This window comes from Microvirga sp. BSC39, from assembly GCF_000739015.1.
Lineage (GTDB): Bacteria > Pseudomonadota > Alphaproteobacteria > Rhizobiales > Beijerinckiaceae > Microvirga.
The window spans coordinates 1-51,911 of sequence record NZ_JPUG01000072.1 but is presented as its reverse complement, the minus strand read 5'-3'; the positions used below and the strand labels follow the sequence as shown (position 1 = coordinate 51,911).

Below are 51,911 nucleotides of genomic sequence, written 5' to 3'. Positions count from 1 at the left end.
AACCCGCCTACTTCTGCCGCAGCAGCGCTTCGAGTTCGCGGCGGAATTCCGCCGAGAGCTCCTCGCGCTCAAGGGCATAGGCCACGTTGGCCATGAGGAAGCCGATCTTCGAGCCGGTATCGTAGGTCCTGCCCTGGTACTTCATGCCGAAGAAGGGCTGCTCCTTCATGAGGCGGATCATGGAATCGGTCAGCTGGATCTCGTTGCCGGCGCCGCGCTCCTGGTTCGAGAGCAGGTCAAAGACCTGGGGCTGCAGGATGTAGCGGCCGGAGATGATGTAGTTCGACGGCGCGGTGCCCTTCGGGGGCTTCTCCACCATGCCGGTGATCTCGAAGGTCTGGCCGAATTCCTGGCCGACCGAGACGATGCCGTACTGGTGGGTCTGGTCCTCGGGCACTTCCTCCACGGCGATGATATTGCCGCCGTGCTTCTCATAGGCTGCGATCATCTGCTCCATGGAGCCGCGGCTGAGCATGTCGGGCAGGATCACCGCGAAGGGCTCGTCGCCCACCAGCTCCCGGGCGCACCACACCGCGTGGCCGAGGCCCAAGGGCTCCTGCTGGCGGGTGAAGCTCGTCTGGCCGGCCTGGGGCTGATCCTTGGCCAGGATCTCCAGCTCCTTGGTCTTGCCGCGGCCCTCGAGGGTGCGGTTGAGCTCGTAGGCAATGTCGAAATGGTCCTCGATCACGGCCTTGTTGCGGCCGGTGACGAAGATGAAGTGCTCGATCCCGGCGGCGCGGGCCTCGTCAACCACGTGCTGCACCACGGGACGGTCGACGACGCACAGCATCTCCTTGGGCACGGCCTTGGTGGCGGGCAGGAACCGGGTGCCGAGACCGGCGACGGGCAGGACTGCTTTGCGGATACGCTTCATTGAATGAGCCATGAGTGAGCAGAAAGGTGGAGGGATAATCTAAGACAGGACCCGGAAAAGGAAACCGACAAAGGCCAAGCTTCGGCTACCCATAACGCGGTAAGTCCCGGCTTGTTTCATCGGTCGTGCTTCTTCATTGAAGCTCTGGACCTGAATTGAACCTGAAGCGTTGTGGTTAAGCTGCCGAGCGGAGCAGTTTTCGGGAGACGGACATGGCGGTACTGGTGACGGGCGGCGCGGGCTATATCGGCAGCCATATGGTGCTCGAGCTTCTGGATGCGGGCGAGACCGTGGTCGTGCTCGACAACCTGTCGACAGGCTTCCGCTGGGCCGTGCCGCAGGAGGCTACCTTCGTCACGGGCGACGTGAGTGACCAAGCCCTCCTGTCCAGCGTCATCGACGAGCACGGCATCGACAGCATCCTGCATTTCGCCGCCAAGATCGTGGTGCCGGAATCCGTCACCGACCCGCTGGGCTATTACTTCGGCAACACGGTGAAGACCCGGGCGCTGATCGAAACGGCGGTCCAAAAGGGGATCAAGAACTTCGTCTTTTCCTCCACGGCCGCGGTCTACGGCAATGCCGAGGCGCCCCTGCTGACTGAGGACATGCCGCTCGAGCCGATCAATCCTTACGGCCGCAGCAAGCTCATGTCCGAATGGATGCTGCAGGATGCCCATACGGCCCATGGGCTGCGCTATGCCATCCTGCGTTATTTCAACGTCGCCGGCGCCGACCCCAAGGGCCGCTCCGGCCAGTCCACCCCGCAGGCGACGCACCTCATCAAGGTGGCGGCCCAGGCGGCGCTCGGCCAGAGGCCCCATCTCGACGTGTTCGGAACGGATTATGCCACCGCGGACGGCACCTGCGTGCGCGATTACATCCAGGTCAACGACCTCGCCCGGGCGCATCTCGTAGCCCTTCAGCACCTCCGCAACGGCGGCGACTGCACGATCATGAACTGCGGCTACGGCCACGGGGCCTCGGTGCTGGAGGTCGTCGACGTGGTCAAGAAGGTGTCAGGGGTCGATTTCGAGGTTCGCCTGAGCCCGCGCCGGCCCGGCGATCCGGCCCAGCTCGTGGCGAAGGTCGACAGAATCCGTGAGCTCGGATGGACGCCGCAGCACGACGATCTGGAGGCAATCGTCGACCAGGCTCTGCGCTGGGAACAGGCCCTGGCGGGTCGAAAAGCCGCATAGGGACCTATCTATAAGGCTAGCTGTCAACCGGCTGTTAACTCTCGTAGTGTCGCAATGGCAGGACGATCAGTCCTGTTTCCGTGAGCGACCCCTATGCGCCAGCCGCTTCTTCTGGTGCGCCGCCTGTCCGGCGCCCTCCTTCTCGGTCTGAGCCTCACCGCCGGTGTGGAGCTCCTGGCGCTGCCTGTCCAGGCGCAGGAGGCGTCTCAGGCTGGGTTCCAGCGCTTCGTGCAGGGGCTCTGGCCGGAGGCGAAGGCGCGGGGCGTCTCTCAGGCGACCTTCAACGAGGCATTCCGGGGCGTCGAGCCCGACGCCAAGATCATCGCGCTCACCAAGAAGCAGTCCGAGTTCGTCCGCCCGATCTGGGACTACATCAACGGCTCCATCTCCAATGAGCGCCTGAAGCGCGGCCGGGAGGTGAACGCCGAGTGGTCGAAGACGCTGAGCCTGGTCGAGAAGACCTACGGCGTTCCGCGCTCCGTGGTGCTCGGCGTCTGGGGCATGGAGACCAATTACGGCAGCTTCACCGGCTCGATCTATGCCATCCGGGCGCTGTCGACCCTGGCCTATACGGGCTATCGCGCCGACTTCTTCCGGGAGGAACTGCTCACCGCGCTTCAGATCCTGGAGCAGGACCATGTGGACCGCTCCAAGATGCTGGGCTCCTGGGCCGGGGCCATGGGCCAGACCCAGTTCATGCCCTCGAGCTTCATGAAATACGCCGTCGACGGCAACGGGGACGGGGTGCGGGATATCTGGTCATCGGTGCCGGACGCCATGGCCTCCACGGCCAATTACCTGCGCCAGCAGGGCTGGGAGCCGGGGCTTCCCTGGGGCTTCGAGGTTCAGCTGCCGAAGGGCTTCGACTTCCGCTACCTGAAGCTGAACTTCGCCCAATGGCAGGCGCTCGGCCTGCGCCGACCCGATGGCAAGGCCATGCCGCGGGCAGGCGAGGCTTCCCTGTTCCTGCCCGGAGGAGCGAACGGCCCGGCCTTCCTAGTCACCAAGAACTACGACGTGATCAAGACCTACAACTCCTCCGATGCCTATGCCATGGGCGTGGCGCATCTCGGCGACCGTCTCATGGGCGGGCAGCCGATCCAGGGCGCCTGGCCCAAGGAGCCTATGCTGGCCAAGGAGCAGCGCCAGGAACTGCAGGAGCGCCTGGCCCGTCTCGGCTTCTATGAGGGCGACACGGACGGCAAGTTCGGGTCCAAGACCCGGGAGGCCGTGCGGAACTTCCAGCTTCGGCGTGGTTTGATCCCGGATGGCTATGCGGATTATGCTGTTTTGCGCGAACTGCGCGCGACCCGCTGACGGCTCTACCCCAGGCTGGTCCGGATTAGGATGGAACCGCCTATGAGAATAGTGCCGATTCTTCACCGTATGACCCTGGCCCTGCTCCTTGCAGCGGGCGGGGTCGATGCAGCCCTGGCGCAATCCGGCTACTACCAGCAGCCGGCCTACCGGGATCAGAGGGCTTACCCCCCGGGCTACTATCCCGGCAAACTTGTCCAGCCGGCGCAACCCCAGCCGCAGCAGGGCTTCAGCATCAGGCGCTTCTTCGGCGCTCAGGAGCCCCCTCCGCCGGCGCGTGCTCCCGTCTCAAGACCCCGCAGGTCCGCACCTCCGCCGGCGGCCGTGGCCAAGCAGGAGAAGCCCAAGGTCAATCCGAGCACCCATGTGGTGGTGTTCGGCGACGCATTGGCGAGCTATGCCCGGCAGGGGCTCGATGCTCATTTCAGCGACGACGAGGACGTTGCCGTCGTATCCAAGGTCAGGAGCGACACGAACCTCGTTCGCAGCGACCCGGCCGATTGGCCCAACTTCATTAAGACAACCCTCGACGGTGGGCAGAAAACCTCCATCGCGGTGGTCATGCTGGGAACGAACGACCGGCAGTCGATCCGGGAGGGCGAGGAGAGCGTGGAGGCGCTGTCCGACCGCTGGAAGGAACTCTACCGGCAGCGCATCGATGCGATCACGGGCGTTCTGAAGGAGCGAAAGGTCCCCTTCGTGTGGATCGGCCTGCCGCCCATGAAGAACAGCAAGATTTCGGATGATCTCGTTGCCATGAACGAGATCTACAAGGAAAGCGTCCGCCGCAACGGCGGGGTCTATGTGGACATCTGGCCGGGCTTCGTGGACGAGGATAACCGCTACACGGACATCGGCCCGGATGTGGACGGGGATCCAGCCAAGCTCCGAACCAACGAAGGCGTGTTCTTCACCCGGGCCGGCGCACGGAAAGTGGCGTTCTTTGCCGATACGGAAATCAAGCGGGTTCTCGGTCTCGGCGGATCGGCGACAGCCACCGCGCCCGATCCCGCACAGAATGCGCCCGCCGATGGAGCGGCCACGCCGACCATCGAGGCGGCCGTGCCGCCTCCGCCGGATGCCGCCGCTCCGGTGGCCCTGCCGCAGAAGCCGCTGGTCGGCCCGGTTCTGCCGCTGACCCGTCAGGACGTCGCGCCAGGAGGCACCCTCGTATCGGCGCCGCCGAAGCTCACCGGCGACCATGCCTATCCCGTCCAACGGGCCATGCGGGCCGGCATCGCCCCCAGTTCACGTCCCGGCCGGGTGGATGACTTCCGCTGGCCGAATCCATAGGGACGGTCCCGAAATCAGAAGCGGCGGCTCACTTGGGGTGAGCCGCCGCTTTTCGTTTCCGAAGGATCGTGGGTTTAGACCGGCAGGGTGCTGGAGCCCGTCAGGAAGGTGTCGATGGACCGCGCGGCCTGACGGCCTTCGCGGATCGCCCACACCACCAGCGACTGGCCGCGGCGCATGTCGCCGGCGACAAACACCTTATCGTTCGAGGTCCTGTAGCTCCTGTCGTCGGCCACCACGTTGCCGCGGCGGTCCATGGCCACGCCCGACTGCTCGAGCAGGCCTTCCTTCACCGAGCCCGCAAAGCCGATGGCGATGAACACGAGATCGGCCTTGAGCACGAACTCGCTGCCCGGGATCGGCTGGCGCCTGTCGTCGACGCGGGCGCATTGCACGCCGGTGACGCGGCCCTTCTTGCCCTCAATTCCCAGCGTCGCAGCCTGGAATTCGCGCTCCGCGCCTTCCGCCTGGGACGAGGAGGTGCGCATCTTCGTCGGCCAGTAGGGCCACACGGTGAGCTTGTCCTCCCGCTCCGGCGGCTTGGGGCGGATGTCGAGCTGGGTCACCGAGAGGGCACCCTGGCGGAACGCGGTGCCGACGCAGTCCGAGGCCGTGTCGCCGCCGCCGATCACCACCACATGCTTGCCGCCCGCAAGGATCGGCTCTTCGGTGACTTCCTCGTGGCCCACGCGCTGGTTGGACTGCGTGAGATACCGCATCGCGTAATACACACCGGCGAGGTCCTGACCCGGCAGGTTCGGGTTGCGCGGATCTTCCGCGCCGCCGGCGAACAGCACCGCGTCGAACTCGTTGTGGAGGGATGCAAAGCTCTTGTCGACGCCGATGTTCACGCCGCAATGGAAGACAACGCCTTCGGCCTCCATCTGCTTCACCCGGCGGTCAATGTGGTACTTCTCCATCTTGAAGTCCGGGATGCCGTAGCGCAGCAGGCCGCCGGGCTTCGCCTGACGCTCGAACACATGCACTTCATGTCCCACACGGGCGAGCTGCTGGGCGGCCGCCATGCCGGCGGGGCCCGAGCCGATCACGGCCACGCGCTTGCCGGTCTGGACATCCGCAGGCTCCGGCTTCACGAACCCCATCTCCCAGGCCTTGTCGGCAATGGCCTGCTCGATGGTCTTGATGGTGACCGGCTGGTTCTCGAGGTTGAGCGTGCAGGCTTCCTCGCATGGAGCCGGGCAGATGCGGCCCGTGAACTCGGGGAAGTTGTTGGTGGTGTGGAGGTTGCGCGCAGCCTCCTCCCAATCGTCGGACCAGACGAGATCGTTCCAGTCCGGGATCTGGTTGTGCACCGGACAACCCGTTGGCCCGTGGCAGAAGGGGATGCCGCAATCCATGCAGCGCCCTGCCTGCTTGCGCAGATCGTTGGTGTCGAGCGGCAGCGTGAACTCGCGGAAGTGGCGCACGCGCTCACCGGCGAGCTGATACTTCTGCTCCTGACGGTCGTATTCGAGAAAGCCTGTGACCTTGCCCATGGGTTTGCCCCTTACAATCCTTATTCCGCCGCCTGCAGGTTCCGGAGACGATCCATCTCCTGGAGCGCGCGGCGATACTCGACCGGCATGACCTTCACGAACTTCGTGCGATAGGTCGTCCAGTTGTCCAGGATCTCCTTGGCGCGCGTCGAGCCCGTATAGGTGTGGTGGTTGGTGATAAGCTGCATCAGGCGCTCTTCATCGGGGCCGGACATGTTGGCCATGATGTCGATGCGGCCCTTGGTCTCCAGGTCGCCGCCGTGATGGTGAAGGCGGCGCATCAGGTCCTCCTCCTCCTCGACGGGTTCGAGATCGACCATGGACAGGTTGCAGCGCTTGGTGAAGGTGCCGTCCTCGTCGAGCACGTAGGCGATGCCGCCGGACATGCCCGCCGCGAAGTTGCGGCCGGTCTGGCCGAGCACCACCACGAGACCCCCGGTCATGTATTCGCAGCCGTGATCGCCCGTGCCCTCGACCACCGCGATGGCGCCCGAGTTGCGCACGGCGAAGCGCTCGCCCGCCACGCCGCGGAAATACGCCTCACCGGCTATCGCCCCGTACATCACCGTATTGCCGACGACGATGGAATTCTCGGGCCGAGCCTTGGATCGGGTCGAGGGACTGATGATGATCTTGCCGCCCGACAGGCCCTTGCCGACATAGTCGTTGGCTTCGCCTTCCAGGTTCAGCGTTACGCCGGCGGCCAGCCACGCGCCGAAGCTCTGGCCCGCGGTTCCTTTGAGCTTCACGGTGATCGTGTCGTCGGGCAGGCCCTCATGGCCGTAACGCTTGGCGACCTCGCCGGAGAGCATGGCGCCCACCGTTCGGTCGGAGCTGCGCACCTGTGCTTCGATGGTGACGGCTTCACCATTCTCCAGGGCAGGATCGGCCTGCGCGATGAACGCGCGGTCGAGCACGTCTGCGATCGGGTGAACCTGACGCTCCAGATGGCGGATCGCCACGTTCGCAGGCACTTCGGGCTTGTGGAAGAGCTTCGTGAAGTCGAGGCCCTTCGCCTTCCAGTGATCGATGGCCCCGTTCTTGTCGAGGAGATCGGACTGGCCGATCAGCTCGTCCACATTGCGGAAGCCCATTTCGGCCATCAGCTCACGCACTTCCTCGGCGACGAAGAAGAAGTAGTTGATGACATGCTCCGGCAAGCCCTTGAAGCGCTTGCGCAGCACCGGATCCTGCGTGGCGACGCCCACCGGGCAGGTGTTGAGATGGCACTTGCGCATCATGATGCAGCCAGCCGCGATCAGCGGCGCGGTCGAGAAGCCGTACTCGTCGGCACCCAGAAGCGCGGCGATCACCACGTCACGCCCCGTGCGCAGACCGCCATCGGCCTGCAGCGCCACGCGGCCGCGCAGGCGGTTGAGCACCAGGGTCTGCTGGGTTTCGGCGAGGCCGATCTCCCAGGGCGAGCCCGCATGCTTGAGCGAGGTGAGGGGAGAGGCGCCCGTGCCACCCTCGAAGCCCGAGATCGTGATGTGATCGGCCCGTGCCTTGGCGACGCCTGCCGCCACGGTGCCGACGCCGACCTCCGCCACGAGCTTCACGGAGACATCAGCCGAGGGGTTCACGTTCTTCAGGTCGAAGATCAGCTGCGCCAGATCCTCGATGGAGTAGATGTCGTGGTGCGGCGGCGGCGAGATGAGGCCGACACCCGGGGTCGAGTGGCGCACGCGGGCGATCCTGGCATCGACCTTGTGGCCGGGCAGCTGTCCGCCCTCGCCGGGCTTTGCGCCCTGCGCGACCTTGATCTGCATCATGTCGGCATTGACGAGATATTCCGTCGTCACGCCGAAGCGGCCGGAGGCCACCTGCTTGATCGCAGAGCGCCTGGACATGCCGTTCGCCAAGGGGCGGAAGCGCTCCGGCTCCTCGCCGCCCTCGCCGGTGTTCGACTTGCCGCCGATGGCGTTCATGGCGAGCGCCAGTGTCTCGTGCGCCTCCTTCGAGATCGACCCGAACGACATGGCCCCGGTGGAGAAGCGCTTCACGATCTCCTGCGCGGATTCGACCTCGTTCAGCGGAACGGGAGTACGTCCCGTGTCTTCCGCGGTCTTGATGCGGAAGAGCCCGCGGATGGTCTTCAGCTCGTTATCCTGCTCGTTCACGAGGCGCGCATATTCGCGGTAGCGGTCCTGCGCGTTCAGGCGCACCGCGTGCTGGAGCGTCGCCACCGTGTCCGGGTTCCAGGCATGCACCTCGCCGCGCGTCCGATAGGCGTATTCGCCGCCCACATCGAGCGCGTTGCGGTAGATCGGGGCGTCGCCGAAGGCGTCGCGATGGCGGCGGACATTCTCTTCCGCCACCTCGTCCATGCCGATGCCTTCGATGGTGGTGGCGGTGCCGAAGAAGTCGCGGGCCACGAAGTCGGACTTGAGGCCGACCGCGTCGAAGATCTGTGCGCCGCAATAGGACTGGTAGGTGGAGATGCCCATCTTTGACATCACCTTGAGCAGGCCCTTGCCGATGGACTTGATGTAGCGCTTGACCGCCTCGTCCGCGTCCACCTCTTCCGGCAATTCGCCGGCCTCGTGCATGGCTGCAATCGACTCGAAGGCGAGATATGGGTTGATCGCTTCGGCGCCGTAGCCGGCCAGACACGCGAAGTGATGGATCTCGCGCGGCTCGCCGCTCTCGACCACGAGGCCGACCGAGGTGCGCAGGCCCTTGCGGATCAGGTAGTTGTGAACGGCCGCGGTGGCGAGCAGCGCCGGGATCGGAATGCGGTCCGGGCCGACCATGCGGTCGGACAGGATGATGATGTTGTAGCCACCGTGCACCGCCGCTTCCGCCCGGTCGCAGAGGCGGTCGACCGCTCCGTCGAGAGCGGACGCGCCCAGCTCCGCATCATACGTGATGTCGAGGGTCTTGGTGTCGAAGCGGTCCTCGAAATGGCCGATGCAGCGGATCTTCTCCAGGTCCTCGTTGGTGAGGATCGGCTGGCGCACTTCCAGGCGCTTGCGGCGCGAGGTGCCTTCCAGATCGAGGATGTTCGGACGCGGGCCGATGAACGACACGAGGCTCATGACGAGCTCCTCGCGGATCGGATCGATCGGCGGGTTCGTCACCTGGGCGAAGTTCTGCTTGAAATAGGTGTAGAGCAGCTTCGACTTGTCGGAGAGCGCGGAGATCGGCGTATCCGATCCCATGGAGCCCACCGCCTCCTGGCCGGTGACGGCCATGGGCTGCATGAGGAGCTTCAGGTCTTCCGCCGTGTAGCCGAAGGCCTGCTGGCGGTCGAGGAGCGACACGTCGGTGCGGGACTCGCGCGCCTGAACGGGCTTCAAATCCTCCAGCACGATCTGCGTGCGCTTCAGCCATTCCTTGTAGGGATGGGCGTTGGAGAGCTGCTGCTTGATCTCGTCGTCGGAGACGATGCGGCCTTCCTCGAGATCGATGAGGAGCATCTTGCCCGGCTGCAGGCGCCACTTCTCGACGATCTTTTCCTCCGGGATCGGCAGCACGCCCATCTCTGAGGCGAGCACCACGAGGCCGTCGTCGGTCACGAGATAGCGGGCAGGGCGCAGGCCGTTACGGTCGAGCGTCGCGCCGATCTGCTTGCCGTCCGTGAAGCACACGGCGGCGGGGCCGTCCCACGGCTCCATGAGGGCGGCGTGGTACTCGTAGAATGCGCGCCGGTCGTCGTTCATGAGCTTGTTGCCGGCCCAGGCTTCCGGGATCAGCATCATCATGGCGTGCGAGAGCGTGTATCCGCCGCGCACCAGGAACTCGAGGGCGTTGTCGAAGCAGGCGGTGTCGGACTGCCCCTCGTAGGAGATCGGCCACAGCTTCGAGATGTCGTTGCCGAACAGCTCCGAGTCTACTGAGGCTTGGCGCGCCGCCATCCAGTTCACGTTGCCGCGCAGGGTGTTGATCTCGCCGTTATGGGCGACCATGCGGTACGGGTGCGCGAGCTGCCAAGTCGGGAAGGTGTTGGTGGCGAAGCGCTGGTGCACGAGAGCGATGGCGCTCTCGAAGCGAGGGTCCTGCAGGTCGAGGTAGTAGTCGCGCAGCTGCGTGACGAGCACCATGCCCTTGTAGACGATCGTGCGCGAGGACAGGCTGACCGGGTAATACCCCTTCGTGCGCTCGTCCTTCATATCGTAGACGGCGTTGGAGATGACCTTGCGGGCGATGAACAGGCGACGCTCGAAGGTCTCGGCGTCGTCCATCCCCTTGCCCTTGCCGACGAAGATCTGGCGGTGCAGGGGCTCGGTGGCTTTCACGCTCTCGCCGAGATCGCTGGAATCCACCGGCACATCGCGCCAGCCGAGAACCTGAAGGCCCTCGTCGGTGATCGCCTTGGTGACGATCTCCTCCACGAGCTTGAAGCCCTCCGGGTCGCGGGGCATGAACAGGTGGCCGGCGCCGTACTGGCCGGCCTCAGGCAGCCAGATGCCGACCTTGGCGCATTCGGCGGCGAAGAACTTGTGCGGGATCTGAACCAGGATGCCGCAGCCGTCGCCCATCTTGGGGTCGGCGCCCACCGCGCCGCGGTGGTCGAGGTTGTGCAGGATAGCGAGACCCTGCTCGACGATCTCGTGCGACTTGCGGTTCTTCATGTCGGCGATGAAGCCGACGCCGCAGGAGTCCTGCTCATTGGCCGGGTTGTAGAGGCCCTGGGCTGCTGGCAGGCCCGGATCGCGCACGACTTTGACCATATCGGCTGCATTGGCCGTGCGGCTTGGCACTTGGGCTTCCAGGCTCTGGGTCGGCACGTTGCTCATGGCAGGTCCTTACATCCGAACGCGTCATTCAAGTTCTTTGAGGCGGCTTTGAGGCCCGCCGGATGATCGGATCGTCCGGGTGCCCGCCGCTTCTTCGGTCTTCTTCGAGGGGTGGGTCCGGCAGGGGAGCCCGCTCCTCGCGGGCATCCTTTGGGCTTGAGGTCAGCCCAGAGTCGCCCGTCCCGCCCACGCTTTGCGGGCGGCTTTCGTGGTATCTCGTTTCGTTCGCGTCGTGCGAAGCATCAAGAAAACCCCAGGGCGTCAAAGACAGGGCGCAGGCACCCCAAAAGGGACAGCATGGCTGTCCTAATGCGGTCAAACTGCCAGAGTTTGTTGCAGGGCACAAGAGGGTTTAGAGAAATTTTAGACAAAAGTTACAAGGCGGCGACTCGGGATGTAACAAAAGCAGCTTTTCGGCCCTCGCGGACGCAAGTCTCAGCCGATGGGTCAATGTTCTTGACTTGTTGTCAGAGACGATGAGACGCCTGCACCCGTTCCACCCGCAAGAGCATCCAGGCCATGCCGGAAAAGGCATTTCCCTCCTGGGCGCGATGTTCTAGGAGAGCATCCATGAATTTCGCCAGCGACAACATCGTGGGAGCCAGCGCTCCCGTTCTCCAAGCCATCGTGCAGGCCAATGCCGGGGCCATGGCGGCTTACGGCAACGATGAGATCTCCCAGCGCGTCAGAGCGCGCTTCAGAAAGATCTTCGAGCGTGAGGTCTCCGTCTTCTTTGCGACGACCGGCACGGCCGCCAACGCACTCGCGCTCTCCTCGGCCGTGCCGCCCTATGGGCTCTGCGTCTGCCACCGGGAGGCTCACATCATCGATGATGAATGCGGAGCGCCGGAATTCTTCATGCATGGAGCCAAGCTCGCCGGCCTGCCGGGCGTCGGCGCCAAGCTGAGGGCCGAGGATGTCGCGGCTTATCTGAACAGCCTGCCCAGGGCCGCGAAGCAGATGCCCCCGAAGGCGCTCTCGATTTCGCAGGTGAGCGAAGGCGGTCTCGTCTACAGCCTCGACGAGCTGGCCGCCCTGGGTCATGTCTGCCGCGAGCACGGCCTGTCCTTCCACATGGACGGCGCACGCTTCGCCAATGCCCTCGTGGCCCTCGGCTGCACCCCGGCCGAGATGACCTGGAAGCAGGGCATCGACATCCTCTCCTTCGGGGCCACCAAGAACGGCGGCCTCATGGCCGAGGCCATCGTGGTGTTCAAGCCCGATCTGGCGGAGGCGTTGGACTACCGGTCCAAGCGCGCCGGTCAGGTCATCTCCAAGGGCCGGCTGATCGCGGCCCAGTTCGAAGGCTACTTCGCAGACGATCACTGGCTCGCCAATGCTCGCCACGCCAACCGCATGGCCAAGCTTTTGTCAGAGGGGTTGACGAAGCTCCCCGGGGTGCGTCTCGCCTGGCCGACGGACGCCAACGAGGTGTTTCCGATTATCCCGCAGGCCTTGAACCAAGCGCTCAAGGCAGCCGGCATCCTCTACAGCTCCTGGACCGAGCTGAGCCTGCCGGAAGCGGAGCAGGTTGGAGAGAACGAGGTTCTGATCCGCCTTGTCGCCTCCTGGGCCACCAAGGAGGAGGACGTACGCAAGGTTCTGGAGATTGCCTCTTCCGGGGTAGAGCGCCAGGCCGCGGAGTGATTGCCCTAACCCTGCCGCATTCCCGCGCGAAAGGTCACCTCAAGAGACCCTTGACCCACGGGGCAGCCCTCCAGCCCCAGCGGGATTTTACCAAGGACCAGGACTAAAATAACAAAAGCGCCCCGGCATGTACCGGGGCGCTCTTCGTTTTAGACCTCGATCAGACGATTAGGCAGCCTTCTGCGCCTCGATGGTCTGAGCGGCATTCGTGGAAATCGGGATGAGCTTCGGCTTCTTGGCCTCGGGCGTCTCGCGCACGAGGTCGAGGTGGAGCAGGCCGTTCTCGAGGGCTGCACCCACCACCTGCACGCCATCGGCCAGCTGGAAGCGCCGGTCGAAGCTGCGGGCGGCGATGCCCTGGTGAAGAACGTCGACTTTGCGCTCTTCCGAAGGCTTGCGTTCGCCGCGCACGGACAGGGTATTTTCCTTCACCTCGACCGTCAGGTCGCGATCGGTGAAGCCGGCGACGGCAATCGAGATGCGGTAAGCATTCTCGCCGGTGCGCTCGATATTGTAGGGCGGGTAGCTCGGGGCCGCATCGACGCCGACCATCTGGTCGAGCATCGAGAAGAGACGGTCGAAGCCGACCGTGTTGCGGTACAGGGGAGCAAGATCAAACTGTCGCATGGCATATCCTCCGCTTGAAGCGACATGCAGTGAATGAAGATCCACCTGTTGAGGCTGGATCCGGTTTTCGTGCCGCCGACATGGCCGGCACGTCCTCGATGTGGGCGCGGATATGGTTCCTTTCAAGAGGGTCGTTCCTTAAGCCGAGGTGCTCTATAAAGAGGTCACGTTTTCGAGCTGGAACCCCGAGTTGGACCCCACTGTGGAATTCATCACCACCCCTGACAATCCCGTGCCCGGCGAGCCGAAGCTGGTCAGCGTAACGACCCGGGACGGCATCGCGCTGCGGGCTGCCACCTGGATGCCGGAAACGGAGGAGCCGCAGGGCACTGTCTGCATCCTGCAGGGCAGGGCGGAGTTCATCGAAAAGTATTTCGAGGTGGTGGGCGAACTCCTCGACCGCGGCTTTGCCGTCGTGGCCTTCGACTGGCGCGGGCAGGGGCTCTCGGGCCGGCAGGTGAGCAATCCGCGCAAGGGCCATGTCCGGCGCTTCTCCGATTACCGCCATGACCTTGAGGCGATCCGCGACCAGATCCTCGTGCCGCACATGCCCGAGCCGCATTTCGGCCTAGCCCATTCCATGGGTGGGGCCATTGCCCTGAATGCCGCTTACGAAACCTGGATCCCCTTCCGCCGGCTCGTAACCACAACGCCGATGATCGCGCTGTGCATCATCAAGCGCACCTGCATCTCGGCCTTCTTTGCGCGGTTCCTGCGGTTGCTGGGCATGGGCAAGATGTTCGTGCCCGGTGGGGGCGAGACCTCCATCTCCACCATGCCTTTCAAGGGCAATCGCCTGACGGGCGATCCCGTCCGCTATGGCCGTAACGCCGAGGCCGCCCATGCCATCGGGGCCGGGGCCATCGGGGCGCCGACCGTCGCCTGGATCGACGGGGCCTTCCGGTTCATGAAGCGCTTCGCCGATCCGCGCTATGCCATCAAGATCCGCCTGCCGACGCTGATCGTGGCGGCCGGCGCCGACCCCGTCTGCGCGACGCCCGCGACCGAGCGTTTCGCCTCGCGGCTCAAGGCGGGCCGCGTGATCGTCATCCCAGGCGCCCGGCATGAGATCCTGATGGAGCGGGACGTGATCCGCGAGCAGTTCTGGGCCGCCTTCGACGCCTTCATCCCGGGCACGCCAGACGCGGTCCCATTGGCAAAGCGTAACTTGGCCGAGGTTGGATCAGCGGTTGAGGAGCTCGACGGCGGCGGCGTGGACCCGGCGGTCGCCCGCAGCGACGATGCGCCCGCCCTCGGCGGCGGACCCCCCGTCCCAGGCAGTGACGATGCCGCCGGCGCCCTCGATGATCGGGATCAGGGCCGCGATGTCGTAAGGCTTTAGCCCCGACTCGACCACGAGGTCGATGTGGCCGGCGGCCAACATGCAATAGGCATAGCAATCGCAGCCGTAGCGGGCGAGGCGCGCGACGCTCTCCACCCGGTCGTAGGCGCGCAGCTCGTCGCCGGCGAAGATGCGTGGGCTGGTGGTGGAGATCACAGCATCTTTCAGCGAGGCGCAGCGGCGGACTTTGAGCTTGCGCTCGCCGCCGGGGCCGCGATAGGTCGCGCTGCCGGTGTCGCCGAAGAAGCGCTCGCCCGTGAAGGGCTGGTGCATCATGCCGAAGACCGGCTGCTTCCGGTGGGTGAGGCCGATCAGCGTGCCCCAGGTAGGAAGGCCCGCGATGAAGGCGCGGGTGCCGTCGATGGGGTCGAGAACCCAGACGTAATCCGCATCAGCCTGCTCGGCGCCGAATTCCTCGCCGATGATGCCGTGGGTGGGAAAGCTGCGCTTGATGAGGTGGCGCATGGTCGCCTCGCCGGCCCGGTCGGCCTCCGTGACCGGATCGAAGGCGCCGCCGCGGGACTTGTCTTCCGTGGCGATGGCGGTGCGGAAGAAGGGGAGGATCGCCTGGCCTGACTGGGTCGCGAGCTCGTTGACGAAATGCGTGAAGTCGATGAGCGCCATGGCGTCCCAATCCCCTGAAAGAATAATGCGGGCGCCCTTGGCCCGCTTGCGGTGAGCTTTTATCAAGCGCCTGTCGCGCGGCAAGAGAGCAGCAGTGAATAAGGATCAAGATCTCATGGATTCCGCGCCCAAGCCCGTCCCGACCCGCTCCGAGACGGCCCTGTTCCTGATCGCGGCGCTGGTGGCGATCTATGCGGTCAGCCAGTTCCTGCGCAACTCCATCGGGGTCATCGCCAACGACCTCGCCCGGGAACTCGATCTCTCGGCCACCCAGACGGGACTTCTCTCCAGCGCGTTCTTCTTCTCGTTCGCGGCCGTCCAGATCCCCATCGGCATCCTGATCGACCGCTACGGCCCCAAGCGCACCATGCTGGCGACGGCCGTGCTGACCGTTCTCGGCACTGTTCTCTTCGCGCTCGCCCCCTCGGCTTCCCTCCTCATCGCCGCCCGGGTGCTGATGGGGCTCGGCTGCTCCACCTTCTTCATGGCCCCGCTGGTGATCTATGCGCGGCGCTTCTCCCCGGAGCGCTTCGCCGGGCTCACCAGCCTGCAGATGGGCTTGGCCAATGTCGGCACCCTGGCGGCCACGGCTCCCCTGGCCGCCTCGGCGGCGGCTTTCGGCTGGCGAGCTTCGTTCCTGGCCGTTGCCGTCCTGACGGTTGCCATCGTCCTCCTGATCGTCTTCCTCGTGCCGAGAGATTCAGCGACGGACAGGCCGAAGGAGACCTGGGGCGCCGCGTTCCGGGGCGTGATGGCTGCCCTGAAGGTGCCCTCCTTCTGGCCCGTCTTCTTCATGCACTTGGCCACGTACGGGTGCTTCGTCTCCGTCATCGGCCTCTGGGCCGGGCCCTGGCTGTCGGATGTGCATGGGGCGGATCTCGCCACCAGAGGGAATGTCCTTCTCCTGGGCGCATCGGCGCAGATCGGCGGCATGCTGCTGTGGGGGGCGATGGATCGGTTCTGGGGGAGCTACAAGAAGCCGGTTCTCATCGGCAGCACCGTGACGATCCTGCTTCTCGCCGTTCTGGTGTTCGTGCCCCTGCCTCAGCCCTGGGCCACGCTCTGGTTCGTGCCCTTCGGCCTCTTCGTCGCCTACACGCCCATTCTCACCAGCCACGGCAAGTCGCTGTTCCCATCTGTCCTAACGGGGCGGGGCATCACGTTGATGAACATCGGTACGATGGGCGGGGCCTTTCTGTCCCAGAGCGTCACCGGCATGCTCATCGATCTGGTGGGGCGCTCGGAGCAGGGCCTCTATCGGCCTGAGGGCTACCGCCTCGTCTTCGGGGCTTTGGCGACAGCCCTTCTGCTCAGCCTGATCTTTTATGTCAGAGCCATCGATCCGCATCCAAGCAGATATGCAACGAAGTCATAACTCGGAGCGAAATTTTAGTTGCAATTTGTGCGGTGCGGCGTAATTATTGCAGTGCGATATGGCGATGGCGTCGCCTTATTGCATGCCCTTCTTGGGCGTTTCCTCCCTAAACTTCGGGCCGCTGGCAACAGTGGCCTTTTTCTTTTTCCCGGCCCCGCTTACTCCGCCGCGATGGGCCGGGTTGTCAGCTCACCTGCAATATCTGCGATCACCTGGGCGAAAGCCTGGGTCAGGTCGTCTGCCAGCACCGGGAAAGCGGGTTTCTTCGCCATGCTGCGCTCGTCCATATAGAGCGCGCGATTGATCTCGATCTGCAGGGCATGCCGCCCAAGGGCAGGCTCGCCGTAGTGCTCGGTAATGAAGCCGCCCGCATAGGGCTTGTTCCGCACCACCGTATAGCCGCGTCCTCTGAGGGCTGCCTCGACGAGATCGATCAGCAGGGTGGCGCAACTCGTCCCGTAGCGGTCCCCCAGCACGATATCGGCTTTGACTCCATCCTCCCGGCTGACGCTGGAGGAGGGCATGGAATGGCAGTCGATGAGGATGGCATGGCCGAAGAGCTGCGACGTGCGCCGCACCAGATGCCGCAGGGTGCGGTGATAGGGCTTGTAGAGCCATTCGATCCGGTGGAGGGCCTCGTCCACCGGCAGGCGCGAGCGGTAGATCTCCTGCCCGTCGGCCACGATGCGCGGGATGGTCCCCAAGCCTCCGGCCACCCGCATGGAGCGGGTATTGGCGAAGGATGGCAGACGCCCGTCGAACATGCGGGAATCGAGTTCGTAGGGCTCCCGGTTCAGGTCGAGAAAGGCTCTGGGAAAATGCGCCGTCATCAGGGGAGCGCCGAGCCCCATCACGGATGCGAGCAGTTCGTCCACGAAAGCGTCCTCTGAACGCCTCAGGGCAACGGCGTCGAGCCGGGAGGCCGCCAGGAAGGAGGCCGGGTAGATGGCGCCTGCATGCGGAACGTTGAAGACGAAGGGAATCGTCTGCATGGCAGGTTCGGTGACGGTGAAGGGAGGGTCGAACTCATCGACAATGGCTGGCCGCATCAGGAAATGAACTTGACTATGGTGGAAGAAAAGCCGGTCTTCAGGCTAGTGTAAGGCAGCGCGGTCGCCTGTCCATGACAATATCGTATCGGAACCGCGGCCTTCTTTCACGGCTTGTTTACTCCCGATCCGGCATGAAGGTCTGAACCCATTCGCCATGATTCGGGGCTGGCAACCGATGAAGATCCTTCTCGCCGAAGACGACAACGACATGCGCCGCTTCCTCGTGAAGGCGCTGGAGAACGCAGGCTACGACGTAGCCTCGTTCGACAACGGCCTTTCCGCCTATAACCGGCTGCGTGAGGAACCGTTCGAACTGCTGCTGACGGACATCGTCATGCCAGAGATGGACGGCATCGAGCTGGCCCGCAAGGCCACCGAGCTCGATCCGGACATCAAGGTGATGTTCATCACGGGCTTCGCCGCCGTCGCGCTCAATCCGGACTCCCAGGCTCCTCGCGATGCGAAGGTCCTGTCGAAGCCGTTCCACCTGCGCGACCTGGTGACCGAGGTTGATAAAATGATGGCGGCCTAAAAAAGGCCCGCCATCAGGCTTGCGCCCGCGCCTGCTTGTGGGTATATCGCCCCCACAGCCGAGACGGGACCTCAAAATCACCGTTTCCCGGGCGCGTAGCTCAGCGGGAGAGCACTACGTTGACATCGTAGGGGTCGCTGGTTCGATCCCAGCCGCGCCCACCATTTTTCTTTTTTCCGGCCTTCCCGAGGGGCCGCAGGAGACCGGATATGAAGATCCGTAACTCGTTGAAGTCGATCCGCGGCCGTCACCGCGACAACCAGCTGGTTCGTCGCAAGGGCCGGGTCTACATCATCAACAAGACCCAGAAGCGCTACAAGGCTCGTCAGGGCTAAGTTGGCGGGTGCGGCGATGCCGCACACGATTTTCTGAATTGACCGCGCATGCCGGGACCCTAAAATTCCCGGCATGCGCTTTTTCGCGTCTGCCCTGATCCTCTCCCTGAGCCTCTTGTCCCACCCCGTCGGTGCGCAGGAGCCCGCGCGTCCAAAGGACGGCCCAAGGGACGCCCCGAAGGACCAAGCCCAGCCGGCCAAGCCCAATCCGCCGAGGACATCCAGCCTCGACGAGCTGTTCGGGCGCCTCGGCAAGGCCCAGAGCGAGCGGGAGGCCAAAGGAATTGCCGCCCTGATCGAGCGGCGCTTTTCCCGCTCCGGCTCCGACACCGCCGATCTCCTGCTGAGCCGGGCTGCCGAAGCGTTCGGCAAGAAGGACTTTCCGCTCTCCATCGAGCTGATCGACCGCGTCCTGGCGCTCCAGCCCAACTGGGCGGAAGCCTGGTACAAGCGGGCCACGGTGTTCTACCAGCTCGACGACCCGGTGGGCGCCATGGCGGATCTTCATCGGGCGCTGAAGATCGAACCCCGGCACTTCAACGCCTGGACGGGCCTGGGCCATATCCTGATGGCCTCCGACGACAAGGCGCGGGCGCTGCAAGCCTACCGGAAGGTGCTCGAAATCAATCCGCAGATGGACGACGTCAAAACCATCGTGACGCGGTTGGCCCCAGAGGTTGACGGCCAGGATCTCTGATCCCAGGTTGCGGGGATGACCCTGCTCCTCGTCCTGGCTGCACCTTTCCTTCTTCTGATCCTGGGTACCGCGTTCACCTACCTCTATGCCTGGCGCATCGAGAGGCGCTTTCCGCCGACTGGCCAGTTCCTGGACGTCGGGGGCTGCAGGATCCATTACCGGGAGGCGGGCCCCCACGGTGCCCCGTCCCGAGGAACCATCGTCCTCCTGCACGGCGCCTCCTCGAACCTCGTCGAGTCCATGGTGGGCATGGGAACGGTGCTCTCGCGACGCTATCGGGTGATCGCCATCGACCGCCCCGGCCATGGCTGGAGCGAGCGGAAAGCCGGCCTCGGCGAGGCCGAACCCGCCCGCCAGGCGGAGCTCGTCGCCGGCGCCCTGCGCCAGCTCGGTGTCCGCAACGCAGTGATCGTGGGGCATTCCTGGTCCGGAACCATCGTGCCGCATTTCGGCCTGGACCATACCGACGTGGCCGGAGCGATCGTCGTACTCTCCGGCATCACGACCCCTTGGCCCGGCGGCTATATCGGCTGGTACCGCCGGCTCATCGAATCCTGGGCGAGCTGGCTCTGGTTCCGCACGTTGGCCGTGCCGATCCTGCTCGTGCTCCGGCCCCTGATGAAGAAAAAGACGTTCTGGCCGCAACAGCCGCCCAAAGGCATCGTGACCAAGGGTTTCATTCCGCTGGCCTTCCGCCCGAGAGCCTACGAGGTCAACATGCAGGACTTCGCCGTCATGTACGACGGGGTTCTCAGGCAGAGCGGGCGCTATAGGGACATCCGCCTGCCCACGCTGGTGATTGCCGGCGATGAGGACGAGATCGTCTGGACGGACCTGCACAGCCGCTGCTTCGCCCGCGAGGTGCCGGGCGCGGAACTGATCCTGATGCCTGGTATCGGCCACATGCCGCAATATGCCGATCAGGAAACGGTGCTATCCGCCATCGAGGCCCTGGCCGAGCGGGTTGCTCCGACCAGGGCGGAAGTGGATCACGCCTGAGCGGCGTGCTCCTGGTTCACGAAAGCGATGCGCACCATGTTGGTGGCGCCCGGCGTGCCGAAGGGCATGCCGGCCACGATGATCACCCGTTCACCCACATGCGAGAAACCTTCGCGCACGGCGAACTTGCAGGCGCGGAACGCCATGTCGTCGATGTCGTTCGCATCCTTCGTGCGGATCGAATGCACGCCCCATACAAGTGCGAGACGACGGGCGGTGTCGATGCTGGGAGTCAGCGCAATGACCGTGGAGTTCGGCCGCTCGCGGGCGATGCGGAAGGCCGTCGAGCCCGAGAAGGTCCAGGCGGCCACGGTCTTCAGGTTGAGGGTGTCGGCGATCTGGTGCGAGGCCGCCGCGATGGCGTCCGATCCTGTCGCCTCCGGCTCGGCATTGAGCGTGCGCATGATCGACCAGTAGTTCTGGTCCTGCTCCACCTCTTCCGCAATGCGGCTCATGGTGGACACCGCATCGATCGGGTACTGGCCCGAGGCGCTCTCGGCCGAGAGCATCACCGCGTCGGCCCCGTCATAGACGGCGGTCGCCACGTCGGAGACCTCGGCGCGGGTGGGCACCGGGGAGGTGATCATGGATTCCAGCATCTGGGTCGCCACCACGACGGGCTTGCCGTAACGGCGCGCCGTGCGGACGATGCGCTTCTGGATGCCCGGCACCTTTTCCAGCGGCATCTCGACGCCGAGGTCGCCGCGGGCAACCATCACGGCGTCGGAAATCTCGATGATCTCGTCGAGGCGGGAGATCGCCTGCGGCTTCTCGAGCTTCGACATCACGAGAGCCCGGCCGCGAGCCACCTTCTTCACCTCGGCCACGTCCTCGGGGCGCTGGACGAAGGAGAGCGCGATCCAGTCCACGCCGGCATCGAGCGCCGCTTCGAGATCCGAGCGGTCCTTCTCGGTCATGGCGGCGACCGGGATCGTGGTGTCGGGCAGGCTCACGCCCTTGCGGTTGGAAATCTTGCCGGCGACCTCCACCGAGGTGGTCGCGGAACCCTTCTTCACGCTCTTCACGCGCAGCCGCAGCTTGCCGTCGTCGATCAGAACCGTATGGCCGGGCTCGAGCGAGGAGAGGATCTCCGGATGGGGCAGGTGCACGCGATCGGCGGTGCCGGGGGTCTTGTCCGCGTCGAGCGTGAAGGATTGTCCCGGCACCAGCATGGCGCCGTCGCCTTCGAATGCGCCGACGCGCAGCTTCGGTCCCTGCAGATCCGCCAGGATGGCGATGGGCCGCCTGAACTTGGCCTCGACGGCGCGGATCATGGCAACCCGCTCCTTCAGCTTCTCGCGCGGCAGGTGGCTCATGTTCAGGCGGAACACATCGGCTCCCGCCTCGAACAGCTTCTCGATCATCTCCGAATTCTCGGAGGCCGGGCCTAAGGTTGCGAGGATCTTCGTGCGGCGTGCGCGTCTCATTATGGCTGCCCCCCTGGGCGGTTTGTTTCGGTGAGCTGAATGGTCCAGCTCTTCTGTTCTCCGGTGTCGACTTCGAAGAAGCCGCTGCGATCAAAGCCCCTGGCGAGGCAATCCTCCGTGCCGCGAATCGTGAATTCGCGCTCCCGCGTACACATGAAGGAGCGCCCGCTCCATTCGCCGCCACGGTCGTAATCGATGGCGTAGACGTAATAGAAGCGCCCGGCGAGCTGGCCCTTCAGCAGGGTTTCGCAGCCACGGGCGGTGAGATTCCACCAGCCCTCCGTCACCCACCCTTGCGCGTCCCGGTAGCCGAGCGCGATGCCGACCCGGCTCGAGGTCATGTTGCACAGGCGCAGGTCCGCCTTCGCGGGTGACGCGGCGAGCACGCACCCGCTCACGACGAAGGCCGCGAGTGCAAGGCTTCGCCGCCGGAAAGCAGGCGTTGTGAGGGTGAAGGCCTTCATGGATATGGTTTGGTCGAATCGAAAGGAATGAAATCGCACAATGGGTCAAGAACTTTGGCGAATCGTTGTCGGCCAGATGAGCCCCAGGAGCAAGACCTTCGAGCCGGCGGGTTGAAGAATTTGCCGCCTGCATGGCCTCTGCGACACAGGCACCCGGCATTCAGGCGGGTGTTGCTCCCCGTTCGGAGAGGGGCGGTGCTGGGCTAACTGGCCTGCGCTTCGGGTTTCGGACGTGCCACCCAGATGCCGAACAGGATCAGTGCACCGCCCAAGGCCTGGATCGGCGTCAGCGCCTCGCCCAGCACGGCCCAGCCGAACACGGCCGCCGCAATCGCCTCGAGGAAAATCACCAGGGACGAGAAGGTCGCCGGCAGGCGCCCGAGAGCGATGGCGAGCAGTCCCTGGCCGCCCGCATGGCTGACATAGGACATGGCCAGCAGCGCCGCGATGCCTTGGCCCGTCTGCGGGATCACCCGCGTGTCGAACAGAACCGCGATGACGAACAGGATGGCGGAGGTGATGAGCCCCGCCTCGAACGTCACCCGCGCGGCGCCCGCCGTCTTGCGCGCGCGGCTGGCGGCCAGGAAATACATCCCGAAGAAGAACGCCGTGGCGACCCCGTAGAGATCGCCTTCGATCCGGGCCGGGTCCGCCTGCAGGCTCTGACCGATCAGGGCGGCTCCGCCCAGCAGGCAAAGCCCGAGGCCTAGGAAGGTGCCCCGCGACACCTGCTGCCTGAAGATCAGCCAGACCGTCAGCACGACGAAGAGCGGCGCCATGGTGGCAAAGAACGTGGCATTCGCCACGGTGGTCTTGAGAATCGCCAGGTGCCAGAAGAAGAGATCGCCCGCAAAGACGATGCCGCCCAGGATGCTGGCCTTGGAGAAACGAACCGTCGGCGCACCGGTTGGCGCGCGCCGCTCCTCAATGCGCATCCAGACATAGAGCAGGGGCAGGCAGAGCGAGACGCGCCAGAAGGCGCTGGCGAAGGGGCCGACATCGGCCGGGGTTCCGCCCATGTCGGCGGAGGCGAAGCGGACGAAGATCGGGGAAATGCCCATGGCCACGGCCCCCAAGCAGAGGGCGGCAAAAGCGGAGGCGAAGCCCGGCTCGAGGCGGGCCGTGGTGGATGTCGGGGACATGTGGAACGTGAAAGTCTGTTGCGCGGAAGGTCGCGTTGTCAGGGTTGGAGGGGCAGGGTAAGGCTTTTCCTCCGCCGTTCAATCATCGTTCGTGAAAATCCACCCTCGCCATGTCTGTTTCCGCTGCGCTCAGGCTCGAAGAACCATCCCTTGAGCCCCATCCGGTCGAGACCATTCCTGGTTCCGTCGAATCGGGGATCCTGATCCTGTGCGACCACGCCTCCAATGCAGTGCCGCCGGATTTAGGCGATCTCGGCCTGCCGGAATCCGAGTTTCAGCGCCACATCGCCTATGACATCGGGGCGGCTGCCGTCACCCGCTCGCTCGCCCGACGCCTCGGCGCTCCGGCGATCCTCACCCGGTTCTCGCGGCTGATCATCGACCCGAACCGGGGCAGGGACGACCCGACGCTCGTGATGCGCCTCTCCGACGGTGCGGTGGTGCCGGGCAATGCCCGCCTAGACGAGGCGGAGGTGCAGCAGCGCATCGCCCGGTTCTACGATCCTTACGATCACGCGATCTCGGACGCGATCCATAAGGCCATGGCGGCCGGCCATCCTCCAGTCGTCGTGACGGTCCACAGCTTCACCCCCGTCTGGCGCGGCTGGCCCCGGCCCTGGCATGTGGGGATCCTCTGGGATGCGGACGACCGCTTCGCCAAGCCGCTCCTGGAGGGGCTGCAGGCGGAGGACGGACTCGTCGTCGGCGACAACGAGCCCTATGATGGGGCGCTCGCGGGCGACACCATCGACCGCCATGCGACGGTGCGCGGCCTGGCCAATGCTCTCATCGAGATCCGGCAGGACCTGATCGCCTCCGACGAGGGCGCCGAGGACTGGGCCGAGCGCTTCGCGCGGCTGCTCGAGCCACTGGCGAGCCGGCCGGAGCTTCGGGCGCCCCGGATCTTCGGCACCCGCACCCGTGACCGCCTGCGCCAGCATGGAGGAGCAAGCCAATGAAGGACATCGACGACAGGACCCGCACGGAACTGGAGGCGGCCGCCTTCCGCAGGCTGGTCGAGCACCTGCGCGAGCGCACGGACGTCCAAAACATCGACCTCATGAATCTGGCGGGCTTCTGCCGCAACTGCCTGTCCAACTGGTTGAAAGATGCCGCCGACGAGCGGGGCGTCACCCTCTCCAAGGAGGACAGCCGGACCCGAGTCTACGGCATGCCCTATGAGGAGTGGAAGCAGCGCCACCAGGGTGAGGCCAGCCCGACGCAACTCGCAGATTTTGAGAAATCGAAGCCGGGGCATTAAAACGGCTTCAACCAAATGACCATAACAGTGGCACCAACGCCATCAATCAGGGGCTTCATTCATGGATGACGCAGCTTTCAACACCGAATCCGTCGCCGCCGACCAGCTGAAGGCCTTCATCGAGCGCATTGAGCGCCTCGAGGAGGAAAAGGCCGGCATCGCGGGCGACATCAAGGACGTCTACGCCGAGGCCAAGGGCAACGGATTCGACACCAAGGTCCTGCGCAAGATCATCTCCCTGCGCAAGCGCGACTACGCCGAGCGCCAGGAAGAGGAGGCGATCCTCGAGCTCTACATGCAGGCGCTTGGGATGGCGTAGAGCGGGTCTAAGCGTTTTGAGACATTCGAAGGCCCTGCAGCACAATCTGCCGGGCCTTTGTCATTCCTGAGGCGCGTCTGCCAGACGCAGGGACTGCAGGACTTCGACCGTCGCAGGCGGCAGCGGCGTCGAGCGGCGGGTCTCCTTGTCCACTATGACGATGGTCGCCTCTGTCGTGGCAACGAGGCGCCCTTCATTGAAAATGCCCTGAGCCAGGGTGAACGAGCTGCGCCCGACCCTCACCACGCCTGTGCCGATATCAACGCTGCCGGGCCAGAAGAGCTCGGCCCGAAAATCGATCTGCAGCCGGGCGATGACGAAGCTCCGCCCCTCCGTGGCGAGCGGCCTCGCCGGATCGTACATGAAGGCGACCCGCCCCACTTCCGAGAAGGTGGCGAAGACCGCATTGTTCACGTGCCCCTGCCGGTCGAGATCCGCATAGCGGATGTCGGTGGAGGTGCGGCTTGGATAGGCCTCCAGCGGGCGCAGGGCGTTCAGGTCGTTCATCGTCCGGTCCTTGTCATGGGGCCATAGAATACGAAACATCCTGTGGCTCAAGAGAGGGGTCTCTCATTGAAGCCTTTTCGTCCTCGATGATCTGCCATGCAGCCCGTGACCTCGCCCCGGGCGATCCGGTTCTCTATAGATTCGAGGAGAATCGACACGGGAGGAATGCATGAAGCGCGCGCCACACGAAGTGACGGAGCCTCAGGACGCCGAAGCGCGCCGGAAGATCCGGCCGGTCATCTGCTATCCCGTCGACACCCTGCCGCGGCCCGACCTCGCCGCCTATCAGGCCGCCCGCGATGGTTGGGAGAAGGTGGACGAGGTCGTGGTGCCGCCCCGCGAGGCGCGCTGCTTCCGGGTGCCGGCGGGCTCGTTCTTTCGGATCGTCAGCATCGAGGGGCCGCAGGTGGGCGACCTCAATCTCTGGTCGGCGGGCGACGTCAACGAGCGCTTCTTCTCCGGCAAGACGCGGGCGCTGCACGGCACGCATCTCTCGACCGGCGACCAGCTCTGGTCGTGCCTGCCTTACCTGCGCGCCATGGCGACGATCACCCACGACACCCTGGACTGGTACGGTTTCGACGAGTTCGGAGGCTCCGTGCATGACGTGATCGGCACGCGCTGCGACCCCTACACGCACAAGCTCCTCTCAGGCAACGAGTACCACCATTGCTGCCACTCGAACCTGACCCGTGCCCTGAGCGAGCGCTTGGGCAAGCCGAAGCAGGAGGTGGAGCCTGCCGTGCACGACGTGCTCAACGTCTTCATGTGCACGGGCTTCACCCGCGACACCGGCCAGTACTTCATGAAGGCGAGCCCGGTGCGGCCGGGCGATTATCTCGAGTTCTTCGCTGAGATCGATCTCTTAGGGGCGCTCTCCGCCTGCCCGGGCGGGGATTGCAGCGCGGAGCATTCGAGCGACGCGGCCGTCTGCCATCCGCTGCTGGTGGAAGTCTATCGTCCGAAGGCCCCGCCTGCCGGGTGGGCCTCGCCAGCCCGCAACGGCTACAGCCGCAGGCACGAGGACTGAAACGAAAAAGGGCCCCAGCGGGGCCCTTTCTTATTGCACGACCTTCAGTGGCTTGACGGCCGGTCCCGTGAACCGGTTCGTCGTCAGATCGGCCACCGGCTTCTTTGAGAACCCCATGTGCAGGCTGGGCTCCGCCGCCATGAGGGCCGTGAGCGCCGTGGCAGGCGGCTCTTTCGCTGCAGTTGCCGAAGCCTTGGTTGGAGCATCAGGCTGGACCTTGATCGGCTTGGTGTCCTTGGACGTCGAGCCGGTCGTGGCGACCGGGATATCCACTGGAGCCGCCGCGGCAACCTGGATTGGCCGCAGATCCGGGCGCGGCGGGGGCAGGGGAGCCGCAGCGGTGGTGATTGCCGCACTCGTCGTGCCGCGCAGGTCAGCCAGAACCGGAATCGGGTTCGTGGCCGAAAGCGAGCCCGGACGGGCCGGGGGAAGCGGCGCATAGGCCAGGGCGACGGCGCCGCCGAGAGCCTCGACGCCCGTCTCATCCGAGTCGGGTCGCCGGGGCGGCATCGGCGCGAAGGCCATGCCCTTGGCGATGGACATCTCCGAGGCGCCGGGGCCCTGCTGCCAGGCCAGGGACGGGCCGGACGCGGTCTGGACCGTGCTCGGCGCTCCGTTGATTCGGGTCGGAGGCAGCGGGGGTGGCGCAGGCGGTGTCAGGTCCTCGCGCAGGGCGGGTGCCATGGAGGCTACGACTGTCGGGGCAGGCGGTTCGGGCCGCGGCTGGACCGCCACGGGCGCGCGGCGTGCCGCCGGTGCCGGATTTCCGTAGGATTGCAGGGCCGCATAGACCGACGAGTTGGAATCGCTCGCATAATTGTCCGCCTGCGACGGCTGCTGGCGGGAGGCGATGAGCGCCCGGCCCGGCCGCGAGGCGACGCGGATCTCCTCCGCATCCTCGTCCTCGTCGTCGCCACCACCGAACAGGGTGGCCCAGAAGCTCTTGCGGCGCGGCTGGGTCGCGACGGCTTCCTCCGCATCCGCGTAAGCCGTGTAGCCGGCCACCGTGCCGCCCTTGGCCAGCACTTCAGCGCGGGCCTCCTCATAACCGGGCATGGGTCCGCCGTCGGCTGGGATATGAACGGTCTTCCCGTCGGGGAAGATGCTGGCGAGTTGGGACCGGGTCATGCGCGGCCAGGCGCGCACGCTGCCCACATCAAGGTGGATGAAGGGCGTATAGGCGTTGGGATAATAGCCGACGCCGCCGTTCTGGAGCCGCATGCCGATGGCCCGCACGCGGGAGGCGGACACGTCGGGCAGGTAGAAGTCCATCGCCTTGCCCTGCATGTGCTGGCTGTTCTTCGCCACTGCGCTGGAGCGCCGCCGGAGCATGGAATTGGTCTGGGGCGAGCGGTAGGCCGAGTTCACGTGAACGGGTGCATCGGATCCCGCTTCCCGATAGACCTCCCACACTGTGTCGAACAGGCGCGGGTCCATGCGGGTCGACTCGGCGCGCCGCCAGTCGCGCAGGAACCAGTTGAGCTGCTGCAGGGCGGCCGAATCGTACTGCCCGTTGCGCCGGAAGGTGACGGTGAGGGTTTCCTTGGTGTTGTTATGGTAAAAGGTCAGTGTGCGGGTATCGCCGTTGGCCACGGCATCCTGCGTGCCGCGCACTCCGCTCACCATGACGGCCAGAAAGGCCGCAAGACCAATGCCGACGCGAGACGCGAGGCGGTCCTTACGCAATACTCTCACTGTGATACTCGTCTTTACCGGGTGGCATCCGTGGATGCAGCGATCCTTATAGTGAAAGGATCTTTGCCGAAGACGGTTACGTTCCCGTTAAGTGAGAGAAGGAAAGGCGCCGAAAAACGGCTCTAAGACGGGATCATTCTGACAGGTTCAGGGCAGCCCGGACCTTGCGGTCGAGGCCATAGATATCCTCGAAACGCCTCAACTCGCCCTTCTCGTCGACCGAGAGGGTGAAGTAGGTCAGATGCACCGGCAGGGGATCCGTGAGGTGCACGTAGCGCTCGCCCTTGCCGATAAGGCCCCGCAGCTTCTGCTCGGTCCACTTGCCGTCCCGGCCCATGATCTCTTCTGCGAGCTCGAAGGGCTTGTCGACGCGCACGCAGCCATGGCTGAAGGCACGCTTGCTGGCGGAGAAGAGGTTGCGGTTCGGCGTGTCGTGCAGATAGACCGCATGCTGGTTGGGGAACATGAACTTCACGTAGCCCAGCGCATTGCGCTCGCCCGGAGGCTGCTGCACCGAGATCTGATTGCCTTTGCGGATGACCTTGTAGCCCTTGCGCGCCGCATAGCTCGGGTCGTTGGCAAGTGCCGGCAGAATCTCCTTCTTCATGATGGACGGTGGGATCGTCCAGGACGGGTTCACCACCAGATACTTCATGTTCTCGGAGAAGATCGGCGTCTGCGACTGCTCCTTGCCGACGATCACGCGGGTCTCGTGGACCACGTTGCGGCCTTCCTTCAGACGCAGACGGTATTCGGGCACGTTCACGGCGATGTGCCGGTCGCCCAGGTCCGCCGGCAGCCAGCGCCAGCGCTCCATGTTGGCGATGATCTCGGATTCGCGCTGCGCGACGGACGGGCCGGAGAGCGCCGCCACCGTCTGGGCGTTGAGCACGCCCGTATCCGGCAAACCTCGTTCCTTCTGGAAGGCCGCCACCGCGGAGGCCACGCGCTCGTCGTAGACGGTCTGGTTGTCGGAATCCTTGGCCAGATTAAACCGCGCGCGGATCAGGGGCACGCGCGGATCCTTCATGCCCACCCGCAGGATCGGCCCCATGGGAAGGCGCACGCTGGGCTGGGAGGGATGGTTTTCACGCAGCTGCACCAGCCGCTCCCGCAAGGCCCTATAGCCCGCATGCGGCGGATTGTAGGCCGCCAGCGCCGCGCCGGCATCTTTCGCCGAGGCAACCTTGCTCAGCACCTCGCCGATCTCCGGCATCGCGAGCTTCGGCGTCACGAGGGGCGAGAGGCGCGCAAGATCGATGCGGGCGCCTCGGGCATCGCGGGCATAGCGGATCACGAACAGGGAGAGCTTCACATCGGCCCTGGCCCATTGCGCAAGGGGCGCATCTCTGCGCAGTCCCGCATCTCGCGGGACGTAGTCGGTGGGATCGAGACCGTCCTCGTCCGCAGCCTTCAGGCGCTCCATGGCGGCCTGGGCGGCCCGTGTCCAGGCCCCGTCCTGCGACCATACCAGCGGGCGCTCGGCCTGTGCGTAATAGGCGGCCAGAGCCTCGCGATCCCTGGTGCCCACGCGCAGTTCGCGCATGGCCGCATCGTCGGCGAACAGGCCCTCCACCGCCATGCGGACGATATCGGTCTGCATGAGGGCCGTGACGGGAGCTGCGTCAGGCAAGGGAATCTCGATGGCGGGAGCAGCCTTCAGATCCGCAGCTTCGATGGAAACGGGCGCCGGCTCGGTCAGCGGGATCGCCGGAGAAGCGATGTCCTTCGGTGCAGAAGCATCCTGGATTGCGACATCGTGAAAGGATGGCTGCGTCGGGCTTTCAGCAATGGCCGGCTCGACCCGATCGGATTGTTGGCTGATGGCGATGTCGTCCGCCGAAGCGACGAGAGGCAGGAGAGAAACCGACCCGATGAGACCAAGCCAAATGGCAGTCTTGCGCAACCCACGCATGACCATGCTCCTCGTCGCAATGAAGGTGGAGGACTAAGGAATCCTCCATCAAATGAATTTCGTCAGTGTGCGGGCACACGTCTGTTACGCTTAACGCGCAAAACGTCATGCGGCTTCATCGTCTAGGCCAAGTTATTTCAATTTTCTGTAAAGAGTTGCCCGGACGGGATGCCGGTCCGCTGCGGGATGGCAGGCGTATGTCCTTGAAATCAAAGGCGTGCAGAGCCAGTTGTGCGCGCCTCCGGATTGGCGGGCATCCGCCTTTCGCCGGAAAGGTTAATCATCAGTAAAGCGTGTGGAGCGGGTCTTGAGCTGCCCTTGTCTCCGGCTATGCCCAAGACTTATGGGCAAGCGCCTGAACCGGTGGGATGTCGATGCGTCCTTGCTGAATACGCAATGCGATTGTTGGAGATTCGGCCGGGCAAGAAGGCTCAACCAGGGGCCGCTTCCGCGATTTGTGACCGTCCGGCACGGGTTGATACGGATAGGCCGGCGGCCAATATGTGTGCAGTACCTCTGACCCTCGATCTCCGACAGGCCTTCGCCCGTGACCTCTCAGACAACGTCCTCCCTGCATCACCCCTTGTCCTCCGGCGCGGCTCAGACCGAACTCGGCATGCTGCCCGAATGGAACCTGTCCCACCTCTATCCCGGCATGGACAGCGAGGAGTTCAAGCGCGATCTCGCCAAGGCGGAGGCCGAGTGCAAGGCCTTTGCTGCGGACCATCGCGGCAAGCTCGATGCCATGGCACGGGGCGAGGGCGCCTCTCAGGCCCTGAGCGAGGTCGTCAAGCGCTATGAGGCCCTGGAGGATCTCCTCGGGCGCATCATGTCGTATGCGGGTCTCGTCTATTCCGGCGACACCACTGATCCGGTCCGGGCCAAGTTCTACGGCGACACGCAGGAGCGCCTCACCGCCGCGTCGACCGAACTGCTCTTCTTCTCGCTCGAGCTTAACCGTATCGAGGACGGGATTCTCGACAGGGCCATGGGCGAGGAGCCGCTCCGGCATTACAGGCCATGGATCGAGGACCTGCGCAAGGACAAGCCCTTCCAGCTCGACGACCGGATCGAGCAGCTCTTCCACGAGAAGTCCGTCACCGGACGCTCGGCCTGGAACCGCCTGTTCGACGAGACCATGGCTTCCTTACGCTTCAATGTGCGCGGCGAGGAGCTGCCCATCGAGCCGACGCTCAACAAGCTGCAGGACGCGGACGAGAGCTTGCGCAAAGACGCCTCCGACGCGCTGGCCAAAACCTTCAAGGCCAATCTTCGCACCTTCACGCTCATCACCAACACGCTGGCCAAGGACAAGGAAATCTCCGATCGCTGGCGCGGCTTCGAGGATGTGGCCGATTCCCGCCACTTGGCGAACCGGGTCGAGCGCGAGGTGGTGGAGGCCATGGTGTCCGCCGTGCGCGAGGCCTATCCGCGCCTGTCACACCGCTACTATGCCCTGAAGGCCCGGTGGTTCGGCAAGGACAAGCTCGACCATTGGGACCGCAATGCGCCCCTGCCGAAGGTCGAGCAGCGCACCATTTCCTGGAACGAGGCGCGGGACACGGTGCTGTCCGCCTATTCCGCCTTCTCGCCGCGCATGGCCGACATCGCGCGCCGCTTCTTCGACGAGGGCTGGATCGACGCCCCTACGCGTCCCGGCAAGGCGCCGGGCGCCTTTGCCCACCCGACGGTGCCGTCCGCCCACCCCTACGTGCTCCTGAACTATCAGGGCAAGCCGCGGGATGTGATGACGCTGGCCCACGAGCTCGGCCATGGGGTGCATCAGGTCATGGCCGGGCCCAACGGCGCCCTCATGGCCCCAACGCCCCTGACGCTGGCCGAGACGGCCTCCGTCTTCGGCGAGATGCTCACCTTCCGCCGCCTCCTCGACCAGACCACCAACCCGGTGCAGCGCAAGGCGATGCTGGCCGCCAAGGTTGAGGACATGATCAACACGGTGGTGCGCCAGATCGCCTTCTACGCCTTCGAGCGCAAGGTCCATCTGGAGCGCCGCAACGGTGAGCTGACGGCGGACAAGCTCTGCGAGCTCTGGATGTCCGTGCAGGACGAGAGCTTAGGCCCGGCGATCCGCCTCGGTCCGGGCTACGAGAGCTATTGGACCTACATTCCGCACTTCATCCACTCGCCGTTCTACGTCTATGCCTATGCCTTCGGCGATTGCCTGGTGAACTCGCTCTACGGCGTCTACGAGCGCTCCAACGAGGGCTTCGTGGACCGCTACTTCGCGCTCCTCTCGGCCGGCGGCACCAAGCATTATTCCGAGCTTCTTGCCCCCTTCGGCCTCGATGCGAGCGATCCGTCCTTCTGGCAGATCGGCCTGTCGATGATCGAGCGGCTGATCGGCGAGCTCGAGGCGATGGAGCAGGGCGCCTGACAATGAGCTCCTGATGTCGGGCCGAATGAGCCGTCAGGGTGCTTGCTGTGGCGCAACGTCGAGGCAGTCTGCATGGGGCAGACCGCCGATAGCCGCACTTTTATATTCGGGAAGAACCTGATCCATGGCCGACCATGACAACGAAGCGAACCGCTTCTCCGCGCGCGCTGCCCGCTATGCCAGAGTCGGTGCCAATATGGGCGGAGTCGCAGCCCGCATGGCGGGGTCGCGCCTGTTCGGAGGCGAGGATCGCGATGCCTCCAACGCGGCGGTGCTGGCGCAAGCCCTTGGCGGCCTGAAAGGGCCGATCATGAAGGTGGCGCAGTTGCTCGCCACCATCCCCGACCTCATCCCGCCGGAATACGCCGCCGAGCTGCAGAAGCTCCAGAGCGAGGCGCCGCCCATGGGTGCGGCCTTCGTGAAAAGGCGGATGCAGGCGGAGCTTGGCGCGCAATGGCAGAGCCGGTTCGGCTCCTTCGAGCTCAACCCCTCGGCCGCCGCCTCCCTCGGCCAGGTGCACCGGGCGACCACGAAGGACGGCGAGGCGCTCGCCTGCAAGCTCCAGTATCCGGACATGCAATCGGCCGTCGAGGCGGATCTGAGCCAGCTCGAATGGGTTTTCGCCCTCCATCGGCGCATGGACCCGGCCATCGATACCCGCGAGATCGCCAAGGAGATCGGCGAGCGGGTGCGCGAGGAGCTCGACTATGAGCGCGAGGCCAAGCACGCGGCGCTCTATGCCCAGACCCTGTCCGATATAGGCGAGGTCCGGGTGCCGCGGGTCCATCCGAAGCTGTCCACCAAGCGGCTCCTGTCCCTCGAGTGGCTCGAGGGCGACAAGATCCTCGGCTTCACCGAGGCGCCGGTCGAGATCCGCAACCGGCTGGCGGTGGCCATGTTCAAGGCCTGGTGGCACCCCTTCAGCCATGCGGCCGTGATCCATGGCGACCCGCATCTCGGCAACTACACGGTCTTCTCGGAGGACGGGGAAGCGAGGGGCATCAACCTCCTCGACTATGGCTGCATCCGCATCTTCCACCCGCGCTTCGTGGGCGGCGTGGTCGATCTCTACCGGGGCCTTCAGACCGACGACCGCGCCCGGATCGTCCACGCCTACGAGACCTGGGGCTTCAAGAGCCTGTCGAACGAGCTGATCGACATCCTCAACATCTGGGCCCGCTTCATCTATGCCCCGCTCCTCGACGACCGGGTTCGCACCGTGGCCGATGGGGTCAAGCCCGGAGAGTACGGCCGCCGGCAGGCCTTCGAGGTGCACAAGGCCCTGAAGGAGAAGGGACCTGTGACGGTGCCGCGCGAGTTCGTGTTCATGGACCGGGCGGCCGTCGGCCTGGGCGCCGTCTTCCTGCACCTCAAGGCCGAGCTGAACTATCACCACCTGTTCGAGAACGAGATCGAGCGGTTCTCCCTGGAAAAGCTGGAGCAGAGGCAGGGGGAGGTCCTGGCAGCTTCCGGTTTACCAAAACCCATGTGATGAAGTTGCATCTTGCGCCGTTCGGCTTTAGGGCATGACGTTAGGTAAGAGCATTTTCAGGCGAAGTGGATTCCGGTTCGCCGTGGAAAATGCGACCAGACAAGAACACTCGAAGCCTTTTGCGAGCCCCAGGGCTCGCAAAAGGCTTGAGGGGGCAGCCGATGAAGATCGCTTTCGTTCACCAGAATTTTCCGGGTCAGTTCCTGCGCCTGGCCGGGTCCTTCGCCGAGGGGCATGAGGTCGTGGGATTGGGGATGGTCAAGCAATGCTCCATTCCCGGCGTGAAGTACTTCTCCTACGAGGCCGTGCCGGGGCCTGAGGATGCGCCCTATCAGAACCGCTATTCTCCCGTGATTCCGCGCCTGCGCCGAGCCTACGGCGTCGCGCACAGGGCCAAGGCGCTTGCTAGCCAAGGCTTCGAACCGGACGTGGTCGTGGTCAACACGGGCTGGGGCGAGAACCTGTTCCTGAAGGATATCTGGCCGAAGGCCCGCCACGTGGCTTACTTCGAGTATTATTACCACGCCAAGGGGCAGGACCTCGACTTCGATCCCGAGTTTCCGGTCACCAACGAGGAGGTGATCTGGCGCCTGCGGCTCAAGAACTCCATGCAGCTCGGCGCCCTGGATGCCGCCGACCTGGCGGTGGCTCCGACCCGGTACCAGCGCGACACCTTCCCGGAATATCTGCGCGACCGGCTCGCCATCATTCATGACGGCATCGACACCAAGCGCCTCGTCCCGGACCGGAACGTCCGGATCAGGCTCGGCCAGGACGGACCGCCGCTCACCCGCCAGAAACCTGTTGTGACCTATGTCACCCGCAACATCGAGCCGATGCGGGGCGCCCATGTGGTCTTCAAGAGCCTTCCGTACCTCCTGGACATCGACCCCGAGCTTCGGGTGGTGATCATCGGCGGGAAGGGCACCAGCTATTCGGGTTCCGCCCCAGGCGGGCAGTCATGGTTCGATGTGTTCAAGTCCAGGATCGAGCGGCCGGTGGACTGGTCCCGGGTCCATTTCGTCGGGAACCTGCCCTACGACCAGTTCGTGAAAGTGCTGCAGGTCTCCTCGGCTCATGTCTACATGACCTATCCCTTCGTGCTGTCCTGGTCGTCCATCGAATCCATGGCGCTCGAGTGCCGGATCGTGGCCTCCGACACGGAGCCGGTGCGCGAGATCATTCAGGATGGGGTCAACGGCCGTCTCTTCCCCTTCTTCGACGAAAAGGCCCTGGCCGAGCGCGTGCGCGAAACCTTGGCCGAGAAGGACAAGTCCGCCGCCATGGCCGCAGAGGCCCGGCGAATCGCCGTTGCGAAATACGATTACGAAACGGTGTGCCTGCCCCAATGGCGCGAATTCCTGGGGATCCAATAATTCCACGAAACATTGATAAAGTTTTCGCCGGGAGCCATTGGAAAGATTGCGGCTCCTCACCGCATGCGTTAAACGCAGCAATTAACACGTGACGCTCAAACAGGGCTTTGAATCATGGCCGATACAAAACATGCGCCGCATGGGGGCTATAGTCCGGATATGGACGGCCGCGCTCATGAAGCGACCTACAACGGATTCATTCAGTTTGCTGAAATCGCGACAGCTGTCGTCATCTGCCACGTCCTCGCGCTGGCCGTCGGCGGCATCAAGCACGCTTGGCTGACGGCGATCTTCGGCGTCGTCCTCTCTCTGGCCGCTGGCGGGCTTGGGGCCATGGCTCCCTCCATTGGAGTGCGGGCTCCCGCAGCGGTCGGCGTTCTTCTCCTCCTGGCGCTCGTCTTCTACTGAGCAGCGGGAGTTTCCACCATACGAGACAAGAGCTTGATCTCAAGCCATTGAACAGATCGCAGGGGGGCTAAAATGCGGATTGCCGTTCTCTCCGAAACCGATGGAGCGGAGACCCGTGTTTCCGCCACCCCTGAGACGGTCAAGAAGTACAAGACGCTCGGCGCGGACGTTGTCGTCCAGGCAGGCGCCGGCGCCAAGGCCGGCATCCCCGATGCCGATTTCGAGACCGCAGGCGCCTCGGTGGCGGCGAATGCAACCGACGCCCTCAAGGATGCCGACGTCATTCTGAAGGTCCGCCGCCCTGCCGAGGGTGAGTTGTCCGGTGCCAAGCCCGGCGCCCTCGTCATCGCCATCATGGATCCCTACGGCCAGGACGAGGCCCTCAAAGCCCTTGCGGACGCCAAGGTCTCGGCCTTCTCCATGGAGCTGATGCCCCGCATCACTCGTGCGCAGGTGATGGACGTGCTGTCCTCCCAGGCCAATCTCGCCGGTTATCGCGCCGTCGTCGACGCCACCGCCGAATACGGCCGTGCGATCCCCATGATGATGACCGCGGCCGGCACCGTGCCGGCTGCCCGCATCTTCATCATGGGCGCAGGCGTCGCGGGCCTCCAGGCCGTCGCCACCGCCCGCCGCCTCGGCGCGGTGGTCACCGCCACGGACGTGCGCCCCGCCGCCAAAGAACAGGTGGAGAGCCTGGGCGCCAAGTTCATCGCGGTCGAGGACGAGGAGTTCAAGCAGGCCGAGACCGCCGGCGGCTATGCCAAGGAGATGTCGGCCGAGTACCGGGCCAAGCAGGCCGAGCTGGTCGCCTCCCACATCGCTAAGCAGGATATCGTGATCACCACGGCCCTGATCCCCGGCCGCCCGGCCCCGAAGCTCATCACCCGGGCCATGGTCGAGTCCATGAAGCCGGGCTCCGTGATCGTCGACCTGGCGGTGGAGCGCGGCGGCAATGTCGAGCTGGCTCAGGCCGGAGAGATTGTGGACCATAACGGCGTGAAGATCGTGGGCCACCTCAACGTCCCCGGGCGCCTCGCCGCCACGGCCTCCAGCCTCTACGCGAAGAACCTCTACGCCTTCGTCGAGACGCTGGTGAACAAGGACACCAAGGAACTGGCCGTGAAATGGGACGACGAGCTGGTCAAGGCCACCTGCCTGACCCGCGACGGCGCCATCGTTCACACCGCCTTCCAGCCGACCGCTTAAACCGTCCAGGGGAGGACATCATGGCACTCACGCCCGAACAGGCTGTCGAGCAGGCCCGAGCGGCGGCCGAGGCCGCCCGCCGCGCTGCTGAATCGGCCCAGAGCATCGCCGACCAGCTGGCCGACACGGCAGGCCATGCCGCAGCAGTTGTCACCCACGGGGCGGTGGACCCCACGGTGTTTCGCCTGGCCATCTTCGTGCTGGCGATCTTCGTCGGCTATTACGTGGTCTGGCAGGTGACCCCGGCGCTGCACACGCCGCTCATGTCGGTCACCAACGCCATCTCGTCGGTCATCGTGGTGGGTGCCGTCCTGGCGGTGGGCGTCAACGTGGCCCCCAGCCTCGGCGAGGGCCCGATCTGGGCCCGGGCGCTCGGCTTCATCGGCCTCATCCTGGCAAGCATCAACATCTTCGGCGGCTTCCTGGTGACCCAGCGCATGCTTGCCATGTACCGCAAGAAGGGATGAGGCGATGTCGGCCAATCTAGCCTCGATCCTCTACCTCGTCTCGGGCGTCCTGTTCATCCTGGCCCTGCGGGGCCTGTCGCACCCCACCACCTCCCGGCAGGGCAACCTCTACGGCATGGTGGGCATGGGGATCGCCATCCTCACCACCCTGTTCGTGTCGCCCCCGAGCGGCTTCGGCGGCTGGGCGCTGGTGATCCTAGGGTTGGCTATCGGTGGCGGCATCGGCGCGGTGATCGCCCGGCGCGTGCCCATGACGGCCATGCCCCAGCTCGTTGCCGCCTTCCACTCCCTGGTGGGTCTGGCCGCCGTGCTCGTGGCGGCGGGTGCGCTCTATGCCCCGCAGGCCTTCGGCATCGGTGCGGAGGGCACCATCCACGGCGGCTCGCTGTTCGAGATGGCGCTCGGTGTCGCCATCGGCGCCATCACCTTCACCGGCTCCATCATCGCGTTCTTGAAGCTTGACGGCCGCATGTCGGGCAAGCCGATCATGCTGCCGAGCCGCCATCTCATCAACATCGGCCTCGGCCTGCTACTGCTGGTGCTGCTGGTCGCCTTCATCCGCACCGAGAGCCACGCGGCCTTCTGGCTGATCGTGCTGGTGTCCTTCGTGCTCGGCGTCACGCTCATCATCCCCATCGGCGGCGCCGACATGCCGGTGGTGGTGTCGATGCTCAACTCCTATTCGGGCTGGGCGGCGGCGGGCATCGGCTTCACCCTCGGCAACCTTGCGCTCATCATCACCGGCGCGCTGGTGGGCTCCTCGGGTGCAATCCTGTCCTACATTATGTGCAAGGGCATGAACCGCTCCTTCATCTCGGTGATCCTCGGCGGCTTCGGCGGCGAGACCGCAGGGGCTGCGGCCGGCGGCGCGGTCGAGACCCGGCCGGTGAAGCAGGGATCGGCGGACGATGCGGCCTTTATCATGAAGAACGCTGCCAAGGTCATCATCGTGCCGGGCTACGGCATGGCGGTGGCCCAGGCGCAGCATGCCCTGCGCGAGATGGCCGATGAGCTGAAGGCCGAGGGCGTCGAGGTGAAGTACGCCATTCACCCGGTGGCGGGCCGCATGCCCGGCCACATGAACGTGCTGCTCGCGGAGGCCAACGTGCCTTACGACGAGGTGTTCGAACTCGAGGACATCAACGGCGAGTTTGCGCAAGCAGATGTCGCCTTCGTCATCGGCGCCAACGACGTGACCAACCCGGCCGCCAAGACCGACCCGGCCTCGCCGATCTTCGGCATGCCGATCCTCGACGTGGAGCGGGCCAAGACCGTGCTGTTCATCAAGCGCGGCATGGGTTCCGGCTATGCGGGCGTGGAAAACGAGCTGTTCTTCCGCGACAACACCATGATGCTCTTCGGCGATGCCAAGAAGGTGGTCGACGAGATCCTCAAGAACCTCTGATCCTGCGGTCAGTTGAATGCTCAATGCCCGGCCTTCGTGCCGGGCGTTTTGTTTGAGCTCGCCACTTCCGCTGTCATTCCGGGGCCGCGCAGCGGAGCCCGGAATCCATAGCCGCTGACGATATGGGATAGGACGCAGAGGCTTCCGAAGCGCCTTACTTAAAGCTGTCGTGTTTATGGATGCCGGGCTCGGCTCATGTGAGCCGCCCCGGAATGACAGTGGTGCATGCCGGGAAGCGATGACGGAGGGCCCGAAATCTGCTTTAACGCCGTCTCTGTCGCGCTTTGCCCGGACTTCCCATGCCTTCCATCACCCTTCGCACCGCTCTTCCCGCCGACCGGGGCACCGTTGTCGAGCTGATCCACCAGCTCAATGTCTTCGAGGCCGATCTCGTCGGCGACCGTCGGCGCGATTACGCGGCTGCCGAGGAATACTACGACGAACTGATGCAGCGCCTGTCCCGCCGCAACGGCCGCATCATCCTGGCGGAGGCGGAGGGGATCGTCGTTGCCGCCATGGGCTTCTCGCTCGATCAGGACGCGGCCTACGTGATCGACGATGTGCGCAACCACGGCACGGTGACGGACCTGATCGTGCACAGCGACTGGCGCGCACGCGGCATCGGCCAGATGCTGCTGAACGAGGCCGAGCGCCTGACGAAGGAGGCCGGCCACAAGCGCCTCGTCATCGGGGCTCTCGTGGCCAACGAGCGGGCCGAGCGCACCTACCGCGCCTTCGGCTTCGAGCCCTACGTGTCGATCCTGTCGAAGGAGCTGTGAGGCGCCGGATAGGCCGTCTCCCATGACATCAGCATGATCAGCCTCGGCCAGCGGGCGGGCCAATCCTTCGCCATGACTCGTTCGCAATAGATGTCGATCTTGTGCCCGAAAACCGGCGTCGGTCGCACGATCAGGTTCATGAGGTCGTCGACACCATAGGGTGCCATAACTTTCACCTTACCCCTGACTGATCGCGCCGCGACGGCCGTTGCGGTCTCTGCCCAATGAGCTACGGCGTCGGCCGTGTCTCGGTAGGGCGCATCGCCATTGCGCAGGTGCATGCGCGCCTGGTTCTTCACGGACCAGGGAATGCCGGGCGCCAGGATGCGCAACTGGCATTCGATCTCGGCCTCCCGCTCCTTGCTCCTCTCGACAGGATCGAAGAAGAGCACATCCACATCCGAGAGCCGTGCTACGTCGATCTCTCGCCCATGCAGCATGTCCCAGACGCTGTTGCGGATGAAGCCTGCGCCGATCCAGGCATCGGGAAGCCCGAGGCTCTCCACATGCAAAAGAAGCGCATGCGAGGCTGCATGCGCTTCGAGAAGCCGTTCGATGTCGGAGATCGTCTGCAGGGGAGGGGCGGGGTTCATGCCGCCGCGCTCCGAAGCATTTTAAGAGCGGAACAGGCCGGCGACGCCGCCCTGCAGGCGGGACGAGCCCTGGCGGGCGACGGTGTTGCCGTTGTCGATGGTGAGAGCCCGGGAATAGCTCTCGAGGGCCTGGCTCTTGTCGCCCTTGCGCTCCATGGCCACCCCGCGCCACGCCCAGGAATTGGCATCCTTGGGGTCGACGTTGAGGGCTGCGTTGAAGTCCTCGATGGCCTTGTCGTACTGGTTCGTGGCCACGAAGCTCTGGCCGCGGGCGGCATAAGGCGCGCCCACGAAGGGGTTGCGGTCGATGGTGGCGTCGAAGTCGAGGATCGCCTGCTGGTGCATGCCCTGGCGCTGATAGAGCAGGCCGCGGGAATGCAGGGCCTCGGCCGATTCGGGCAGGAGGCGGGTGGCCGTGTTCAGGTCGCTGAGGGCTTCCTGGAACTGGTTCTGGGCGCGATAGAGATTGGCGCGGCCGATATAGGCCGGGCCGTAATTCGGATCGGCCTGGATCGCCCGGGTGAAGTCCGCGAGCGCCTGGTCGTTGCGGTTCGTCTGACGCAGGGCGAGCGCCCGGTTGGAATAGGCCGGCGCGTAGTTAGGGTCGAGCTGCACCGCCTTGGTGAAGTCGGCCATCGCGCTGCTGTAATTGCCCACCCGGGCGTAAGCCGCCCCGCGGGTGTTGTAGGCGCTCGGATCGTTCGGGTTGCGCTGGATCACGTCGGAGAGGGACGAGATATTGACCGTGCTCGTGCCCTGCGTGTCCTCTTCCACCACGGCGATGCGCTGGGCAGGGCCGCTGCTCGTCGTGCCGCAGGCGGACAGGCCAAGGGCAACCAGGGTCAGGCTCAGGGGGGCAAAACGGCGGATCGATGGGGCGAACACGTTCGTCTCCAGCTTCTTACTCGGTACCAGGAGGCGGCACTCTGGCGGGAAATTCTTAACAGCCGTGAAACAAGGCATCAAAAAGGCGTTTCACGGGAGAATTCGCAGCGTGGCGGAGCATTGGGTCGCAGCAAGCGGGACCCCAGACATGCAAACAGCGCCCCGCTCGCGCGTCGGGCGCTGTTTCACAACCGAAAGTCCAAGCCCCGGAGGGCCTGAAAGGCTTAGCGGGTCGTCGGGCGCGGCTTCGAAGGCAGCAGGCCTTCGCGCTGCATGCGCTTGCGGATCAGCTTGCGGGCGCGGCGAACGGCCTCAGCCTTCTCGCGGGCCTTCTTCTCAGACGGCTTCTCGTAATGGCCGCGAAGCTTCATCTCGCGGAAGATACCCTCACGCTGCATCTTCTTCTTGAGAGCGCGGAGCGCCTGATCGACGTTGTTATCCCGGACAAGAACCTGCACGCGAATTCCTCGTATTTGAACCGTTTCGATTGTGATAAAAAACAAAGGAGGCGCGTCAGGCGCACCTCTATCTGGCCGGCGTCAGTATCAGAAGAAGCCTTGCCTGTCCAGGGTTGCCTCTCAAGAAAAGCGCCGGGCCAGAGAAACAACGGCCGGGTCCGAAAAAGGTTCAGTCCCGCTCCGGAAAGACCCGCGTTACATGCCCCATCTTGCGGCCTGCCCGCGCCTCGGCCTTGCCGTAGAGGTGCAGATGCGCGCCCGGCTCGCCCAGGATCTCCTCCCAGGCATCCGCGTCGTGCCCGATCAGGTTCTTCATCTCGACCCGGCCGAGGCGGGCGGTGGCGCCGAGCGGCCAGCCGCAGACGGCCCGCACATGCTGCTCGAACTGCGACGTCACGGCGCCGCCCAGGGTCCAGTGGCCCGAGTTGTGCACCCGCGGGGCGATCTCGTTCACCACGAGGCGCTCGCCCCCACCTTCCGTGACCAGGAACATCTCCACGGCGAGCACGCCCACGTAGTCCAGGGCATCCGCGATGGAGCGGGCGATGCGGACAGCCTGTTCCTCCGTCTCCCGGGAGACCCCGGCTGGGACCCGGGTGGTGTCGAGGATGTGGTGACTGTGCTCGTTGGCGCAGAGATCGTAAGCCGCGAACGCCCCGGAGGCGGCGCGGGCGGCAACCACCGAAACTTCCCGCTCGAAAGGCACGAAGCCTTCGACGATGGAGGAGGCGCGGCCGATCTCCGCCCAAGCGGCGACGGGATCGGTCTCTGGCCGGATCATCACCTGACCCTTGCCGTCATACCCGAAGCGCCGGGTCTTGAGCACGGCGGGCCGGCCGATGCGCTCCAGGGCCTCGGCGAGCTCGGCCTCGTCCGAGAAGGTCGCGAAGGGAGCAACGTCGATGCCGAGCCCCGCGATGAAGCTCTTCTCCAGGAACCGGTCCTGCGACACGGCCAGCGCCTGGGCGTTGGGCGCGAGCAGGGTGTGGGTGCTTAAGATCGCGGCGGTCTCGCTCGGCACGTTCTCGAATTCGTACGTCACCACGTCCACGGCCTTGGCGAAGCGCACAAGGCTGGCCTCGTCCTCGTAAGCCGCGATGGTGCACTCGGCCGCCACCTCGAAGGCCGGGCTGTTGTCGTCAGGGGCATAGACATGGGTTCTGAGGCCCAGCTGGGCCGCCGCCATGGCGATCATGCGCCCGAGCTGACCGCCGCCGAGAATGCCGAGGGTGCAGCCGGGGCGGATCATGGGCAGGTCAGCTTTCATCGGAGGGGCGCTCGGCGACGCTGTCGCTCTGGCGCGTGCGCCATGCGTCGAGACGTTCGGCGAGCGAAGTATCGTGAAGGGCAAGCACGGCGGCGGCGAGGAGCGCCGCATTGACGGCTCCGGCCCGGCCAATGGCGAGCGTCCCCACGGGGATGCCGGCCGGCATCTGGACGATGGAGAGCAGGCTGTCCTGACCCGAGAGCGCCTTGGATTCCACCGGCACGCCGAAGACCGGCAGGGGGGTCATGGCGGCGGTCATGCCTGGAAGGTGCGCCGCGCCCCCGGCGCCCGCGATGATCACCTGAAAGCCGTCGGCCTTGGCGGTCTTGGCGAAGGCATAGAGCCGGTCCGGGGTGCGGTGGGCGGAGACGATGCGGGCGTCGTAAGGAATGCCCAGGGCGTCCAGGGTTTCGGCGGCATGGCGCATGGTGGCCCAGTCGGACTGGCTGCCCATGATGATGGCAATGGGGGTTCCCGCCATGGCGTGGCTCCGGCTTCAGGGCCTTCGGTATCAAGCCCGAATAGCGAAGGCTCCCCTGGCAGGCAAGGGCGATGCGGGCCTAAAGGTTAGAATTCTCAGGCGATGATGTCAGGGGTGAGCTGATCTTCCAGCCGGATGATCTGGTCCTTGAGGGAGAGCTTGCGCTTCTTCAGGCGCTGGACTTGGAGCTGGTCGCCGGCGACCATGCTCTCCAGGGCGTCGATCGCCATGTCGAGATCGCGGTGTTCCTGCTTGAGGCGGGCCAATTCCGCTTCCAGTTCAGCCAATTCGGTCATTGAAAATATCCAGAACGCCAAGCCATCTCGGATGCCGGGCCAAGAGGGGCGGAAGTATGCTCTGCGGGTCTGTGGAGGGCAAGATCATCCGAGCATCTTCTACTCTCGATTTTGCGAATTTTGCCTTCGACTCGCCACACTCGGGATGCCACACTGTTCGTGTCAGTCAACACAATAGGAGGAACTGACATGCCACTGCAGAATCACCTGTCGGAACTGGAGCGCAAGCATCGGGCTCTCGAGCGCGAGATCCAGGATACCCTCAACAGACCATCGGCAGATGATATGAGATTGGCAGAACTCAAACGAAGGAAGCTTCAGCTCAAGGACGAGATTTCACGACTGAGAAGCTCCGAATCGGCGGTGCATTAGCCGCGCATTTCCTCAATATTCCCACCCTCAGGAAGCCGTCGCTTCATTCGAAGCGGCGGCTTTTTGCTTGGTTGCTTCAGAGAAGCGCCTGGGCTCCGTCATAGACGAGCTTGGCTCCCACGAAGACCAGCAGCACATAGACAGCCGTATAGAAGAGTTGGCCGGAAACGCGCCGCACCAGCAGCACCCCGGCCCAGGTGGAGGCAATCGCCACGGGAAAGAGGGCCCCGGCGGTCGCCATGTTCTCGGCCGTGAATTGGCCCAGCGCCAGATAGGGCGGCACCTTGATCCAGTTGATCAGCGCGAACACGACTGCGCCCGTGCCGACGAAGACGTCCCGCGGGAGGCGCTGGGGCATCACGTAAATCTGGAAGGGCGGGCCGCCCGCATGGGCGATCATGCTGGTGAAGCCCGTCACCCAGCCCCAGAACATCCCGCGCGGCAGGTCGGCGGACGTCGCCTTCGGCTCCCGTCCGCCCCGCTCCAGCACCAGGCGGCGGATCGCGAAGGCGATGGAGATCAACCCGACGGCGAGCTTGATCGCCGCATCGGACACCTGGGCTGCCAGGAGGTAGCCGGTGAGAATGCCCAAGATGGCGCCTACGACCAGAATGACGACGTTGCGCCGGTCCCACGCGTAGCGGTAGGCCCAGACCGAGACCACGTCCTGCACGATCAGGATCGGCAGGGTGATGGCCGCCGCCTGAACGGGCGAGACCACCAGCGCCATGAGCGGCAGGGAGAGCATGCCGAGGCCCGAGAAGCCGCCTTTGGCCAAGCCCAGGAGCGTCACGGCTGGAATCGCCGCGGCATAGAAGAGAGGATCGGTGATCACACGGGAACTCGCCGAAAGTCGGATCGCCGAAAGTCTCCGCTGACCCCGACGCTGCTGCCTGCTACCACAGCAGCCATTCGAAGTCCCATGCCGTGAACGCAACGGGGAGCGCCATGTCATCGACCCAAAGCCGCTATCATGAGGTCTATGCCGGCTGGAAAGCCGATCCGGAAGGGTTCTGGGCGGAAGCCGCGCGGGAGATCGACTGGATCAAGCCTGCCGACAAGATCTTCGACGCCATGTTGGGCGCCTATGGCACGTGGTTCACCGGGGCGGTCTGCAACACCTGCTACAACGCCGTCGACCGGCATGCGGCAACCCGCGGGGACCAGGCGGCGATCATCTACGACAGCCCGGTCACCAACTCCAAACGCAGCATTTCCTATGCCGAGCTGCGCGACGAGGTGGCAACGCTCGCCGCCGTCCTCCAGGACATGGGTGTCCAAAAAGGTGACCGCGTCGTCATCTACATGCCCATGATCCCCGAGGCGGCCTTCGCCATGCTCGCCTGCGCCCGTATCGGCGCCATCCACTCTGTGGTGTTCGGGGGCTTTGCCGCCAAGGAACTCGCCACCCGCATCGACGATGCAAAGCCGAAGGCGATCCTCTCGGCCTCCTGCGGCATCGAGGGCGCCCGCACCATCCCCTACAAGCCGCTCCTGGACGAGGCGATCACGCTCTCCGCGTCCAAGCCCGATGCCTGTCTCGTCTACCAGCGGCCGCAATGCGAAGCGTCGCTGGTCGAGGGCCGCGATCAGGATTGGCAGAAGGCGGTCGCCAATGCCCGTCAGTCGGGCAAGCAGGCCGAGTGCGTGCCGGTGGCCTCCACCGATCCGCTCTATGTGCTCTACACCTCCGGCACCACCGGGAGACCCAAGGGCGTCGTGCGCGACAACGGCGGCCACATGGTTGCGCTGAAATGGTCCATGGAGAACTTTTTCGGCGTGAAGCCCGGCGAGGTGTTCTGGGCCGCTTCCGACGTGGGCTGGGTGGTCGGCCATTCCTACATCGTCTACGGCCCGCTGCTGCACGGCTGCACGGCCATTCTCTACGAGGGCAAGCCCGTGGGCACGCCCGATGCGGGCGCCTATTGGCGGGTGATTGCCGACCATGGGGTCGTGACCCTGTTCACGGCGCCGACCGCCTTCCGGGCGATCAAGAAGGAGGATCCCGGGGCGGAGCTCCTGAAGGCATACGATCTCTCGGCCTTCCGCGCCCTGTTCCTCGCCGGCGAGCGGGCGGATCCCGACACGGTGAAATGGGCGGAGGACATCCTGCAGGTTCCGGTCATCGACCATTGGTGGCAGACGGAGACAGGCTGGCCGGTGGTGGGCAATCCGCTCGGCCTCGGCGCGCTCCCGGTCAAGCACGGCTCCCCCACGGTGCCGTTGCCCGGCTACACGGTGCAGGTGCTGGACGAAGGCGGCAAGCAGGTCGCCCCCAGCACCATGGGGGCCATCGTCATCAAGCTGCCGCTCCCGCCCGGGGCGCTGCCGACGCTCTGGCAGGCGGAGGAGAGGTTCAGGGATGCCTATCTCTCCGTCTATCCCGGCTACTACAACACCTCGGATGCGGGCTACATCGACGAGGACGGCTATGTCTGGGTCATGGGCCGTACGGACGACATCATCAACGTGGCGGGCCATCGTCTATCGACGGGCGGCATGGAGGAGGTCCTGGCCTCCCATCCGGCGGTTGCCGAGTGCGCGGTCATCGGCGTGAAGGATGCCCTCAAGGGCGAGGTGCCCTGCGGCTTCGTGGTGCTGAAATCCGGCGTCCAGAAGACGCCGGAGGAGATCGAGAAGGATCTCATCGGCCTCGTGCGCGAGAAGATCGGGCCTGTTGCGGCCTTTAAGCTCGCCATCACCGTACCGCGCCTGCCCAAGACCCGCTCGGGCAAGATCCTGCGCGGCACCATGAAGAAGATCGCCGACGGCGATCCCTGGACCACGCCCGCCACCATCGACGATCCGATCATTCTCGAGGAGATCGGGGACGTGCTCAAGGCGAGGGGGCTGGCGGGCTGACGTTTCCAGCGTCATCCCGGACGCCGCGGGCGATCCGGGATCGGGTGCAGGATAGAGCGCTTTTCCCTCCCCCTTGTGGAGAGGGGCAGGGTGGGGGTGCTGGCGCCAGACCTGCGTAGGCTATCGCTCACACCCTCACCTCTAACTCCTCCCCACAAGGGGGATGAGGGTTCCCGCGCCACACTCGTTCAACGATCCCGGATCTTCGCTGCGCTCCGTCCGGGATGACCGTATGGCAGAAACAAAAAAGGCCCGGATCGCTCCGGGCCTTTTGCGTGAAACTTATTCCTCGTCTTCGTCGTCGCGCTTGAGCGTCTTGAGCTTGGCGAAGACGGAGTTGACGTCGATGTGTTCTTCCTGAACCGGCTTCGGGCGGCTCATGTCGGCGAAGGGGTCGGCGGGCCGCTCGGGGGCCGTGGAGACTTCCGCCGGCATCAGGGTGCCGCCATGGTCCTGGGATTCCACCTGCGGACGGTCCTTGGCAGCGCGCTGCACCTCGAAATCGAGGTCGATCTGCGAGCACAGGCCCAGGGTCACCGGGTCCATGGGGGTGAGGCTCGCTGAGTTCCAGTGGGTGCGCTCGCGAACCTGCTGGATCGTGGTCTTGGTGGTGCCCACCAGCCGCATGATCTGCGCGTCCTTGAGCTCCGGATGGTTGCGCACCAGCCAGAGGATCGCGTTCGGGCGGTCGTGGCGGCGCGACACGGGGGTGTAGCGCGGGCCCTTCTTGATCTTCTTCTGCTCGGGCAGCTTCACGCGCGACTCGGCCAGGCGCAGGCGATGGGTCGGGCTCTCTTGCGCCTTCTCGATCTCTTCGCGGGTCAGCTGGCCCATGGAGATGGGGTCGGCACCCTTGATGCCCGCGGCCACCTCGCCGTCGGCAATGCCCTTCACCTCGAGCGGGTGGAGCTTGCAGAAGTCGGCGATCTGATCGAACGACAGCGATGTATTCTCGACGAGCCAAACGGCCGTCGCCTTCGGCATCAGCGGTCCCTGGGACATGTAAGCGAACCTCCTTCAGGCCGGGCGCCGGACATTTCGGCGCCGCACGGCAAAACTCTCTTGCGCTCCGAACCGGTGCGGACCGGAGCATCTCGTCTCACGCTGTGAGGGAAACGGGGTGATTATAGGGATCGTGCCGCGATGTTGCAAACTTTTGAGCATCGGACCCGCAATTTGATTTCAGATTTTCCGGTCCAATGCTCCGCCCTGACGCTAGAGGGTCAGCACGATCTTCCCGATATGCTCGCCCCCGTCCATCCGGGCATGGGCCTTGGCCACATCCTCGAAGGCAAAGGTCGAATCCATCACCGGCCGGCAGCGTCCTTCCGCGAGCAGTGGCCAGACCTTGTCCTCGAGCGCGCGGGCGATGACCGCCTTTTCCGCCGGCGAGCGGGGCCTTAGGGTCGAACCCGTGTGGGTGAGCCGCTTGACCATGAGGCGGCGGAAATCGACCTCGACCTTGGGGCTTTGCAGAAACGCGATCTGCACGATCCGCCCGTCCTGGGCGGCCGCGTCGTAGTTGCGGGGAATGTAGTCGCCGCCCACCATGTCGAGGATCAGGTCCGCACCCCGGCCGCCGGTGGCCTCCTTGGTGGCCGCCACGAAGTCCTGGCTCCGGTAATTGACCGCCACGTCGGCGCCGAGCCGCAGGCAGGCGTCGCATTTGTCCTGGGTTCCGGCCGTGGCGATGACCGTGGCGCCGTAGGCCTTGGCGAGCTGGATTGCCGTGGTGCCGATGCCGGAGGTGCCGCCGTGGACCAGGAAGGTCTCGCCGGCCTGGAGGCGTCCCCGGTCGAACACGTTGGTCCAGACGGTGAAATAGGTTTCCGGAATTGCCCCCGCTTCCTCGTAGGACAGGCCAGGAGGAACCGGCAGGGCGTTGCTCTCGTGAACGACGGCATATTCCGCATAGCCCCCGCCCGGCACCAGGGCCATGACGGGCTCGCCAACGGAGAAACGCCCTGCGCTGGGACCTGCGGCCACCACCTCGCCGGCGATCTCGAGCCCGAGGATATCCGGTGCTCCGGGCGGCGGCGGATAGCCGCCCTGGCGCTGGATCACGTCGGGGCGGTTCACCCCCGCGACCTTCACACGCACCAGGATTTCGCCGTCTCCGGGCCCGGGAACAGGGCGCTGCACGACCTTGAGGACCTCGGGTCCGCCGCTTCCTTCCGCAACGACGGCGCGCATCATGTCCGGACTCTGCCCCATTTTTCCCTCCTTTGGCCAACACTCTCCCGGGATATAGGCTCTGTTGGCAAGGAAAGCATGCCGAACTAACCTGACGACCAACCTTGAAGAGGAGAATGCCATGGCCCTCGATCCCTTCGCCGATGAACCGCGGCGTATCGTCAGCGGACACGAAATCGGCCAGGACCTGTCGATGCTCTCCGTCGATGAGCTCGATGAGCGGCTCGACATGCTTGAGCGGGAGATCGCCCGTCTCAAGGAGGCGAAGGCCAAGAAGGAAAGCTCCCTGGCGGCTGCAAGCGCCTTCTTCAAGCTCGGCCAGGCCTGAGGGCGTTTAACCGCGCATTAACCATTTTCAAGCATGAATAAGGCATCCAGGTCTCTCCCTGGATGTCGAGTGGCTCAGAGGCCCACTCTGTTTGACGCTTCCCTGTTAGACTTCAAGAGCCGCCATGAGCGGCTCAATTTTTGTGAGCATCGGACCCGAAAGTGGATTTGCACCTTTGGGACCCATCCGATGCATCTTTGACGCGAAAAACCGGAACCACTTTTTCGCACGATGCGCCTACTTAACCTTAAGAAGAGGTTACCGAGGCAAGTCTCACCGGACCGTCCTATAATCCTCTCATGAGTTGCAGCCCTTCGCCCCGGCGGAGGACAGGTCTTTGGGAGAGACGCGTGAACGAGCCCGACGTGATCCAGCTTGGTGTCGATCCTGTCCAGTTCGGGCAGAGCTTCGTGGGATCGGATGCCTTCAGGGCCCTCTTCCAGGAGGGCATGGAGCTGATCGAGGAGACGGCCGCGTATCTGGACGGTCCGGGGCGGGAGGAGTCCCGCCACCTGGAGCGCCAGACGAGCCTCGTCTATGCCAGCGAAAGCATGCGGCTCACCACCCGCCTGATGCAGATCGCCTCGTGGCTCCTGCTGCAGCGGGCCGTCGCCGAAGGGGAGATCTCTCCCGATCAGGCCCAGAACGAGAAGAACAGGGTCCGGTTGAACTCGTCGGACACCAAAACGAGCATCGAGGATTACGAGGCGCTTCCGGAGCGCCTGCGGGACCTCATGGGCCTCGCGACCCGCCTCCACGCCCGGATCCTCCATCTGGAGCGGCTGATGTCCGAGGCCGGACCCGCCCCCCGCCAGGCGCCGCCCAATCCGATTGCGGCACAGCTTGGCATGCTGCAGAAAGCATTCGGGCCGACAGAGTAGGACGCAACGAAAAAGCCCCGCTCGAGCGGGGCTTTTTGCATTCCGGGTGAAATGATCGGCGCGAGTTGCCCGATTACTTCTTGGTGCCGAGGCTCAGGCCGCCGAAGCGCGAGTTGAAGCGCGACACGCGACCGCCGCGGTCGAGCAGCTGCTGCGAACCGCCGGTCCAGGCCGGATGGGTGCTCGGGTCGATGTCGAGGTTGAGGGTGTCGCCCTCTTTGCCGTAGGTCGAGCGGGTCTGATACTCGGTGCCGTTGGTCATGACCACCTTGATGAAGTGGTAATCGGGATGTTCGGTTGCTTTGCGCGCCATTGCCATAGTCCTTCTCGCGGCCAGCCAAGTCTGGTCAGCCCGCAATGTGAGATCGAGCCTGAATTGATGAATGCGCGCCTATACCTCACTTAGGTGGTTGAAACAAGCCGGGGCAAAGGTGCTAAACCGTCCCAGAGCACTTTTCGGCGAGGTGAGCCCGGTTCGCTGTCGAAAATTGAGACAGCTCAAGAGAAAAGGTCTGATTCCATGCCAATGGAAGCAGCTCCGATCCGTGATTTTCGTCAACGAAGGCTGACATGGCCGATTTGCCCTCTGACCAAGACCGCTCCAAGGCCGCGCTCAGCGCTCTGAAACCGCTCATTCCCTACGGCCTCGCCTACAAGGGCAGGATCGCCGCGGCGCTGGCGGCTCTCGCCCTGGCTTCTGCCGCCACCCTGGTGGTCCCCATCGCCGTGCGCCGGGTGATCGATTTCGGCTTCTCGGACCAGGGCCGCGACTACATCAATGCCTATTTCGTCCTCCTGATCGGCGTGGTCGGCGTGCTCGCCCTGGCGAGCGCGCTTCGCTATTATTGCGTCATCACGCTGGGCGAGCGGGTGGTGGCGGACCTTCGCTCCGCCGTGTTCCGGCACCTGACCTCCCTCGATCCGGCTTTCTTCGACCAGACCAAGAGCGGCGAGATCGTCTCGCGGCTCACCGCCGACACCACCCAGGTCAAGGCGGCCTTCGGGGTCAGCATCTCGATCGCGCTGCGCAACCTGTTCCTGTTCCTGGGCGCGACGGTGCTCATGATCATCACGAGCCCGAAGCTCTCGGCTCTCGTGCTGCTCGCCATTCCGGTCATCGTCCTGCCCCTCGTATTCTCGGGCCGCGCCGTGCGGCGGCGGTCGCGGGCGGCGCAGGATCGCCTGGCCGACGCTTCGGCCTATGCGGCCGAGGCCATCGGGGCCGTGCGCACCATGCAGGCCTTCGGCATGGAACGCGCCACCGCGGCCCGCTTCGCCGCCGCCGCCGAGGAGGCGTTCGGCGCGGCCCGGCTCTCCACCACCATGCGGGCGTTCCTCACGGGCGCCGGCCTCTTCCTGGTCTCGGCCAGCGTCGTGGCCGTGCTCTGGTACGGCGCGCAGGACGTGCTGGCCGGCACAATGACCGGCGGTCGGCTGTCGCAGTTCGTCCTCTACGCGGTCTTCGCCGCAAGCTCCCTCGGCCAGCTCTCGGAGGTCTATGGCGAACTCGCCCAGGCGGCCGGCGCGGCGGAGCGCTTGGGCGAGATCCTCGCCGCCAAGCCCGCCATCGAGGCGCCGCGCAACCCGAAGCCCCTGCCGAACCCGCCGCTCGGCACGGTGGCGTTCAAGGATGTGCATTTCGCCTATCCGACCCGCTCCGAGCAGCGGGCTCTGCATGGCCTGAGCCTCACCGTGAGCTCCGGCGAAAGGGTTGCCATCGTCGGGCCCTCTGGAGCCGGCAAGAGCACGATCCTGCAGCTGCTCCTGCGCTTCTACGATCCGCAAGGCGGCACGATCTGGGTCGACGGAGTTCCCGTCACCGAGGCCGATCCCTTCAGCTTGCGCGCCCGCATGGC

General features: G+C 65.0%; 48 protein-coding genes, 1 tRNA gene and 1 pseudogene. 28 read left to right on the top strand and 22 right to left on the bottom strand.

What is annotated here, in order from left to right; genetic code table 11:
* Positions 1-7: 7 nt before the first annotated feature.
* Complete coding sequence (locus tag MA07_RS19485) at positions 8-874, bottom strand: UTP--glucose-1-phosphate uridylyltransferase (RefSeq protein ID WP_036346368.1); 867 nt, start codon at positions 872-874, stop codon at positions 8-10.
* A gap of 212 nt (positions 875-1,086) precedes the next feature.
* Here MA07_RS19485 and galE point away from each other — a divergent pair, with 212 nt between their 5' ends.
* The 3 genes from galE to MA07_RS19470 all read left to right on the top strand — a co-directional run bounded on the left by galE (position 1,087) and on the right by MA07_RS19470 (position 4,683).
* Positions 1,087-2,073: a UDP-glucose 4-epimerase GalE gene (gene galE, locus MA07_RS19480; protein ID WP_036355080.1), complete on the top strand. Its 987-nt coding sequence runs from the start codon at positions 1,087-1,089 to the stop codon at positions 2,071-2,073.
* 93 nt (positions 2,074-2,166) lie between these two features.
* Positions 2,167-3,390 carry a lytic murein transglycosylase gene (locus tag MA07_RS19475; protein WP_081929052.1) on the top strand — a complete coding sequence of 408 codons (1,224 nt, stop codon included), beginning with the start codon at positions 2,167-2,169 and terminating at the stop codon, positions 3,388-3,390.
* Positions 3,391-3,441: 51 nt separating this feature from the next.
* Positions 3,442-4,683: an SGNH family hydrolase gene (locus tag MA07_RS19470; RefSeq protein ID WP_160195460.1), complete on the top strand. Its 1,242-nt coding sequence runs from the start codon at positions 3,442-3,444 to the stop codon at positions 4,681-4,683.
* A gap of 74 nt (positions 4,684-4,757) precedes the next feature.
* Here MA07_RS19470 and MA07_RS19465 read toward each other — a convergent pair whose 3' ends face one another.
* Complete coding sequence (locus MA07_RS19465; protein ID WP_036355077.1) at positions 4,758-6,179, bottom strand: glutamate synthase subunit beta; 1,422 nt, start codon at positions 6,177-6,179, stop codon at positions 4,758-4,760.
* A gap of 20 nt (positions 6,180-6,199) precedes the next feature.
* Positions 6,200-10,918 (bottom strand): glutamate synthase large subunit, encoded by a 4,719-nt coding sequence (gene gltB, locus MA07_RS19460; protein ID WP_036355075.1) that lies wholly within the window; start codon positions 10,916-10,918, stop codon positions 6,200-6,202.
* A 570-nt stretch (positions 10,919-11,488) separates the two neighbouring features.
* On the opposite strand from gltB, the gene MA07_RS19455 reads away from it, so the two are divergent.
* Complete coding sequence (locus MA07_RS19455) at positions 11,489-12,565, top strand: low specificity L-threonine aldolase (RefSeq protein ID WP_036355071.1); 1,077 nt, start codon at positions 11,489-11,491, stop codon at positions 12,563-12,565.
* 168 nt (positions 12,566-12,733) lie between these two features.
* Here MA07_RS19455 and MA07_RS19450 read toward each other — a convergent pair whose 3' ends face one another.
* The gene (locus MA07_RS19450) at positions 12,734-13,192 is read right to left on the bottom strand and encodes an Hsp20 family protein (RefSeq protein WP_036355066.1); all 459 of its coding nucleotides are present in this window, start codon (positions 13,190-13,192) and stop codon (positions 12,734-12,736) included.
* 190 nt (positions 13,193-13,382) lie between these two features.
* On the opposite strand from MA07_RS19450, the pseudogene MA07_RS19445 reads away from it, so the two are divergent.
* Positions 13,383-14,327: pseudogene (locus tag MA07_RS19445) on the top strand (alpha/beta hydrolase); the annotation flags it as partial.
* Between the two features lie 48 nt (positions 14,328-14,375).
* Here MA07_RS19445 and hisN read toward each other — a convergent pair.
* Positions 14,376-15,158, bottom strand: a complete 783-nt coding sequence (gene hisN / locus MA07_RS30955; protein WP_036355063.1) for a histidinol-phosphatase — start codon at positions 15,156-15,158, stop codon at positions 14,376-14,378.
* A gap of 94 nt (positions 15,159-15,252) precedes the next feature.
* Here hisN and MA07_RS19435 point away from each other — a divergent pair, with 94 nt between their 5' ends.
* Entirely contained in the window at positions 15,253-16,533 is a 1,281-nt protein-coding gene (locus MA07_RS19435) for an MFS transporter (protein ID WP_244445296.1), read from the top strand.
* Positions 16,534-16,691: 158 nt separating this feature from the next.
* Here the strand turns inward: MA07_RS19435 and MA07_RS19430 are convergent, their stop codons facing one another.
* On the bottom strand, positions 16,692-17,582 hold the full coding sequence (locus tag MA07_RS19430) for an N-formylglutamate amidohydrolase (protein ID WP_036355057.1): 891 nt from the start codon (positions 17,580-17,582) through the stop codon (positions 16,692-16,694).
* 178 nt (positions 17,583-17,760) lie between these two features.
* Between MA07_RS19430 and MA07_RS19425 the strand changes: the two genes are divergently transcribed.
* The 5 genes from MA07_RS19425 to MA07_RS19405 all read left to right on the top strand — a co-directional run bounded on the left by MA07_RS19425 (position 17,761) and on the right by MA07_RS19405 (position 20,148).
* Positions 17,761-18,117: a response regulator gene (locus MA07_RS19425; protein ID WP_036355105.1), complete on the top strand. Its 357-nt coding sequence runs from the start codon at positions 17,761-17,763 to the stop codon at positions 18,115-18,117.
* Between the two features lie 89 nt (positions 18,118-18,206).
* Positions 18,207-18,281: transfer RNA gene (locus MA07_RS19420), tRNA-Val, on the top strand.
* Positions 18,282-18,326: 45 nt separating this feature from the next.
* Complete coding sequence (gene ykgO / locus MA07_RS19415) at positions 18,327-18,452, top strand: type B 50S ribosomal protein L36 (RefSeq protein WP_009763379.1); 126 nt, start codon at positions 18,327-18,329, stop codon at positions 18,450-18,452.
* A gap of 73 nt (positions 18,453-18,525) precedes the next feature.
* Positions 18,526-19,149 (top strand): tetratricopeptide repeat protein, encoded by a 624-nt coding sequence (locus tag MA07_RS19410; RefSeq protein WP_036355050.1) that lies wholly within the window; start codon positions 18,526-18,528, stop codon positions 19,147-19,149.
* 15 nt (positions 19,150-19,164) lie between these two features.
* Positions 19,165-20,148, top strand: coding sequence for an alpha/beta hydrolase (locus MA07_RS19405; RefSeq protein ID WP_052003339.1), 984 nt, complete (start codon positions 19,165-19,167; stop codon positions 20,146-20,148).
* Here the strand turns inward: MA07_RS19405 and pyk are convergent.
* From pyk to MA07_RS19390, 3 genes are all read right to left on the bottom strand, one after another.
* Positions 20,139-21,575, bottom strand: a complete 1,437-nt coding sequence (gene pyk, locus MA07_RS19400; protein WP_036355047.1) for a pyruvate kinase — start codon at positions 21,573-21,575, stop codon at positions 20,139-20,141. The two genes, MA07_RS19405 and pyk, sit on opposite strands and share 10 nt — an antisense overlap.
* Positions 21,575-22,039 carry a DUF1036 domain-containing protein gene (locus MA07_RS19395; protein WP_036355044.1) on the bottom strand — a complete coding sequence of 155 codons (465 nt, stop codon included), beginning with the start codon at positions 22,037-22,039 and terminating at the stop codon, positions 21,575-21,577. Before MA07_RS19395 ends, pyk begins: the two co-directional genes overlap by 1 nt.
* Positions 22,040-22,242: 203 nt before the next feature.
* On the bottom strand, positions 22,243-23,181 hold the full coding sequence (locus tag MA07_RS19390) for a DMT family transporter (RefSeq protein ID WP_036355041.1): 939 nt from the start codon (positions 23,179-23,181) through the stop codon (positions 22,243-22,245).
* Positions 23,182-23,291: 110 nt separating this feature from the next.
* Between MA07_RS19390 and MA07_RS19385 the strand changes: the two genes are divergently transcribed.
* The 3 genes from MA07_RS19385 (at position 23,292) to MA07_RS19375 (ending at position 24,761) form a co-directional block, all read left to right on the top strand.
* Complete coding sequence (locus tag MA07_RS19385) at positions 23,292-24,140, top strand: N-formylglutamate amidohydrolase (protein WP_036355038.1); 849 nt, start codon at positions 23,292-23,294, stop codon at positions 24,138-24,140.
* Positions 24,137-24,442: a DUF1244 domain-containing protein gene (locus tag MA07_RS19380; RefSeq protein ID WP_036355035.1), complete on the top strand. Its 306-nt coding sequence runs from the start codon at positions 24,137-24,139 to the stop codon at positions 24,440-24,442. The genes MA07_RS19385 and MA07_RS19380 overlap by 4 nt, the downstream gene beginning before the upstream one ends.
* Before the next feature lie 61 nt (positions 24,443-24,503).
* Positions 24,504-24,761, top strand: a complete 258-nt coding sequence (locus tag MA07_RS19375; protein ID WP_036355032.1) for a DUF2312 domain-containing protein — start codon at positions 24,504-24,506, stop codon at positions 24,759-24,761.
* Positions 24,762-24,821: 60 nt separating this feature from the next.
* Here MA07_RS19375 and MA07_RS19370 read toward each other — a convergent pair whose 3' ends face one another.
* Positions 24,822-25,307: a thioesterase family protein gene (locus MA07_RS19370; protein ID WP_244445295.1), complete on the bottom strand. Its 486-nt coding sequence runs from the start codon at positions 25,305-25,307 to the stop codon at positions 24,822-24,824.
* Positions 25,308-25,437: 130 nt separating this feature from the next.
* Between MA07_RS19370 and MA07_RS19365 the strand changes: the two genes are divergently transcribed.
* Complete coding sequence (locus MA07_RS19365) at positions 25,438-26,298, top strand: DUF1989 domain-containing protein (RefSeq protein WP_200879401.1); 861 nt, start codon at positions 25,438-25,440, stop codon at positions 26,296-26,298.
* Between the two features lie 30 nt (positions 26,299-26,328).
* Here MA07_RS19365 and MA07_RS19360 read toward each other — a convergent pair whose 3' ends face one another.
* Together MA07_RS19360 and MA07_RS19355 are read right to left on the bottom strand one after the other, a co-directional pair.
* Positions 26,329-27,993 carry a DUF882 domain-containing protein gene (locus MA07_RS19360; RefSeq protein WP_244445294.1) on the bottom strand — a complete coding sequence of 555 codons (1,665 nt, stop codon included), beginning with the start codon at positions 27,991-27,993 and terminating at the stop codon, positions 26,329-26,331.
* A gap of 133 nt (positions 27,994-28,126) precedes the next feature.
* Entirely contained in the window at positions 28,127-29,908 is a 1,782-nt protein-coding gene (locus MA07_RS19355) for a L,D-transpeptidase family protein (RefSeq protein WP_052003337.1), read from the bottom strand.
* A 616-nt stretch (positions 29,909-30,524) separates the two neighbouring features.
* Here MA07_RS19355 and MA07_RS19350 point away from each other — a divergent pair.
* The 8 genes from MA07_RS19350 (at position 30,525) to MA07_RS27985 (ending at position 39,439) form a co-directional block, all read left to right on the top strand.
* Complete coding sequence (locus MA07_RS19350) at positions 30,525-32,303, top strand: M3 family oligoendopeptidase (RefSeq protein WP_244445299.1); 1,779 nt, start codon at positions 30,525-30,527, stop codon at positions 32,301-32,303.
* A 124-nt stretch (positions 32,304-32,427) separates the two neighbouring features.
* Entirely contained in the window at positions 32,428-33,795 is a 1,368-nt protein-coding gene (locus MA07_RS19345) for an AarF/UbiB family protein (protein ID WP_036355026.1), read from the top strand.
* A gap of 161 nt (positions 33,796-33,956) precedes the next feature.
* Positions 33,957-35,171 (top strand): glycosyltransferase, encoded by a 1,215-nt coding sequence (locus MA07_RS19340; protein ID WP_036355023.1) that lies wholly within the window; start codon positions 33,957-33,959, stop codon positions 35,169-35,171.
* Between the two features lie 114 nt (positions 35,172-35,285).
* Complete coding sequence (locus MA07_RS19335) at positions 35,286-35,579, top strand: aa3-type cytochrome c oxidase subunit IV (RefSeq protein ID WP_036355020.1); 294 nt, start codon at positions 35,286-35,288, stop codon at positions 35,577-35,579.
* A gap of 72 nt (positions 35,580-35,651) precedes the next feature.
* On the top strand, positions 35,652-36,788 hold the full coding sequence (locus tag MA07_RS19330) for a Re/Si-specific NAD(P)(+) transhydrogenase subunit alpha (RefSeq protein WP_036355017.1): 1,137 nt from the start codon (positions 35,652-35,654) through the stop codon (positions 36,786-36,788).
* Positions 36,789-36,808: 20 nt separating this feature from the next.
* Positions 36,809-37,255, top strand: coding sequence for a proton-translocating transhydrogenase family protein (locus MA07_RS19325; protein WP_036355015.1), 447 nt, complete (start codon positions 36,809-36,811; stop codon positions 37,253-37,255).
* Between the two features lie 4 nt (positions 37,256-37,259).
* The gene (locus MA07_RS19320) at positions 37,260-38,660 is read left to right on the top strand and encodes an NAD(P)(+) transhydrogenase (Re/Si-specific) subunit beta (protein ID WP_036355011.1); all 1,401 of its coding nucleotides are present in this window, start codon (positions 37,260-37,262) and stop codon (positions 38,658-38,660) included.
* A 299-nt stretch (positions 38,661-38,959) separates the two neighbouring features.
* Positions 38,960-39,439, top strand: a complete 480-nt coding sequence (locus MA07_RS27985; RefSeq protein ID WP_152568934.1) for a GNAT family N-acetyltransferase — start codon at positions 38,960-38,962, stop codon at positions 39,437-39,439.
* Here MA07_RS27985 and MA07_RS19310 read toward each other — a convergent pair.
* The 6 genes from MA07_RS19310 to MA07_RS19285 all read right to left on the bottom strand — a co-directional run bounded on the left by MA07_RS19310 (position 39,409) and on the right by MA07_RS19285 (position 43,419).
* Entirely contained in the window at positions 39,409-40,032 is a 624-nt protein-coding gene (locus MA07_RS19310) for a nucleotidyltransferase family protein (RefSeq protein WP_081929049.1), read from the bottom strand. The two genes, MA07_RS27985 and MA07_RS19310, sit on opposite strands and share 31 nt — an antisense overlap.
* Before the next feature lie 21 nt (positions 40,033-40,053).
* Positions 40,054-40,872 (bottom strand): tetratricopeptide repeat protein, encoded by an 819-nt coding sequence (locus MA07_RS19305; RefSeq protein ID WP_244445298.1) that lies wholly within the window; start codon positions 40,870-40,872, stop codon positions 40,054-40,056.
* 269 nt (positions 40,873-41,141) lie between these two features.
* A complete protein-coding gene (gene rpsU / locus MA07_RS19300) occupies positions 41,142-41,375 on the bottom strand; it encodes a 30S ribosomal protein S21 (RefSeq protein WP_036355008.1) in 234 nt (77 codons plus the stop codon).
* A 169-nt stretch (positions 41,376-41,544) separates the two neighbouring features.
* On the bottom strand, positions 41,545-42,642 hold the full coding sequence (locus tag MA07_RS19295; RefSeq protein ID WP_036355006.1) for a 5-(carboxyamino)imidazole ribonucleotide synthase: 1,098 nt from the start codon (positions 42,640-42,642) through the stop codon (positions 41,545-41,547).
* Positions 42,632-43,123 carry a 5-(carboxyamino)imidazole ribonucleotide mutase gene (gene purE / locus MA07_RS19290; protein ID WP_036355004.1) on the bottom strand — a complete coding sequence of 164 codons (492 nt, stop codon included), beginning with the start codon at positions 43,121-43,123 and terminating at the stop codon, positions 42,632-42,634. The genes MA07_RS19295 and purE overlap by 11 nt, the downstream gene beginning before the upstream one ends.
* Positions 43,124-43,218: 95 nt before the next feature.
* Positions 43,219-43,419: a DUF465 domain-containing protein gene (locus MA07_RS19285; RefSeq protein WP_036355000.1), complete on the bottom strand. Its 201-nt coding sequence runs from the start codon at positions 43,417-43,419 to the stop codon at positions 43,219-43,221.
* Positions 43,420-43,608: 189 nt separating this feature from the next.
* Between MA07_RS19285 and MA07_RS19280 the strand changes: the two genes are divergently transcribed.
* Positions 43,609-43,791 carry a DUF465 domain-containing protein gene (locus MA07_RS19280; RefSeq protein WP_036354997.1) on the top strand — a complete coding sequence of 61 codons (183 nt, stop codon included), beginning with the start codon at positions 43,609-43,611 and terminating at the stop codon, positions 43,789-43,791.
* A 76-nt stretch (positions 43,792-43,867) separates the two neighbouring features.
* On the opposite strand, the gene MA07_RS19275 is transcribed toward MA07_RS19280, so the two are convergent.
* Positions 43,868-44,626, bottom strand: a complete 759-nt coding sequence (locus tag MA07_RS19275; RefSeq protein ID WP_036354993.1) for a sulfite exporter TauE/SafE family protein — start codon at positions 44,624-44,626, stop codon at positions 43,868-43,870.
* A 113-nt stretch (positions 44,627-44,739) separates the two neighbouring features.
* Between MA07_RS19275 and MA07_RS19270 the strand changes: the two genes are divergently transcribed.
* On the top strand, positions 44,740-46,653 hold the full coding sequence (locus MA07_RS19270; RefSeq protein ID WP_036354990.1) for a propionyl-CoA synthetase: 1,914 nt from the start codon (positions 44,740-44,742) through the stop codon (positions 46,651-46,653).
* A gap of 282 nt (positions 46,654-46,935) precedes the next feature.
* Here MA07_RS19270 and MA07_RS19265 read toward each other — a convergent pair whose 3' ends face one another.
* Together MA07_RS19265 and MA07_RS19260 are read right to left on the bottom strand one after the other, a co-directional pair.
* On the bottom strand, positions 46,936-47,655 hold the full coding sequence (locus tag MA07_RS19265) for a cell cycle transcriptional regulator TrcR (RefSeq protein ID WP_036354988.1): 720 nt from the start codon (positions 47,653-47,655) through the stop codon (positions 46,936-46,938).
* Positions 47,656-47,868: 213 nt separating this feature from the next.
* Positions 47,869-48,867, bottom strand: coding sequence for an NAD(P)H-quinone oxidoreductase (locus MA07_RS19260; RefSeq protein ID WP_036354985.1), 999 nt, complete (start codon positions 48,865-48,867; stop codon positions 47,869-47,871).
* Positions 48,868-48,967: 100 nt separating this feature from the next.
* Here MA07_RS19260 and MA07_RS19255 point away from each other — a divergent pair, with 100 nt between their 5' ends.
* Both MA07_RS19255 and MA07_RS19250 read left to right on the top strand, forming a co-directional pair.
* Positions 48,968-49,174: a DUF1192 domain-containing protein gene (locus MA07_RS19255; RefSeq protein ID WP_036354983.1), complete on the top strand. Its 207-nt coding sequence runs from the start codon at positions 48,968-48,970 to the stop codon at positions 49,172-49,174.
* Between the two features lie 350 nt (positions 49,175-49,524).
* Positions 49,525-50,055 carry a DUF1465 family protein gene (locus tag MA07_RS19250; protein ID WP_036354980.1) on the top strand — a complete coding sequence of 177 codons (531 nt, stop codon included), beginning with the start codon at positions 49,525-49,527 and terminating at the stop codon, positions 50,053-50,055.
* A gap of 73 nt (positions 50,056-50,128) precedes the next feature.
* Here MA07_RS19250 and rpmE read toward each other — a convergent pair whose 3' ends face one another.
* A complete protein-coding gene (gene rpmE, locus MA07_RS19245; protein WP_081929053.1) occupies positions 50,129-50,368 on the bottom strand; it encodes a 50S ribosomal protein L31 in 240 nt (79 codons plus the stop codon).
* A gap of 257 nt (positions 50,369-50,625) precedes the next feature.
* Here rpmE and MA07_RS19240 point away from each other — a divergent pair.
* Positions 50,626-51,911 (top strand): ABC transporter transmembrane domain-containing protein (locus tag MA07_RS19240; protein WP_036354974.1); only part of this gene is annotated, 1,286 nt, incomplete at its 3' end.

Excerpts from the sequence above, each read along its gene's own strand:
- purE (WP_036355004.1), bottom strand. The coding sequence starts at position 43,123 with ATGGCGGGAACCCCCATTGCCATCATCATGGGCAGCCAGTCCGACTGG.
- MA07_RS19270 (WP_036354990.1), top strand. The coding sequence starts at position 44,740 with ATGTCATCGACCCAAAGCCGCTATCATGAGGTCTATGCCGGCTGGAAA.
- MA07_RS19265 (WP_036354988.1), bottom strand. The coding sequence starts at position 47,655 with ATGTCCCAGGGACCGCTGATGCCGAAGGCGACGGCCGTTTGGCTCGTC.
- MA07_RS19385 (WP_036355038.1), top strand. The coding sequence starts at position 23,292 with ATGTCTGTTTCCGCTGCGCTCAGGCTCGAAGAACCATCCCTTGAGCCC.
- MA07_RS19325 (WP_036355015.1), top strand. The coding sequence starts at position 36,809 with ATGGCACTCACGCCCGAACAGGCTGTCGAGCAGGCCCGAGCGGCGGCC.
- MA07_RS19280 (WP_036354997.1), top strand. The coding sequence starts at position 43,609 with ATGCCACTGCAGAATCACCTGTCGGAACTGGAGCGCAAGCATCGGGCT.
- pyk (WP_036355047.1), bottom strand. The coding sequence starts at position 21,575 with ATGAGACGCGCACGCCGCACGAAGATCCTCGCAACCTTAGGCCCGGCC.
- MA07_RS19370 (WP_244445295.1), bottom strand. The coding sequence starts at position 25,307 with ATGTTTCGTATTCTATGGCCCCATGACAAGGACCGGACGATGAACGAC.
- MA07_RS19425 (WP_036355105.1), top strand. The coding sequence starts at position 17,761 with ATGAAGATCCTTCTCGCCGAAGACGACAACGACATGCGCCGCTTCCTC.
- rpmE (WP_081929053.1), bottom strand. The coding sequence starts at position 50,368 with ATGGCGCGCAAAGCAACCGAACATCCCGATTACCACTTCATCAAGGTG.
- MA07_RS19340 (WP_036355023.1), top strand. The coding sequence starts at position 33,957 with ATGAAGATCGCTTTCGTTCACCAGAATTTTCCGGGTCAGTTCCTGCGC.
- hisN (WP_036355063.1), bottom strand. The coding sequence starts at position 15,158 with ATGGCGCTCATCGACTTCACGCATTTCGTCAACGAGCTCGCGACCCAG.
- MA07_RS19395 (WP_036355044.1), bottom strand. The coding sequence starts at position 22,039 with ATGAAGGCCTTCACCCTCACAACGCCTGCTTTCCGGCGGCGAAGCCTT.
- galE (WP_036355080.1), top strand. The coding sequence starts at position 1,087 with ATGGCGGTACTGGTGACGGGCGGCGCGGGCTATATCGGCAGCCATATG.
- MA07_RS19320 (WP_036355011.1), top strand. The coding sequence starts at position 37,260 with ATGTCGGCCAATCTAGCCTCGATCCTCTACCTCGTCTCGGGCGTCCTG.
- MA07_RS19375 (WP_036355032.1), top strand. The coding sequence starts at position 24,504 with ATGGATGACGCAGCTTTCAACACCGAATCCGTCGCCGCCGACCAGCTG.
- MA07_RS19330 (WP_036355017.1), top strand. The coding sequence starts at position 35,652 with ATGCGGATTGCCGTTCTCTCCGAAACCGATGGAGCGGAGACCCGTGTT.
- MA07_RS19455 (WP_036355071.1), top strand. The coding sequence starts at position 11,489 with ATGAATTTCGCCAGCGACAACATCGTGGGAGCCAGCGCTCCCGTTCTC.
- MA07_RS19450 (WP_036355066.1), bottom strand. The coding sequence starts at position 13,192 with ATGCGACAGTTTGATCTTGCTCCCCTGTACCGCAACACGGTCGGCTTC.
- MA07_RS19260 (WP_036354985.1), bottom strand. The coding sequence starts at position 48,867 with ATGGGGCAGAGTCCGGACATGATGCGCGCCGTCGTTGCGGAAGGAAGC.
- MA07_RS19410 (WP_036355050.1), top strand. The coding sequence starts at position 18,526 with ATGCGCTTTTTCGCGTCTGCCCTGATCCTCTCCCTGAGCCTCTTGTCC.
- ykgO (WP_009763379.1), top strand. The coding sequence starts at position 18,327 with ATGAAGATCCGTAACTCGTTGAAGTCGATCCGCGGCCGTCACCGCGAC.
- MA07_RS19295 (WP_036355006.1), bottom strand. The coding sequence starts at position 42,642 with ATGAAAGCTGACCTGCCCATGATCCGCCCCGGCTGCACCCTCGGCATT.
- MA07_RS19475 (WP_081929052.1), top strand. The coding sequence starts at position 2,167 with ATGCGCCAGCCGCTTCTTCTGGTGCGCCGCCTGTCCGGCGCCCTCCTT.
- MA07_RS19465 (WP_036355077.1), bottom strand. The coding sequence starts at position 6,179 with ATGGGCAAGGTCACAGGCTTTCTCGAATACGACCGTCAGGAGCAGAAG.
- MA07_RS19365 (WP_200879401.1), top strand. The coding sequence starts at position 25,438 with ATGAAGCGCGCGCCACACGAAGTGACGGAGCCTCAGGACGCCGAAGCG.
- MA07_RS19380 (WP_036355035.1), top strand. The coding sequence starts at position 24,137 with ATGAAGGACATCGACGACAGGACCCGCACGGAACTGGAGGCGGCCGCC.
- MA07_RS19485 (WP_036346368.1), bottom strand. The coding sequence starts at position 874 with ATGAAGCGTATCCGCAAAGCAGTCCTGCCCGTCGCCGGTCTCGGCACC.
- MA07_RS19335 (WP_036355020.1), top strand. The coding sequence starts at position 35,286 with ATGGCCGATACAAAACATGCGCCGCATGGGGGCTATAGTCCGGATATG.
- MA07_RS19345 (WP_036355026.1), top strand. The coding sequence starts at position 32,428 with ATGGCCGACCATGACAACGAAGCGAACCGCTTCTCCGCGCGCGCTGCC.
- MA07_RS19355 (WP_052003337.1), bottom strand. The coding sequence starts at position 29,908 with ATGCGTGGGTTGCGCAAGACTGCCATTTGGCTTGGTCTCATCGGGTCG.
- MA07_RS19430 (WP_036355057.1), bottom strand. The coding sequence starts at position 17,582 with ATGCGGCCAGCCATTGTCGATGAGTTCGACCCTCCCTTCACCGTCACC.
- MA07_RS19390 (WP_036355041.1), bottom strand. The coding sequence starts at position 23,181 with ATGTCCCCGACATCCACCACGGCCCGCCTCGAGCCGGGCTTCGCCTCC.
- MA07_RS19310 (WP_081929049.1), bottom strand. The coding sequence starts at position 40,032 with ATGAACCCCGCCCCTCCCCTGCAGACGATCTCCGACATCGAACGGCTT.
- MA07_RS19285 (WP_036355000.1), bottom strand. The coding sequence starts at position 43,419 with ATGACCGAATTGGCTGAACTGGAAGCGGAATTGGCCCGCCTCAAGCAG.
- gltB (WP_036355075.1), bottom strand. The coding sequence starts at position 10,918 with ATGAGCAACGTGCCGACCCAGAGCCTGGAAGCCCAAGTGCCAAGCCGC.
- MA07_RS19350 (WP_244445299.1), top strand. The coding sequence starts at position 30,525 with ATGCTGCCCGAATGGAACCTGTCCCACCTCTATCCCGGCATGGACAGC.
- MA07_RS27985 (WP_152568934.1), top strand. The coding sequence starts at position 38,960 with ATGCCTTCCATCACCCTTCGCACCGCTCTTCCCGCCGACCGGGGCACC.
- MA07_RS19405 (WP_052003339.1), top strand. The coding sequence starts at position 19,165 with ATGACCCTGCTCCTCGTCCTGGCTGCACCTTTCCTTCTTCTGATCCTG.
- MA07_RS19255 (WP_036354983.1), top strand. The coding sequence starts at position 48,968 with ATGGCCCTCGATCCCTTCGCCGATGAACCGCGGCGTATCGTCAGCGGA.